The following is a 56328-nucleotide window of genomic DNA, read 5'->3' as shown; positions in this document are numbered from 1 at the left end:
GGGGCGCGGGGAACTGCGCGACCAGCCACGACGCACCCGCACTCGCCCTACGACCGCACGTGGCACCCCCCATGGGCGCACGGCACCCGCACCCACCTAAGGGGCGCGGGGAACTGCGCGACCAGCCACGACGCACCCGCACTCGCCCTACGACCGCACGTGGCACCCCCCATGGGCGCACGGCACCCGCACCCACCTAAGGGGCGCGGGGAACTGCGCGACCAGCCACAACGCACCCGCACTCGCCCCACGACCGCACGAGGCACCCCCGATGGCGCCAAGCCCGCACTCTCGGACCTACGACGACCATGACCCCCCTAGGGGCGCGGGGAACTGCGCGACCAGCCCCCACTCACCCGCACACGACCCGCAACCTCACACCCCGCCCCGCGAAGCGCCCCGCACACGATCCCGCCGCCGAAGAAACAACAACCCCCCAGCGACCGCCCCGATCCCCGCCGCAGCCGCCCACCCCACGACGGAGTCGGCCCCAGTGGCCGCAAGGTCACTCCCCGCCGCCGGAGAGCGAGAGGCAGACACAGAGGCGGAGCCAGACGCAGAGGCGGAAGGACCACTCGCCCCACCCCCCGACGCCACCGCCCCCGGCGACGACCCCACCGCCCCGGTCACCTTGTCCCGCGTAAACGCCAACGTCCCGAAGCCGAGCTGGTCGTACCCCCCACTGTTGGGCCCGTAATCCCCACCGCCCCCTTCGGGCGAAGCCTTCGCGGCGATACGAGTGACGTACGAAGCCGACAACCCCCGCCGCTTGGTGTAGTGGTTGGAAATCATCGCCCAGATAGGCCGCTGCATCCCCGGATCGACCCCCGCCGCCTGGGTGACGGTCTCGGCCCCGGACCAACCGTTGACGGCACCTTTCGCACGCGTGTTGGCGGTGAAGGGCACCTCACCACCGAGACACCACTTGGCCACGTACTGCGCGCCCTTGAGGAACCGGCTGTCGTCGTAGCCGTAGAGGTCGATGCCCTGGTTCCACGCCATCTCGCAGACCGTGCCCATCAGCCCGACCCCGAGCAGCGCGTGCCCCTGGTCCCGCCCGGCCTCCAGCCACTCGGCGAGTCCGTCGTCGTGGACGACGGGGATGGCGTGCTTGATGGAACCGAGCCCCGCGCCATGCTTGAAGTAGTCGACGGCGCGGGCGACTTGGGCCTTGTCCTCGCAGAAGATGCCGGAGGCGAGGACGCAGGCGAGGGCCGCGAGGTCCCAGTTGGTCCAGTAGTTGGTGATGACGGCACCGTTGTGCTCGGCCAGGAAACTGTCGCTGAGCGGAGCGAAGACCGTGCTCAGCATCTCCTGGAACCGGTCGAGCTCGAACTCGGGGTGATCGCGGACGAGTTCGGCGGCGTTGGCGAACTGGTAGCCGTACAGCCCGGCGGCCAGGAAACGGTCCGCGTTCCCGGCGAGCCCCGTCAGCTTGGCCGACCACGCGTTGAGGATCGCGACGGCCGTGTCCGCGTGGGCGCTGTCGCCGCCGACGTGGTGGCGCAGGGCGTTCTGGTAGGCGGCGTGGATGTCGTTGTAGAGGATCGTGTAGTTCTGGCCGGTGCCGCCCCGGACCACGGTCGCCTGCGGACGGGCCGTCCAGCCGCTCTGCGCATGCCGGTTGGCCGTCAGCCGGGCATGGCCGGCGGTGTACGGCTGGGCACCGGCCCTCACCTTGGTCGCCATACGGGCGAGGTCGGATCCGGTGTGCAGCAGACCGGGGTGGACGAAGGCGGCCCCGGCGGCCGCGGCCGGGGCGGCGGAGAGCGCGGTCGTGGCGGCCGCGGCGATACCGACCGCTCCGGTCGCCTTGAGCATGCCGCGGCGGCTGATCAGTGAAGTCACGTACGTCATTCCTCGCGTGCCGGTGGCTGGGACGGTGAGGAGACGCGAGGGTGGGACCGCGGATAACAGAAAGCGAAACCGGAAGTGAGAGCGGGCAGCGGGAAGCAGCAAGCGGGAGTGGAAGTGGAAGTGGATGAAGACGTGGGCCGACGTGAGGAGCCGTGGTCATGACCGTTCGCAGGATCGTCCCCAACATCCAGGTCGCGTCCGAGAAGGCGCTCGCCGGCAGCCGGGACTTCTACGGGCTGCTCGGCTTCGAGGAGGTGATGACCATGGGCTGGGTGACCACCCTCGCCTCGCCCGCCAACCCCACCGCCCAGATCAGCCTCTTCACCGAGGAACGCACCGGACCCGTCGTCCCCGACCTGAGCGTGGAGGTCGAGGACGTCGACACGGTGTACGCCCAAGTCGTGGCCTCGGGCGCGGAGGTCGTACGGGAGCTTCACGACGAGGAGTGGGGCGTACGGCGCTTCTTCGTCCGTGATCCGAACGGGCGGGTGGTGAACGTGCTGACCCACCGGCCCCGCTGAGGGGATGCCGTCAGAGCAGCGGGTGTACGAGGAGCCGTGACCGCCGGCCCGCAGGGTGTCCCGCAGCGCGTCCGGATTGCGGCCGAACCCGGCGGGCAGGCCCAGCGGCCCGCCGACGGCGTCCTGCCGTGCCGCGTGTCGCCGCTCAGCCGTTCCGGTCCGCCACCGCCCACGACGCCAGTGCCACCGCGCCCGCGGCTCCGAACACGGCCGGCCAGGCGCCCACCTTCTTGGCCAGCGGGTGGGATCCGGCGAAGGCGGCGACGTAGGCCGCCGTCAGCGCGCCCGCGGCCTTGCCGCCGGCCCGCCGCCGCCACTGCTGGGCGGCCGCGGCCCCGGCGACGGCCAGGACGGCGCCGCCCAGCGGCCGCTTCTTGGTCCAGCGAGCCACGCCGTACCCGCCGACGAGCCCGCTCGCCGCGACCACCGCGCTGGGAACCTTGGCCATCACTGCCTCCTGCTGTCTGGTGCGCCCCGAGGTTTCCCGAGGTTAACGCCGGGTCCTTTCCCGCCCGCGAACCTGAGTCTGGGGTTGTCAAGTTTTCTCCTCCGAGCTATATAAGAAGCCGTAGGGCATCGCACAGGCAACGCCTGAGGAAAGGAGTGAACCGTGATGCTCATGCGTACGGACCCCTTCCGTGAATTCGACCGCCTCGCGCAGCAGGTCTTCGGCTCCACGACCCGCCCCTCGGCGATGGCGATGGACGCCTATCGGTCCGGGGACGACTTCGTCGTCCACTTCGACCTCCCCGGTATCGACCCCGAGACGATCGAGCTGGACGTCGAGCGGAACGTCCTGAACGTCCGTGCCGAACGCCGCAACCCGGCCCCCGAGGGTGCGGAACTGATCGTCGCCGAACGGCCCACGGGCTCCTTCACCCGCCAGCTCTTCCTCGGCGACACTCTCGACACGGAACGTATCGACGCCTCCTACGACGTCGGCGTCCTCACGCTGCGCATCCCCGTGGCCGAACAGGCCAAGCCGCGCCGCATCCAGATCACGGGCGGCAGCGGCGAACGCAAGCAGATCAGCGGCTGAGAGAACTCCATGGGTGCCGCGTCCGGCACCCATGGACACTCCGGAACCCCAGGAATCCGAAGGAACCGAAGCAATCGAAGTAATCTAAGCGTCTTACATGCCCGAAAAGTTCTAGATGCGTGAAGTGCCTGAAGTGTCTGAAGAGTGTCAGAAGGAGGACCCCGACGTGACCGTGCTGAGCGACCGCCCCGCCACGTCACGGCAGAAGGACGGCAGGGACGGGATGGACCCGATGGTTGGGACGCAGGAGCGGCCCCGGTGGGCCGACCTGGTCGCGGCGGTGCGGGACGCCGGCCAGTACCCGACCTCCGCGGAGGCGGAGCGTGTCATCCGTATCGTCCTGTCGGCCCTCGGTGGCCATGTCATCGGTGACGAACGCGTCGACCTGGCCCGTGCCCTGCCCGAGGAGGCCGCGCGCGTGGTCGCGTCGCAGATCCCGGCGACCCGTCCGCTGACGGCCGCGGAGTTCGTGGACGCGATCGCCGCGCGCGTGCGGGGCGCCACCCCGGCGACGGCCCGCTGGGACGTCAGCTCGGTCCTGAGCGTCCTCCCGTCCCTGGTCGGCGACGACCTGGTGGACCGCATCCTGCTCCAACTCCCGCACGGATACGCTCTGTTGTTCGGTCGAGCGGAACTCGCCCCGGCGATCTGACGGACACGGGGCGGGTGGTGCACCTCCCGTCGCCGCCAACGCGCAGGAGAGGACACACGCGTGACGCCACCCGCCCCCACCCACCTCACGACCCCCGACGGCACCCGCATCGCCTACCGCGACCGGCCCCCGCCCCACCCCCACCCGGCCCCTCACCCGGTCCTCATGCTGCACGGCCTGGCAGGCCACCAGGGCGAGTTCGACGACCTCGCCTCCCGCCTGCACGCCGCCGGGCACCGAGTGGTCTCGTACGACGCCCGTGGCCACGGCGCCAGCACCCTCCGCCCGCCGACCGTCACCCGCGCCGCCCACGTCCAGGACGCCGTCACCCTGATCGAGGAGCTCGCGCTCGCCCCCGTGACCCTGATAGGCCAGTCCCTGGGTGGCCATACGGCGATGCTGCTGGCGTCGGCCCGCCCGGACCTGGTGGGTTCGCTGGTCCTCGTCGAGGCGGGACCGGCGTAGAGGGCGCGAACGGCACCATGCGCCCCGACGAACCGTCCACGATGCTCGCTCGGCGCCCCACAGGCACCCGGCACGTCGTCGTCTTGGGCGCCGCGCACGACGTACACCTTGATCAGCCGGAGGCGTTGTACGGGCTGATCACGTCATTTCTCGCCTGACAGACGATATTTCGTCTCTGAGGAACTCTTGGGGAACTCTTGTCGAATTCCGAACGTTCGGACGGTGTCAGGGGGAAAACAGGGGAACAGGGGATCGGGGCCGGGGGGCTTTCATGATCAAGGTCAGCATTGTCGTGCCCGTGTACAACGCGGGCCGCTATATCGAACTGTGCTCACCGTCGCTGCTCAATCAGAGCTTGGGCAAGGACGAGTACGAGATCATTTACGTGGACGACGGCTCCACCGACGACTCCGCCGAGCGGCTGGACAAACTGGCGGCCGAGCACGCGCACGTCCGCGTGGTCCACCAGGAGAACTCCGGCTGGCCCGGCAAACCGCGCAACGTGGGAGTGCGCCTGGCCAGAGGGGAGTACGTCCAGTTCGTCGACCAGGACGACGAACTGACACCGCGGGCACTCGAACACCTGCACCGCCTCGCCACCCGCAACCACTCGGACATCGTCCTGGGCAAGGTCATCGGCACCATGGCAGGCCCCAGCCGCGTCTTCAAACGCACCGTCGAGAAGTGCACGGCCGAGGACGCGCCGCTCTTCGAGAGCCTCACGCCGCACAAGATGTTCCGCCGCGACTTCCTCCTCACCCACGACCTGACCTTCCCGGAGGGCCCGGTCCGCCTGGAGGACCAGCTCTTCATGGCCCAGGCCTACGTCCGGGCCAAAACGGTCTCGATCCTCGCCGACCAGCCCTGCTACATCTGGAAACGCCGGGACGACGGCGGCAACAACAGCGGACGCGCCGCCACCCCCGAGGACTACTACGGCCATCTGCGCGGCGTGGTGGAGGCCATCAAGGAGGGCACCGAACCGGGCCCGCTCCAGGACCACTTACTGCGCCGCTCCTACCGCGTCGAACTCCTCCGCCCGGTCAGCGAGCCCCGCGTCCTGCAGCGCAAGGGCAAGGCCCTGGAGCGCTACTTCGACGTCGTACGCAAGATGGCCCTGGACGCCTACCCGCCGGGCGTCCGCGAAGGCCTCCCGGCGATCAGCGGCCTGCGGGCACACCTGCTGGAGGAGGGCCACCTCGACTCCCTGGTCGAACTCGCCCGCCGCACCCAGGGCATCAGACCCCGGGTCACCGTGGACGACGTCCGCTGGAGATCCGGCCGGCTCGTCGTCTCCACCACGATGTCCCTGGTCCGCGCCGACGGCGAACCCCTCACCCTCGTCGAGCGCTACGGCCGCCTCCTCATGGATCCCGAGCTGCTGGCCGGCATCGAGGGCGCCGAGGGCTGGGAGTCCCCGCACCCCCTCGGCCACACCCACGGTGAACTGCTCGTCCACGACACCGCCCGCGACCTGTGGTGGTTCCCCGACGTCGACCTCATCCCGCGCACCGAACCGCTCGGCGGCGGCCGGCACCGCGTGGTCCTCACCGGAGAGACCGAGATCGACCCCGCCACCCTGGCCGGCGGCGAGGCGATGCTCCCCGGCACGCACCTGGTGTGGGCCAGCGTCCAGCTCCTCGGCATCGGCCGCCGGGCCCGTGTCGCCCGCGACGACGACGGACCCCGTCTCACCACGACGAAGGTCGCCACCCCACCGCGCCTGGTCATCCCCACCTGGGGCGGCCCGGGCGGCCAACTCCGGCTCGCCGTCGGCCGACCGGGCCACGCCACCGTCTCCGACCGCCTCCTGCTCAGCACCACCGCCGCACCCGGCGTCCGCAAGGCCGCCCGCACCCTCCTCCACCGCCTCCCGCCGGACGTACGCCGCCAGGCACGGACCCTCGCCCGCCGGGCGGACCCCTGGAAGGCGCCGGGCCGGAAGTGAGCACGCCCTTGCTCCGGTAGACCGTCGACAGCCCACCGGTCGGTACGCCGGTCAGCCCGCCAACGGGCTGACCGGCGGACTGCGGGGAGGCCGGACTGTCAGACCCGTCTGCGAGGGTGTGCGCAGCACGCGCGAGTGGGCGGAGGGGGATCATGACAGGGGAGACGGAGCCGACGGGTCTGGTGGGCCCGGCGGCAGGCTGGAACCGGAACTCCGGGAAGTCCGGAAAGTCCGGCCTTTCCAGGAGCTCGGGGAGTTCCGGCTGGGAGGGCCTGACCTGGCGGGACGGGCGGGACTGGCAGGACATCGAGGCCATCCGCCGGCTCCTCGCCCAGGGCGCCGACCCGCACGGCTGGGGATCGGGCTTCGCCCTGCACCGCGCGGCGACCTACGGCTCCCCGGAGGTCGTCGCGGAACTGGCCCACCGCGTCTCGGACGTGGACGCCCGCGAGCCCGACGGTTCGACGGCCCTGTGGCAGGCCGTCATGAACCGCCGCCCCGACAACGCCCGAGCCCTCGTCGCCGCCGGAGCCGACCCCTGGCGCCCCTTGATCGGGGGCTGGTCCCCGGGCCGACTCGCCCTGGCGGGCCCGACCCCTGACCTGTTCCCGCTCCCCGAGGGCGAACCCGGCCTGACCGAACGGGAACGCGCCGCGGCCGAGGAGGGCAACCGCCTCGTCAAGGCCCTCGGCACCTTCCACGAGGACGGCATCGGTCTGGCCTGCGTGGCCGGCATCGACGCCGAGGAGGCGATCCGCCGCTTGGAGGCGACCCCGGCGGACGCCGAGTTCCTGGCCGAGGTCATGGAGTCCCCGTACGACTACGACATGGACGAGATCCTGAACTTCGTCGGCGTCACCACCGTGCCCGGCGGCTGCGTCGTCACCCAGCCCTGGGGCTACGCCCCGTCGATGCCGGGCATCCACACCCGCCTCTCCCGCGGCACCGTCTCCTACGGCCTGTACGCCAACCCCAAGAGTGGCAACCAGGGCAGCATCACCCGCGACGGAGTCATAGAGGGCTCGGACCTCCACCCGGCCGGCGGCCCCGACGCGGACTCCACCCCCGACGACGTCCTGGCCAACTACCTCTTCCACACCGGCGCGGTGGCCTACTGCTGCGCCTACGTCGGCCTACGCCTGACCGACGCCCGAGCCGTACTCGGCCCACCGGACCACTGGGTCGAACTGCCGGCCCGGGACTACTGGGCGACCGCACGCAGATGAACACCACGCCAATTACCTGTGTGCAACCGTGACTTACCCGTGACGCGCCCGGCCCCCTTAGGGTAATCTTCAAGCAAATACCCGTCCGCGCCGGCCAAGCGCCGCGCCGACGACCACGCTGAACGGCGGCAGGCCTCTCGCCTGCCCGAGACCCCGCTTGGAGGTGCGACGATGGCAAGGCAGGGAACTCCCTTCGAACCCGAACCCACCCCGTCCCGCACCCTCCCGGAACACAGCGGCAGCCCTCGTTTCTAGCGCTCCACGCCGCTGACGCCTCCGCGTGACACCAGCGAGAGGCGACGGCCGTTCCTCCTTGCTCCCTTTCCCCTGTGACGCGATTCGCCGTACCCAACCGCAAAGTCGCGCACCAGCACCAACCCCCCTCTCACTCACAGGAGGCACCAATGTTCGATCTCCGAACCGAGGCAGAAATGCGACTCCACTCCGAGAAGCTGGCCAAGGAACTCGCCCTGAAGAAGCAGCACGAGCACACCCCCGAGACCGACGACGCCCCTCCCACCACCACCGACCCGACAACCACCAACACCGAGACCGAGCCGGGCGGTTGACAACCGACCGGGGGCGCGCTGCCGGCGGCCGTAGCCGCCGGCAGCCCAACCCCTACCAGGTCCCGGGCTCCGCGTACCAGGAGCCCCGCGGACCGTCGAACCCGCCGTCCTCGCGACTGCTGAACGTGAACGCCCTGTTGGAGCCGACCGCGTAGTTGTACAGGACGAAGACGTCCGCGCGGCCGTCGCCTCCGGTGTCCCCGGACAGGGGTTGCCCGGAATTGACGGCGTACCACTTGCTCTCGTCGCTCTGCCAACTGCTCAGCGGTGCCTCGAAACCACCGTCGGCCTTGGCCAGGAACGTCCGAAGGCCGGTTATGCCCTTGTCCTCCCCGTACAGCACGGCCACATCGGCGCGTCGGTCCCCGTTGTAGTCCCCGCTGGCCAGCTCAACGCGGTCGATGTCCCACGTGCCCGCTGCGACGTTCCAGGACCTCAACGGCTTGGTGACGACGCCGTCGGCCGTGACCGGGAAGGTCCACAGGGCGACCGCGCCGGTGTTGTGGCCGTAGAAGGCGATGGGGTCCTCGCGTCCGTCGCCGTTGGTGTCGCCGATGGCGTACTTGCCATGGTCGTAGTGCCAGCCCTGGGCCTCGCTCTTCCACATGGTGACCGGGGCGTCGAATGTCCCGTCCGCTTTCGCGAGCAGCTTGTGGACGCCCGTGGTGGCGTTGCCGTAGTCGTAGAAGGCGACGAGGTCGGACCGTTTGTCACCGTTGACGTCTCCGGCGAGCAGCGTCGTCTTCCCCCAGGTCCAGCTTCCCTTGGGGAGGACAAGGGCTTTGGTGTCGTCGAAGGTGCCTTCGCGTGAGGCGAGGAACGACCACACGGTGATGCTGCCGTCGGCGTTCTCCAGGAACCCGGCGACATCGGCGCGTCCGTCGCCGTTGAAGTCACCGGCCGCCCACTTGCTGCGGGAGTAGTCGTAACCCGCTCGGGAACTGGTCCATGCCGGCTCGTCGTCGGGCGCGTTGAAACCGCCACCGGCGGTGGCCGTCGACACGTGGATACCGGTCGACGCGTTCTCGTAGTCGTAGACGGTGATCATGTCGGTACGGCCGTCGCCGTTGACGTCCCCCGAGAGGTCGGTCCGCAGATGTGCGGTCCTGTCCTCGGGCTTGTGTTCCTTGGTGACGCCGCTGGTCCGGTTCCAGCGGATGTAGCCGTTCTCGAAGTCGGCGCGCTTGCCGCCCGCCACCTCGTACTCGGTCGAGGTCGGGAAGCCCAGCCAGCTGTTCTCCGCGTCGAGAGCGTTCCATCTGTCCTGGATACCGCCGCGGATCGGCCATGCGCCCGTCGTGCCGCTGAAGTAGATGGACGAGGTGTAGTCCTGCTGTCCGGGGAACCGGAACCGCTGATAGGAGCCGGCCTTCGGGGATGTCTTCTTCTCGCCGGTCATCGGATAACCCATGTACGCGGGGCCGCCGAGTTCCTTGTACTTGGCGTAGATGTGGCCGTGGATCTCGAAGGCGCCGATGTCGGTGTGCCAGTAGACGGCGCTGGGACGGCCTGCCTTGCGGAAGAGGGTGACGCGCCCTTCACCGTCACCGGTCGCCCGCTCGTCGGAGGCCGGATAGCCCAGAATTCCGCTCTCGCTCCCGAGGGCCGCCCATTTGGTCCGGATGCCGCCTGTGACCGGCCACGCTCCGGTGTCCGGGTGCCAGTAGAGCGAACGGTTGACGGCGGTGGCCCCGGGAGACCGGAAGTGCGCGTACCGCCCCGTCTTGTCGGACGGCGTCAGCACGTCGGTGTCCGGGTGGCCGAACTTCGCCGTGCCGCCAAGCACCCGGAACTTGGCCAGGAGCGGACCGCACAACGTGTGCTTGCCGGTGGCCTGCGAGGTGAACGCCTCGCACTCCGCCCACGGCGTGCCGCCCGTGACGAGCGGACGCGCGGCACCGAAGGCGGAGCCGCCGGTGAGCGCCTGACCCGGGAACTCGACCGAGCTGCCTTCCCCGTCCCGTGCCCAGAGGTCGGCGAAGCCGTCGTTCTCGAAGTCACCGCTGGTGGCGAGATGGGGGTACGCGGAGGTGGTGAATCCCGTGCCGATCGAGGTGGTGCGAGGGCCGGGCTCCGCGTAGACGGTGAGGTCCGCGACCGTGGTGTCACTGGCCACCGGGTTGCGGCGGCTGGTGTATTGGTGCACCTTCCCCGTCTTGGCGTTGCGCGCCCAGAGTTCTGGCAGACCGTCCTTGTTCAGGTCGCCCGGGGCCATCAGCGTCATGTCCTGCCAGTCCGCGTTGCCCAGGGAGATCGGCGGGACGTTGTCGATGACGCCGGTGTCGTCCCTGGTGCCCAGGTAGAGCCACAGTTCCGCGCCCGACTTGACGAGCAGGTCGGGGACGTCCGCGTCAGTGATCTCGGTGTCGCCCGCGTCCTGGGTGTCGTTGTTCATGCTGCCGATGGCCAGAACCTGGTCCGCGTTGCTCCAGTGATTGAACGCGGTCTCGATCGCCGTCAGTTCGCGACGGTTCGCTTCCTCACGGCGCAGCTCACCGTCGCCGCGGTTCTCATAGACCCAGAGCTCCTTGCGCGCGGGGTCCTCGATGCCCGGCTGGAGGGCGATCAGGTCCTCGTACCCGTCCTCTTCGTTCCAGCTGCCCCAGTGCGTGGTGACCGTCTCGCCGAACGAATCGTCGTATGCCTGCTGTCCCACGCCGAACTTGCCGCTGCCCTGCCCCGGATGGACCCACAGCGCGCCGTCACCGGGGTCCACCGACCACAGGTCGGTCGTCCCGTCGCCGTTGAGGTCGCGTGGCTTGTCCCGCTCGGCCTTCCCCACCGGGTAGAAGAGATACTCCTTGAGGTCCGACCGGTTCGACGCCGCGTCGAGACTGCGTACGTACATGTACTGGGGCCCGGCGTTGAGCGGCTTGTACGGCACGTTCGCCGAAGGGCCACCCGGTTTGGTGGCCTTCACGGTCCTGACCCTGCTGTCGGAATCCGTCCACCACTCGTAACCGGTCACATCCGTGACCCCGCCCGCGGTGAAGACGAAGGTGCCGTCGGTGCGGGCCGGTCCGCCGGACTTCTCCTCCGGGAACTCGTTCGAGGCCACGCCCGGCAGCTTGGACGGACGGGTCTTGTCGTAGGAGAACGTGCAGGTACCGGCCCAGGCGCTGCTGCTCGGAGTGCTGTCATGCGCCCGTACACGCCATTCGTACGCCCCCGTGGCGAGGGCTTTTCCGTCGATGCGCACGCCGGCGACCGAGCCGCGTGTGGCCTTCTCCTTGAGCGAGGTCCACTTCGTCGCGTCCTGCTTCTTGTACTGGAACTCAGCCGTCAGGCTGTTGTCCTCGGCGTCGTTCACCTTCGCGCGCAGCGTGACGTGGTCCGTGGTGCCGAAAGTGCCACCGGCGCAGGGCACGGACGGGCTGGTGGAGCGCCCGGTGGGAACCGACGGCCTGGTGTTGTAACGCGTCGACACACGAGCCGAGTTGGGATCGAACTTGCGATACGAGACGTCGATCGTGTTCGTCTTGGACGACAGAACGAAGGCCCAGTTGCCCCAGTGACTCTTGGACGCCTTGCTGATGGCCGAGGTCACGTCGAACTCCACCAGACCGGCGCTGTCGGCCGGGCAGTTGCGGCCCCCGAAGGACTCGCCCGAGGAGTCGACCAGCTCGCCCCAGGTCGGCTGGTTGTTCCAGCTGATGTTGGTGGGAAGGCTCTTGCCGACGGTGTGCACCCGGATGTCACCCGACTTGCAGGACCAGGAGCCCGCGTACGTCTGCTTGATCCGCAGTGTCGATTCGAGGATCTGCTTGTCCCAGATCTTCGAGGTGGGGATCCGAAAGTAGGTGTTGGCGCGGATCGTGCCACCGCGTTGGGTGTCGTTGGCGTGGCCCACCCGGGCGTCGTCGGACAGCGTTCCGCCGTTCCAGTACACCGTGTTCTCGGAACCGGGGTAGGCCGTGTGCTTGTAGGCGATGGACCAGGCGTTCTTCCAGGCGTCCTTGGCCCAGACGGGGTCGATGACGACCGGGTAGACGGTGGTGGGGTCGGCGAGCATCTCCAGATCGGGCTTCAGGGTCAGCTTGCGGCCCGACAGACCGACGCCCAGGTCTGCCTGATGGGAGCCGTCCGCGGCGCCGTCGAGCACGTCCTTCAACGGTCGCACCACATGGGCGTCGTTCTTCCGGATGGTCCTGCCGGAGAGCGCCGACGCTTCGGCGGAATCCCACATCCTGGGTTTGGGAGCCGAGAAGACAGGTGTGCCCGTGGGGTCGAGAGCACGGAGTTCACCGTCCGGTTCCGCCGCGAGACTGACACCGTTCCCGGTCAGACCGAAATCGATGGCGGCAAGCTCCGGATTCTTCGCGGCTTCGGCGTTCTTGACGACCAATGCGTGGGAGAAGGATTCACCTGCCGCGCTTACCGTCAGGTCCACCCCGGGGAGTACCTCGGGGTAGGTGGCGGTGTCTCCGTCCAGCCGCGGGCGCGGCAGGGGCTCGGGCCAGGAGAGCACGATCTCGCGGCCGTCCTCGGCCATGGTGGCGAGATGTCCGTCTCCGCCGTTGGAGAAGGAGAGCCTGGTCCCGGTGGCTCTGGGAGCCACACGACCGGTCTCGTCGACGGCCAGGGAAGCATCAACGGGGACAAGTTTCCCCTGCTGCCGTACGCGTACGGGAAGGAGTGACCGTTCGACTGTGACGGTGCCGTCCGGATTGGCGAACACTTCCTCCGTCTCGGTGCGACGGGAGACAATTTCTACGCGGTTGCCGGTTTCGGTAGCCCGTTTGTGCGCGGTGGTCTCGTCGGAATTTCTTCCGTTGCTCCGGTTCGCCGCAGAAAGAACATCACTTTCTTTCTCGACTGCTGCTGAAGCTGTCGTAGGAGACCAGCTCAGAAGGCTTGCGATAATAGCAGTCAAGGCGGCCGAAGAGGCTATTCTTCGGCTTCTTTTTCCTCGTCTTCGGTGTTTACTCGCCGCGTGTATCACGGAGAATCCCCCTTGTGTTCGCGAAGTCTGGTCCGAGGGTTGGTCCGACCCCTCCCGTTGATTTCTAGCAGGCTGCGGTGTCCTGCGCGATGAGTAAAGCGGCGACGACGATTTTAGTCACATGTTGTAAATTGATCTGTTTGCCCGTATTTTACGCTGCCGATCCTGTGTACATGCTGTGACGCTTCGGTGTACGGTCCGGAGTCGACCAGGATTGCTGTAGGTGGGGGAGTTTCCGGCATGCGTTTACGTGGGGGGCCGATTCATGTCCGCAGACAGGCGCGGAAGGCGCTGAGATGGCTGATTCCATCTCTCATCCCGGCGCTATTGGTCACCGGTCTTCCAGCCCTTCCCGCTGCTGAGGCGGCGGTCGGCGGAAAGCTGCCGGAGTTGCAGCGGTTGACCAATGTCCCTGGTAAACCGGCCAAGCTCAGCGAGAATGGCCAAGCCCGCGGTTCCTCGCTTCTTTCCGGGGCCAAGCGTTCCTGGAAGGGGAATCCCGCCCTCACCTGGCCGAAACCCGGTGCGGCTTCGGTGACCCTGAATGCGGGCGCGCGTGTCCAGGCCGGATCCCTCCCTGTTCGCCTCACCGCCGGAGCGGGAAAGAGGGCCACGGGCATCGCGCGGGCCGAGGTCGAGGTCGAAGTGAAGGATCGTTCCCTCGCCTCGAAGGCAGGCATAGACGGCCTGCTGCTGAAGGTCCGGCGAGCCGACTCCGCCACCGCGGACACTCCCGCGACCACTCCCCTCACCGTCGACCTGGACTACCGCCGCTTCCGCAACGCCTACGGCGGTGACTGGGGCTCCCGGCTCACCTTCGTGGCGCTGCCCGAATGCGTGCTCACCACTCCCGGGAAGCCCGAGTGCCAGAAGCGCACCCCGGTGACCACCCGCAACAACGCGGCGACCGACACGCTGACCGCCACCGTCGTCCCCCCGGTGGCCGCGCGCTCGTCGCGTACTACCGCGGCGCCCGCCATGGTCCTCGCCGCGGCCGCGGGAGCCCAGGGCACCAACGGCGACTACCGCGCCACGTCCCTCAGCCCCTCAGGTGCCTGGCAGGGCGGCGGAGCCTCCGGCGACTTCAGCTGGTCGTACCCCATGGACATCCCCGCCTCGCTCGGCGGGCCCGGTCCGAGCCTCGCGCTCAGCTACTCCTCGGCAAGCGTCGACGGACGCACATCCGCCACCTCCCAGCAGGCATCCTGGGTCGGCGACGGCTGGGACCTCGGTTCCAACTTCATCGAGCGGACGTACCTCCCGTGCGCCGAGGACCGCAAAGAGGGTTCTGGCTACAACAACCCGAAGAACCCCACCGGTGACCTGTGCCAGGGCCCGCCCGTGGTCACCATGTCGCTGAACGGCTCGTCCACCCAGCTGGTCCTGTCCGACAAGGACAAGACGTGGCGGCCCGCCGCGGACGACGGCTCCCGCGTGGAGCTGAAGACCGGGGCGATCGGCAACGGCGACAAGGAGACCGAGTACTGGGTCGTCACCGACGCCAAGGGCGTGCAGTACCACTTCGGGCGTCACCGGCTCCCCGGGTGGGACACCGCCGACCCGGACCAGAGGACCATCACCAACTCCACCTGGAACGTGCCGGTCTACGGCAATCACCCTGGTGAGCCCTGCTACAAGGCCGCCTACGCCGAAGCCGTCTGCGACCAGGCCTGGCGCTGGAACCTCGACTACGTCGTGGACCCGCGCGGCAACGTGATGACGTACTGGTACACCAAAGAGCGCAACCACTACGGCTCCAACGTCCAGGAGGACGGCAAGTCGACCAGCCGCCCCTATGACCGCGGCGGCTGGCTGAAGAAGATCTCCTACGGGCTGCGGGAGGAGAACCCCTTCGCACCCGCGCCCGCACAGGTCACCTTCGGCATCGGCGAGCGCTGCCTGAAGACCACCGCCTTCAAGTGCGAGGAGGACAAGCTCACCGACGAGGCCACACCGGAGGTCGCCCGCAACTGGCCCGACGTGCCGGCCGACCAGCTCTGTGACGCGGGCAAGGAGTGCAAGGACCGTTACGCGCCCGCCTTCTTCACGCGCAAGCTGCTGACCGGCGTGCACACCTGGGTCCTCAAGGACGGCAAGCCGGAGCCCGTGGACAGCTGGACCCTGACCCAGGACTTCCCCTCCACCGGAGACGGGGGCGTGAACGGCGAGTACCCGCTGTGGCTCTCCCAGATCCGGCACACCGGCAAGAACGGCACCCCGATCTCCCTGCCGCCGGTCACCTTCAAGGGCAAGCAACTGCCCAACCGCGTCGACAACAACGCCGACGGCAACCCGCCGTACCTCCGCTGGCGCGTCGAGGTCATCACGACCGAGACCGGGGCCCGGATCGCCGTCGAGTACGCCGAGCCCGAGTGCAGTGCCAAGGCGCCGAAGAAACTCCCCTCCGCGCCCGAGTCCAACACCCTGCGCTGCTACCCCGTCGTACTGGAGACCCCGGATCCCACCGATCCCACCGGCCGGAAGAAGGTCTACAAGACCGACTGGTTCCACAAGCACCGGGTGGAGGAGATACGGGAGGAGGACGCCAGGAACATCTCGCCGACCAAGAGGACGAGATACGAATACGTCGGCACACCGGCCTGGGCGTACGACGACGAGAGCGAGAACGTCAGCGACAAGGTCCGCACCTGGTCCCAGTGGCGAGGCTACGAACGCGTACGAACCCTCGTCGGCTCCGCCCCCGAAAAGCGCTCCCTGGTCGAGAACCGGTACTTCCGCGGCATGGACGGTGACAAGCAGCCTGGCGAACCCGGAGGCCGCCGTTCCGCGACGATCGTGGACAGCGAGGGCGGAAAGGCCCTCGACCACGAGGAGTTCGCGGGCCAGCTTCGCGAGACCCTCTACTACAACGGCGAAGACGGCGCCCTTCAGTCCGCGACCCTCTACACACCCTGGCGGCACGGTCCCACCGCGACCCGCAAACGAGAGGGCGCCTCGCCCCTGGAGGCGTGGGTGCAGGGGACGACCGAAGTCGCCTCACGCACCATCCTGTCGGGGGACCGCGAGCAACGGCGCACCAAGGTGCAGCACAAGTTCGACGAACGCGGCCTGATCCAGCACACCACCGACCACGGTGACCTGAGCAGGACGGACGACAACTCGTGCGTCAGGTACGAGTACCTGGAGGACACCAAGCAGTGGATCATCGCCCTCCAGACCCGGATCGAGACCACCGCCAAGGCCTGTGACGCCACCGACGTCAAGCGCCCGGACGACGTCATCGACGACAAGCGGCTGCACTACGACGCCAAGGGCAACGTCGACAGAGCCGAGTCGCTGTCCGCGTACACCGACGGAAAACCCGTCTACTCGCTGACCGGCACCACGACCGTCGACACGTACGGTCGCCCCACCTCGGCCACCGACATCTACGGCAAGACGACGAAAACCCAGTACACCCCGCCCTCCGGCTCCGTCGCCACCAAGGTCGTCACCACCAACGCCCTCGGCCACGCCAGCGCCACGGAGATCGACCCGGGCCGCGGCCTGGTGCTCGCCCAGGAGGACGCCAACGAGCGCCGCAACGTCATGGAGTACGACGCGCTCGGCCGCCTCACGAAGGTGTGGTCGCCCGACCGGAATCCGACCACGCAGATCCCGGACGCCGAGTTCAGCTACGACGTACGACCCGACGGCCCCGTCGTGATCACCAACAAGAAGCTGCTGGAGCGCGGCGACTACCGCGTCAGCCACGACATCTACGACGGACTGCTGCGCCTGCGCCAGACCCAGCAGGAGGCGATCGACAGCGGCCGGGCCATCACCGACACCTTCTACGACAGCCGCGGACTGGTGTGGAAGGAGAACGGCGCCTACTTCAACGACAAGGAGCCCGAACCCCAGCTCTGGGCGTCCGACGACAACAAGGTGCCGTCCTCGACCCGCACCGAGTTCGACGGGATGGGGCGCCCGGTCGCCACCATCGCCCGGAAGTTCGGCGTGGAGACATGGCGTACCACGACCTCGTACGGCGGTGACTGGGTTGCCGTCGACCCGCCGCGCGGCGACACCCCGACCAAGTCACTCCTCGACGCCAAGGGCCGCAAGACGCAGCTCCAGCAGTTCAAGGGCGACAGCCCGACCGGCACCGCCTTCGACAGGACCGCCTACAAGTACAACGCCCATGGCCGCCTGGAGTCGGTGACCGACCAGGCGGGCAACGTCTGGTCGTACAAGTACGACCTCCGCGGTCGGTTGCACGAGACGCGCGACCCGGACAAGGGCACGACAACCGTCACCTACGACAAGGGCGACCGCGTCGAGTCGGTCTCCGACGGCCGCACTCCACGCAGGAAGATCGCCTTCGCCTACGACGAAATCGGCCGACCGAAGGCGACACACGAAGGCTCGGTGGCCACGGGCACAAAGCTCACCGAGCAGACCTACGACACGCTGCCGGGCGGACTCGGTTTGCCGGTCGCGTCGACCCGGTACGTGGACGGCAACGCGTACACGCAGGCGGTGACGGGGTACGACGCCGAGTACCGTCCACGGGGCTCGAAGATCACGATCCCCGCGTCCGAGGGCAAACTGGCCGGGGACTACACGTACACCAACACGTACACCACGACCGTCGGCCTGCCACAGACCGTCACTCACCCCGCGGCTGGAGGCCTTCCCTCTGAACGGGTCGCCTTCGGCTACCACGGCTTCGATCAGGTCACCGGTATGTCGGTCGCGGGCAAGACATTCGTCTCCACCACGAACTACACGCCGCTGGGCGACGTCCTCCGCACGCACATCGGCACCTTCGCCCAACAACTCCTCAGCACCCACGAGTTCGACGAGCAGACCCGCAGACCGACCCGGACCGTCCACGACCAGGAGTCGACAGTCGGAGACGCAGTCGTCACCACGCGGATCAGCGACACCCGCACGGCGTACGACCAGGTCGGCAACGTCCTGAAGATCACGGACGCGCAGGGGGCGAACCCCACGCCCGCCACCACCGACACCCAGTGCTTCGCCTACGACTACCAGCGCCGGATGACCGACGCCTGGACGGCGACGGACGACTGCGCGGCCAAGCCGACTCCGGGCGTGAGCGCCGGGCCGAAGGTGGGCGGGCCGGACCCGTACTGGCATTCGTACACCTTCGACGCGGTCGGCAACCGGCAGACCGAGGTCCGGCACGACCCGGGCGGCAACACGGCGAAGGACATCACCAGCGCCTACACCTACGCCAAGGGCCTGTCCACCGGCAGCCGGCTGGAGAGTGTCCTCACCAAGGGGCCGCAGGGCGAGCGGAAGGACACCTTCGAGTACGACGGCGCGGGCAACACCACCAAGCGCACCGTCGACAACACGGCCGCCCCGGGCACCGGCCCCGAGGTCGACCCCACCCCGCAGATCCTGAGCTGGGACGTCGAGGGACATCTCGAGCAGGTGGAGAAGGGGAGCGAGAAGACGTCGTACGTGTACGACGCGGGCGGCAACCGCCTGATCCGCCGTGACCCCTCGGGTACGACGCTCTACCTGCCTGGCACCGAGATCAAGCTCGGCAAGGACGGAGCCGTCGCCAAGGGCACCCGCTACTACACGCACCCGGCCGGCCCGACGATGGTCCGCACCGCCGAGGGCGGCAAGATCACCACCTCGTACCTCCTCCCCGACCGCAACGGCACCGCCACGACATCGGTGGATGCCGCGAGCAAGTCGGTGACCCGACGGAAGTTCACGCCGTTCGGCGAGGAACGTGGCGCCAAGCCCTCGACCTGGCCCGGGGAGAGGGGCTACCTCGGCGGCACGATGGACGAGTCCACCGGGCTCACCCACCTCGGGGCACGCGAGTACGACCCCTCACTGGGCCGCTTCATCTCGGTCGACCCGCAGATGGACACGGCCGAGTCGCAGACGATGAACCCCTACGCCTACGGCAACAACAGTCCGGTGACGTTCTCCGACCCGACGGGGCGCGCGTTCTGCGCGGACGAGGCCTGCCGGACGCGGGTCCCGGTCGGCGGCGGCTCCTCCGGAGGCGGCGGTGGCGGCGACAAGGGGTACTCGGACGGCAGCGACAGCGGCGGAGGTGCTGTACCTCCGGCCCCCGCCAAGCCCGTTCCCACAGTGAGTCAGGAGGACGTCGAGCGGGCCCGCCTGCTGAAACAGCAGAGCAAGATGGACGCCGTCAAACGCATCGCCATGGAAGTCCTCAAGGACGCCAGCGGCTACAACGACGTCGTCTCCTGCATCGGCGGCGACCTGGGCACCTGCGCGATGCTCGCGCTGGAAGCGGCGGTGCCGTGGGCCGGCAAGGCGAAGCGGATCGTCAAGGCACTCGACCGGGCATGGAGCGCCTACAACAAGTGGGAAGACGAGGTCCGTTGGGCCATCGGCACCATGCGCCGCGCCGACCAGGACGCCGCCGCCATGGCCAAGTACGCCGAGGACATGGCGTCCTGGAAGAAGAAGGCCGACGCGGCGAAGGCTGCGAAGAAGGCGGACGAGGCTGCGGCGGAGGCGGCGAAGAAGGCTGACAGCGGAGGCGGCGGCGGAGGTGGGGACGGCGGCGGAGGCGGAGCCTCCTGCCCCATCAGCAACAGCTTCACCCCCGAGACCAAGGTCCTCCTCGCCGACGGCACCGCCAAGGCCATCAAGGACCTGAAGCCCGGCGACAAGGTCCAGGCCACCGACCCCAAGACCGGCAAGACCAAGGCCAAGACGGTCGACGCCACCATCAAGGGCAAGGGCGCCAAGAACCTCGTCAAGCTCACCGTCGACGTCGACGGCACCAAGGGCACGAAGACATCCACGGTCACCGCCACGGACGGCCACCCCTTCTGGGTCCCCGAACTCGCGGACTGGATCGATGCGACGGATCTGAGGGCGGGGCAGTGGCTTCAGACGGGCACGGGCACGCGTGTTCAGATCACGACCATCGAGCGCCGGACCGAGCGGGCCACTGTTCACAACCTCACTGTCAGCGATTACCACACGTACTATGTGCTGGCGGGGGCCACACCGGTACTTGTTCACAACTGCAACGATGGGTATGCGGATGTCTACTTCGACGATGTCGAGGGACACGCGTCCGTCTCGGTTACGCATGGAGACACGACGATGCACACCGAGGCAGGTTCGCAGCCGGGATCGAATTCGGTTCCTGGTGTCCGCACTCGACCCCACTCGCCTGGCACGATTGTTGTCAGGGTCCCGCTTCCCAACGCAAGAAATGCGCAGCGAGCTCAGTACGCTATGGAGGATGTAAATCTCGGTCCGCATGACAACGATACAAACAACTGTGTGACCTATTGCGCGAGAATCTTGAGGGCTGGTGGAGTTGACGTGCCGGCCAATGACTCTCAGAATATCGCCGGTTGGCTACTCAATTCTTCCCATCCGCAGAGGAGACTCTAGTCGTGGCAGCTGATGGTTGGGAGTCACTCAAAGACCAGCCCCCGAACTGGGAAGCGCCCGAGCGGTTGCGGGGCCCCACGGCTTCTGCAGCGATCAATCTTGCTGTTCAGATGATGGGCAGCAACATGATCGGCAACGACGTGATCGAGGTTGTTGCGGAGTTTGTTTCCGCCAAAGTCCGAATTGAGTTGTGGATGGGGCATCGTGAACCCCCTCTGACGCTCGGTCAGAAGTTTGCTGTCGGTCGGGCCAGTTCGGAGGGGCTGCGAATCGCTTATGAATCCTGGGTCAATTATGAAAGGGCATACGGCTCGGCGGGAGGGAAGATATCGCAGGTCAACCAGGAGAAGCGCGCGCTCATCAGTGCTGTTCGTGAGGCTACTGCCATCCTCGCTCGCGCGAAAGCTGACTGCGAGGCTTGAGCTGGCAGGGCGTCCAGGTGTGCTTCTCTGTCATGGTTTGCACTGGCCTCAATGTGAGGCTCCATCAGGTGTGCTTCGGTGGGGCTTCAGAGCACCGTGACGGCAATAGTTGACGGCAACGGCGGCAGACACCACCTTGGTGTCTGCCGCCGTTGCCATCAGGTCTCAGGGGCGGTCAAGGGCGCGCGCGGCCGAGGAGATCGACGGCGTCGCGCTCACGTTGCTGCTGTTCGTGGTGGTGCTTCAGTGAGTGGAGGCAGCGGGCGTGGAGGGCGGCGGCGTTCGGAGACCCGGTCTTGGTGGGCAGCGTGGTGAGCCAGCCGGCACTCGTGCGCGGGAGGGTGCGGCGGATGGCGGCGGTGTCACCCGCACTGGCACGGTCGAGATCACGCCGTTCACCGGCCCTGTTCCTCCTGCTTCAATCGCGCCGTGAGGTCGATGCCCTCCTGCACGGCGATCTCGAAGTCGGGATCCTGGTAGAGGCGGATCCGCCCCCGGTAGTCGACGATCACTGCGGCGACGGCGTTGAGGTCCGTTTCCGACGACGTCTCCAGTGCACGCTGGAGATCTGCTTCGAAGGACTCCCGGTCGCCCGGAAAGGCATGTCCGGACCGGAGAGCGGCTCGTATGTCGCCGATGGTCTTCATCTTCAACGGCAGCACCCCAGGTCTGGGCGTCTCCTCGTACTGTGCGCTCAGGATCGTCAGCTCCTTGCTGGTTGGTGTTCTATGAGGAGTGCCCTACAGCGGGATGGGGGCCGCGGCGGAAAACTTCCCGTCAGTGCACCAAACGTCGGGGCTCCAGGGCATCAGCCAAGAAGGCGCGCCGTGCGCCGCTACCGAGAGTTGCGACGGGACTTGTCTCGCACTTGGAGTCGCGCATGAGCACTTCGTCGGCGGTCAACGCACACTCGGCGAGAGCACTCACACTGACAGCTGCTGGATGAGCTGCCGGTGCCCGGCATCGATCAGGTCCCGTACCGCCTGTGGCTTACACAAGTTGCCGTCGTAGCAAGGCGGGACAGCCCAGTACGCACCCGGCGGTTCTCGGCGGTCGAGCCGTGGCACGCCCAGATACGTGTCGTCCCGCAGGCACGGTGCGCTGCGGTTGTAGTCCCACACCAAGCCGGCATGCCACTGGATGAGCGGGTAGTACGTCTGGTTGGTGCTGCGCGGATCGTGGATGACGGGTCCTCGCAGCCGTTCCTTGAGGATCGCGGCCACCTGACTGGGTTGTTCGCTGCCGGTCGCCGCGTGCACGAGTGCACCGGACAGCCGAACCGCGGCGAACAACTCGCCGAGAGGCAGCAGCGCTACGCCCTGGCTCGACCAGTCCGCCAGAACCTGCTCCGGCACCGGATGTGCTCGCGCGAGCCACTCGGAGATCAGTCTGTCCATGTCCGTCGGCAGCAGCACCGGAGCTCCCTCGATCGAGTGCGTGGTTCACATCCACGAGCAAACCGGAATCGACCCGTCGGGCATCAGGACAGTAGTGGGGGAGTTACCTGCGAGCGACCGGACAGTTTTACTGAATACGAAATGCCGGTAGGACTACCGTCGAGGGACGAATCGCGCGAGGGGGCTCGGGTGGGCGGTATGCGAAATACCTGTCTCGAAGCTTTGCTGGCCGAGTTCGGCTACACCCACCAACAGCTCGCAGACGAGGTCAACCGAGTGGCCGAGCACCTGCTGGGTGCGCCCGCCAACTGCACGGATCGTCATGTACGTCGCTGGATCGCGGGTGATGTCCGACTGCCGTGGTCCCGGTATCTGCTGCCCCTCCAGGAGATCTTCGGCCGCGGCCCGGAAGCCATGGGATTCGTGCCACGCAAGTCATCGAAACCCCTCCCCCCACCGGTAGGTCCGGCATCGGCGAACGCGAGGAGCGGGGTGCAGCGCCGCACCTTCATCGCCGGGGCTCTGGCCACCACCCTCGGCATCGACCAGACGCCGGGACACGGCCGCCTGGGAGTCGGTGACATCGACAGGATCCAAGGCACGATCACCCGCCTCGACGCCCACTTCAACGGGCTCGGCGGCGGCGCTCTCATCGACGTCACGGTCGACTACCTTTCACGCCTCGAACATGCCCTGGACCACTGCACCTACAGCGAGCGTGTCGAACGGGGCATGCACCGAGCTATCGCCGAAGTTGCCGCATGTGCGGGCTGGTCGGCCCACGACTGCGGGCAATATGAGAAGGCAGCCCACCTCCGCAACCACGCCTTGCAGGCCGCACTGCTGTCCCGTGACCCCGTCTGCGTCACCAGAGCCTGGTCCGACCTGGCAGCCCAGGCCGAACATGCGGGCCGCCCCGCGGAAGCAGCCCGCATCAACCGTGCCGCACTCTCCGAACGGCACCTGCGCGCCCGACCGTTGATCTCCTCCCTCCTGAACGCCAGACTCGCCGACTGCCTGGCCCAGACCGGCGACCTCACCGGCATGGGCCGCCATCTCGCCGCCGCCGAACGCACCTACGACCGCGCGAACACCACCGCGGCTCCCAGTTGGCTCGCGTTCCTCACGCCTGCTGAACTGTCCGGTCTCGGAGCCATCGCCCATCAAAGCGCCGGCCAGTACCGCCGTGCCGAAGCCCATGCGGCCCAGGCCCTCGAACTCCTCGAAGAACGCTTCACCCGGAACCGCGCCTACTACGGCGTCCTGCTCGCCGAACTACAGCTGGCCCAGGGCGAACACGAGAGAGCCGTCGCCACTGCCTCAGGCATTCGTACAGTCGGTGTCATCAGCAGCCGCATCACCGCCCGACTCGAACGGGTCACCGCAGTTGGCCGGTCCGAAGGAGGACCTCCGTGACCACACGCCCCGAACTCGACCTACGGCACTACGGACACACGGACGCACACACGATCCGCGAACTCCTCCTGGACATCCACGACGAGGTGTACGCCAAGAGCGACGACCCGCTGGCAGGTCGCGACGCCTTCGCGAAGTTCCTCGACCACTGGACGGCCAACAAGGCGTTCGCCTGCGTCCTCGCCCACGACCGAGGACAGGCCGTCGGCTACGCCTACGGGGCACCCCTCCGCTCGTCCACGACCTGGTGGTCCAAGGTCACCCCGCCCTTGCCCGAGCCCTTCGTCACCGAGACCGGCCACCGCACCTTCGCACTGTCCGAGCTGATGGTCCGCACCCCTTGGCGCGGCACAGGCGCAGCACGCCACATCCACGACACGCTCCTCGCCTCCCGTAGCGAACAACGGGTGACGCTGCTCGTCCACAAGGAGCATGTCAAGGTGCGGGCTCTGTACGAGAGTTGGGGGTACGAGTCGGTAGGGGAGGCGGTGCCGTTCGAGGGGGCACCGGAGCTGTGTGCGATGGTGCTTCCCTTGGCCGCTTGATTCGACCTGGGCGTGGGGGTTGCTAGCCCATGCGTCGTACCAGCGTCAGCGGGCTCCCGCTCTCCTTGGACCTAGGGACTGCACGAAGGCATCCCAGGCCTGCGCCTCCACGGCTATGCAAGGTCCACCCTCGCGCTTCGAGTCACGCACAAGCGCGCCGTCCTCAACCGACGCGCACTCCACGCACTCAGTGCCACTCCCGCCGCTGTAGGACGACTTGAACCACTGGTACGTCGAGGGCGCTGTCATCAGGACTCCTTGCTTATGCGGTCGATGATCTCCACGGAGGATTCGAGATCGAGTGCCTGTGCGCTGAGGTACTCGAACGCCAACCTATAACGCTCCAGTTCTGGTCGCTTCTCCATGAAGAGCCCGCCTCCGAGCAAGTCCACGTAGACGACGTCAAGTTCGAGAGAGGGCCCGCGCAGGACGGCGAAACTGCCTACGGCTGCTGCGTGCGCACCGGAGGAGAAGGGAAGCACCTGGACGGTGACGTGAGGCAGTTGGGCCATGGTGAGGAGATGCTGAAACTGCGCCTGCATAACTTCGCGGCCGCCGACTCTACGTCGTAGGGCTGCCTCGTCGATCACGCACCACAGGTGGGGTGGCTCATCGCGTTCGAGGAGTTCCTGCCGCTTCATGCGGATGTCGACCATGTGCTGGACTTCGCGCTCCGGGCACTGCACTTCCGAGGCTCGGTGGACGGCCTCAGCGTAGACGCGGGTCTGAAGAAGCCCAGGGATGTACATGGACGCGTAGTGGTCTTCGCGTACCACCTCGTCCTCAAGCGTGAGCATGAGGTTCATGGACTCAGGGATGGGGTCGGCGAGTGATCTCCACCAGCCTTGGATCCTCGCGCCTTTCGCTAGCTCTACGACAGCGAGGCGTTCCTCGTCTGAGGCGCCGTACTCGCGACAAAGGGCGTCGACAGCCGGCCACTTGACCGTTCCCTCCTTCGTCTCGTAGCGGCTGAGCGTCGCCTTCGAGATGCCGACGCGTGCGCCTGCCTCCTCAAGGGTGAGGCCCTTGCGTTCTCTGAGGCGGCGTAGGTCGGCGCCTAGCTGGCGCCTTCGAGTTGTGGGTCCGACTGCCATCTCTAGGCCCTTCGTATCGATCAGTCAGATCGTGCGGCTTCCATGAAGTCAGCTGCAAGACGGTGTGCGCCGGGGGCGTGCGTGGACCGCTACGCACCCGTTGGCTGCTAGTGAGAGTTCCATTTTGAGAGTCTCACTGCAACTCTGAGACGTAGCCCGAGGTGCACAAAACAACTGGGCTTGGAACGACAGGAGTTGACTGATGAGCTGGACTGTAGGTTTGTCGCGGAAGCCATGGACCCTCGCCTTTGCAGCGGAGCCCGAGGAGGTGGCCGGCCTCCGCCGCATCATGCGAGTGCACTTGGAGTTGTGGGGTCTGCACGGGGTTGTTGCCGACGCTCAGCTCTGCGTCACCGAGCTCGTGTCGAATGTCATCACCCACGTCGGAGTCGGTACCCCTGCAACTCTCGCCGTGTCGATGTGTGGCACTCGGCTGCGTATCGAGATCCACGACCCCGATACGCGGGCTCTTCCAACCCTTGTCAGCGCACAGGACGATGCCGAGGTGGGGCGCGGAATGGCCCTCGTTGACGCTCTTGCTGACCGATGGGGTGTTCTCCTGCATGCCGACAAGAAGGTGACCTGGTGCGAGTTGACGACGCGGCTACCTACAGGCGATGGCCACTTGGAAGGCGGGCGCGTGAGTCGTCCTGTGTGTCGCTGAGGCTCAGTTCGAAGCGGTGATGTCGGCGGCTGAGGGCAGCGCGAAGTACGGTGCAGGCCAATCCACTGTGCCGTCGTCATTCGCTTGAGCCACGTGCTGCAATAGGAGGGCCGTCGGGTCTTGTATGTCTACCTCGGGATTCTTTCCCGTAAGGCGCGTTGTGATCGCTATCGAAGGGTAGTCAATTCCCAGCAGTCTGCATATGTGCTCGAAATCTCTGTTCTCGTTTCCGTCGCCGAGGTTTTCGCAGAGGTAATCGCGTAGGCGCGAGCATATGTCGAGCATGGCGTTTCCGCTTTCAGTTAAGTGGTACATGCCGCCTTGTAGGCTCTCGCTTCCGAGGAAACCTATGATGAAGAGTCGCTCCGTCTCAGACCTGAGGGCCTCTAGGCTCACTTCGAGTTGCTTGGCTGTGCTTCTGTGGTTTCGGTAGCCATGACTCTTGACGTGAGACAAGATGGCTATGGGTAGGCCAGGGCGCCTTGAAGAAGCAAAACGTGTCACATCCTGAGCCGTGAGACCTCCCAGGGCAACATGCAGGAGGAGATCCTTTGTTATCTCGTCTCTCAGATATTTCTGAATCGCGTCTTTAGCCTTCTTGTCTGTTTCTTTAAAGTCTGCCGGAACCCAGAAGACGCGCAGGCGTGAGAGTCGATCTCGATACGGGCCTTTGAGGTAATCTTGGGTTACTTCGGCGAGGCGACTGCGATGCTTGCTTTCGTGGCTGGCTATGTACACAGCGGCATGAATATCGTCCTCGTGGAGAAATGTTCGGAGGTCTTTGTCTATACCGTCCCCGCCGTGCTTCCATAGGGTCTGCCCTGCAATCACTTTGGACCAGTCCCTCTTGAGGTCACACGAAAAGTCGAAGCGCTTACGCTGTCCTTCCGTGTATCCGAAGAGCATGGATCTGGATGCATCCTTCATGATGCTGAGAGCTGTAGCTGTGAGGAAGTCATGTTCCGCTGACGATGCCATGATGACTCCGGGGTGGGGATGTGAATGTGCTACTTGACTGCAAGCCTCGTGTATCCGGTGCCATCGCGGTAGACGAGGTCTATTCCCTCTGTGTGAAGAAGGTTGAGCAAGTCATCCTGTGGACGGTCGGGAACTAGTACTGACAGTCTGGGATTTCGAGGCCTAATGTGCCGCACATAGTCCTTCAGTTGCCCTATCGCCGTCCGTACTTCCTCGCGGCTACTCTCGCCTCTCACCGAATACAATTCGTGCTCAGTGGCGTCATAGAGGTCGGTTTTGAGGGTGGTCGTCGTGCCTGCGATCTTTATCTGGTACGCGGAGACTTGGTGTTCTTGTTTCGTGAGCTCTGCGAGGTATTGATCCCGCAGTTCCGCTTGACGGAGGTCAGCGATGAGACTTGGCTGCGCGGCGCGCCTGCTCTCTGAGGCTCGTTTCCGCTTAGGCTCGACCATCCTGGGTTCCGGCACGCGGCTCGTGGCTACAGTCGCCGACACCCGATGAGCAATGGTGGTTTCCGCCCGCGTGATGGCGTCCTTGTCGAGACGCTCGTAGTCACCCTTGGGGCGCAGACGGAAGACAATGATGCGACGTCGTTCGCCCTTCTCGTCATCCGCCTCACGCACGGTATATGGCTGCCGCGAGTCCAATTCAAACTCACCTATGTACCGTTGCTGCTTGGCGGCAGACTTGGAGCCTGGTGCTCTTCTTGTGGTTATGAAGACGCGAAGGGCTTTCCCTTTATCAGCGTGATATAGCACAGCAGCATTGCGAGAGCCTGGCAGCCCTAGAAACGTTTGATCTCCTCGGGTGCCTTGGCCTGTGTACTCAAACACAGGCCCCAGTTCGTCCTCTTCCGCTAGCCACCCGTCTTCGTAGCCGTACCTCTTGCCACTGTCGTGATCTACATAGATGAGGATGTTTGGCGTGGTTGTGGAAGGAATGATCCCTTCTTGTGTTCCTCCGCCGAACAGCTTCTTCATCGCTGCGCGCGTGGTCACCAGACCGGGCTTGATCGAAGCTAAGTCCATACTCTGACGTTAGCTGATCGCTCTGACATTGGATCTGGTCGACTAGCTTGCCGTGATGGTCGAGTACGACCAGACGTCGGCTGGCAGCTCGTGCTCTAGCCGCCATGTGATCGCCATCGGCTTGCTGCCGGTGTGCTCCACGTACGTCGCCGGGCCAAGGAGCATCCAAGGGTGGGCTTTGCCGATGTCTGTGTCCTTGTAGCGGCGCATGAACAGCAGCACGTGGCTTCCCTGTTGGGCATGGTGTTGGTAGCGCAAGCCGGTCCGTGAGCTCTCGGCGACTGCGTTCTGGGACTCCCAGTGGAAGAGCGTGGGGCTCAGAGCGAAGTCCTTGTAGCGAACCGTGGGCGAGAAGTCCTTTTCGTTCTTCTCTAGAGTGATAAGTAGCGCATCAGTCTGAATGTCCTCAATCCACTGCACGCCTTGCGCGAAAGACCTGGGCATCTGGCCGCCGAAGCGGGCCACACCGAGCGCGGCCAGGACCTCGGAGCGGTTGTATGCGCTGTGGATCTTCAAGGGGATGTGGCTATGAGGACCCGATAGTGGGATCGGAAAGTGGTCGGACCGCTCAATGACGTATGACAGCACCTGTCGCAACTCGTCGCGGAGTACGTGCTGTGAGTGCAGTGCGTCGAGGCCCTCCTGGAAGCTGGTGAAGCCACCCGCGTTGTCCCACAGGTTGAAAAAGAGCATGCGGGCGTACGTCTGGTCGCTTGGGGTCAGGCTGTCGTACGCGGGAGCGTCATCCGCCACGAGGCGCAGGTAGGCGTGAGCGCGCTCTGGGTCGTCGACATGGAGGAAGGCATGGACCCGCTTGAGGAGTGCGGCCTCTCCCGGCGGAGCCGGCTCTTTCACGAGACCTGCCTTGCGAAGGACCGTCGTCCAGGAGTTATCGCTCTTGTAGAGCTCCTTGATCTCCCGGCGACTCTCCCGTAGGTAGTCAGCGAGGCGAGGCGTGTGGTAGTCCCTTACTTCCTTCATCAACACCTTGACGGTGGCACCAAGCTGGGCGCGAATGTTGTCGAGGACGAGGTCCTTGGACTTGCCCTCCAAGATGATCTGGCATCCGGAGGGAAGCTGCGGGAAGTCGTACTCGATGTGGTCGACGAGTCGGTTGCGGGAAAGGTTTGTCAGAGCGCGAAACTGCTCTTCGAAGCGAAACTCGGCTCGGTGCTGGCCGATGAAGTCGAGGACCGTGAGTACAGGCTTTGTTTCCGTGCGTCGTAGGCCTCGCCCCAGTTGCTGAAGGAAGACCGTGGCGCTGTTCGTGGGGCGCAGGAGTAGCAGTGTGTCGACGTCAGGGATGTCGAGACCTTCGTTGAACAGGTCAACGGAGAAGATCACTTGAAGCTTGCGGTCCTGGAGGTCAGCAAGCGCCTGCGCCCGGACGCCGGCTGGCGAGTCGCTGTCCAGGGCCACAGCTTGAAAGCCCGCCTTACGGAAGAAGTCCGCCATGAAGTGCGCATGAGCCTTGGTCACGCAGAAGCCGAGAGCACGCATAGCTCCCGGGTTGGAGACCTTGTCGCGGATCTGCTTGACGACGATACGAGCACGGGCGTGGTTGCCGGTGAAGAGGTTGTCAAGGTCTCGATCGGCATACGCGCCCTTCTGCCAGCCGAGGTTGGTCAGATCAGTGCCGTCCGGGATACCGAAGTAGTGGAAGGGGCACAGCAGGTCGTTCTCCAGGGCCTCCCACAGCCGCATCTCGGCTGCGATGCGACCGTCGAAGAATTCGTCCTGCACGTTCAGCCCGTCCATCCGCTCCGGCGTAGCGGTGAGGCCCAGGAGTTCCTTCGGCTCGAAGTGGTCGATGACGCGACGGTAGGTCGTTGCCGTGGCGTGGTGGAACTCGTCGATTACGACGATGTCAAAGTGATCGGGGGCGAGCCGTTCCAGTCGCTGGAGGTTCAGCGATTGCACGCTGGCGAACACATGGTTCCACTCGCGAGGGTCTTCGCCGCCGTAGAGGGGTTCACCAAAGGAGGCGTCGTCCAGTACCTCTCGGTAGGTGCGCAAGGACTGATTCAGGATCTCCTTGCGATGGGCCACGAACAGCAACCTTGGGTTGCCGTCGCCGAGCCTTTGACGCAGGGTTCGATAGTCCAGGGCCGCCATCACCGTCTTGCCGGTGCCAGTTGCCGCCACGAGGAGGTTGCGGTTGCGACCGCGGATCTCGCGCTCGACTCGCAGGCGCTCAAGCATGTCCTGCTGATGGGGGAAAGGACGGACCTCAAGGCCTGAAAGGCTGATCCTGAGGTCGGTCGTCGGTCCGGTCCCACCGGCCTGGGCTAGAGCCCGGTCCAGACGTTCACCGTCGTCGTCTGGGTCGTACGGCTCGAAGGCGATGTCGTTCCAATAGGCATCGAAAGTGGCCTCGAACTTGTTGAGCACCGCGGGAGTGGCCACGGACGACAGGCGCACGTTCCACTCGAGGCCGTCGAGCAATGCGGCTTTCGAAAGATTCGAGCTGCCGACGTACGCCGTGTCGAAGCCACTCTTTCGTCGGAACAGCCAGGCTTTCGCATGCAACCGCGTCGAACGGATCTCGTAGTTGACCCTCACCTCCGCACCGAAGTCGCGCACGAGGCGGTCGAGGGCATGTCGATCGGTGGCGCCGATGTAGGTGGTCGTGATGACACGGATCGGGACACCGCGTTCCTTGGCAGCGCGAAGCGAATCTTCGAGCACGCGTAGGCCGTACCACTTCACAAAGGCGCAGAGCAGATCGATACGGTCTGCTGTGGCCAGTTCGGCACGCAGTTCACTCCCGAGACTTGGATCTTCGGGCGAGTTGGTGATGAGCGCAGTCTCCGAGAGAGGCGTGAGAGGGCGGATCGCGTAGACACCCGGGGCCTCCTGCTCGGCCAGTGCGAGAAGCTGCCGTGGCCCATCGGCGATGAGCTCCACCGCATCACTGGTCTCGCGCTCGGAGGGATCAGCCGCGAGTGATTCGATGATCTTGTTGGCTACGGCCACGCGCTTGGCGTGGGGGAGTTGGCTGAGCCGTCGCCCTATGGCCTGGCTGATGTGCCGGGCCAACACATGGGGTGACGATTCTTCGCTGACATCACCGTCGATCGCCTTCCAACCAGCCGCGCCCAACTGGTCCATCTGTGCCTGCATGCGCTTGGTGATGAGCTCCTCGTACACGCCTGCGACAGGCTCTGACAGATCTCCCGGTTGGGCCACGCTGACTCCCGATCGCTCGTACAGCAATGGCTCTGTTGTAACAGGCGCCACTGACGGCCGAGCGCCCCTGCTCGTTACCGAGGTGAGTGCGGATCTAGTTGGTAGGCAAGGTGCCCTTGGGGCCGCCCGCTTCTCGGTCAGTGTCGTGCCTCCGCGCCCCGCATCAAGGGCGCTCCGCCTCCGGCTGCGCGTCGCCTTCGGCGATGGCCCTGCGGGCCACCCTTGACCCGGGGTGCTCCGACACGGGGGAGAAGCGAGCGGGCGGCCGGGGGAAAGCGGGGGCAGGGTGGGTTGGGTGGTCGCGTGGTTTTGTTGGGGGCCGGGGGTGGGGGCGCGTCGGCTCGGATGGCGCGCGGGTCGGTTCGGCGACTTGCGGGTGGTGGGTTGCGGGGCGGGCGCTTACCCGGCGTGGATACGTTGTTCGCCATGGCGCGGATATCTGGCAGTGAGCAGGGGTCGCAGAGGCTGGCCGGCAAGGTTGTTGTCGTTACCGGGGCCGCTCGGGGGCAAGGGGCTGCCCAGGTGGTGGCGTTGGGGCGGGCGGGGGCTACCGTGGTGGCTACCGATGCGCGGCCGGACGGGGTTGAGGGGTGTCGGCGGCTTGATGTCAGTCGGGAGGACGACTGGGGTGCGCTTGCCGCTGAGTTGGAGGGGGAGTTCGGGCAGGTGCATGGGCTCGTCAACAATGCCGGGGTTATTCGGCGGGAGCGGTTGGGTGAGGTGAGGGTCGATGACTTCGCCGACGTGCAGGCCGTGAACACCGTTGGGCCGCTGTTGGGGATTCAGTACCTCTCCCCGCTCATGCCGCCGGGGTCGAGCATCGTCAACGTGGGGTCGTCCGCCGCGCTCACCGGGTATTACCCCGTTGCGTACACCGCCAGTAAGTGGGCCCTGCGAGGGGTTTCGAAGATCGCGGCCATGGAGCTGGGGGCGCGTGGGATTCGGGTCAATACCGTGCATCCCGGTTATATCGAGACCGAGATGACCGCCGGGGCCACGGCGGCCTTTCGGGAGGCAACCATCGGGGAGACGCCGCTCGGGCGGAGCGGCAGGGCCGAGGACATCGCGCCGCTCGTGGTGTTTCTGATCTCTGATGAGTCCTCGTTCATCACCGGTGCGGAGATTCCCGTGGACGGGGGCCTCACCGCGCACGGTGGCGTCAAGTCCATCTCGGACGCGATGAGGCCCCAGGGCGTGGACATGCCTTAAGGCGGCCTACTCTGCCCCGTGGCACGCCTCGTAAGCCGTCCCCGACCCACACCAGCAAGCCGTCCCCCGCTGCGGCGGCCACTCCACCGCGCGGCCACGGGCCGCCAAGGTCGTCGCGTACTGGGGCAGCAGCGTCGCGTCCCCCGGGGACGAGCCCTCCGATGCCGCGAAGGCCTCGTAGGAGGGGACCGTACCCGTGACGATGCCCAGGTTCGGGGTGCCCGACGAGGCCAGTTCGCGCAGGGACGCCTCTATCGTCGTCAGGTGTTCCTCGTGGGAGGGGTATTCCGAGGAGAGGGTCGGGTACGACGACACCAGCTCCGACAGTTCGCCTGCCGACCAGTGGAGGACCGCTACCGGGAACGGGCGGGAGAGGGCCTCCCGGTAGGTGCCGAGTTCCGCGCGGAGGCGGGAGATCTCGGCCTCCAGTTCCGCGGGGTTGTCCGAGCCGAGGGACCAGACGCGCTTGGGGTCGTGGAGTTCGTCGAGGGAGACGGGGGAGGAGTTGAAGGTGTCGGCCAGGGCGTCCCACTCGTCGTGGGGGAGGCCGAGCATGCGGCGGACCCGGTGGCGGCCGAAGAGGAGGGGGTGTGTGGAGTACGGGGGGTCGGTGACGTCCGTGAGGAGCAGCCTCGCGCCCTCCGTGAAGGTGTCCTGCGCCGCCTCCAACTCGTCGTGGGACTCCAGGGCCTCCGCGACGATCACCCAGGGGGCCGGGTCGCGGGGGGACGCGGCGCGGACGCCCTCGATGATGGCCCTGGCCTCTGCCTCGTGGCCGTACTCCCAGAGGTTCGAGGCCTTGAGGGCCCGGACCAGGAAAGGGTTCTCCAGGCTGCCGGAGGAGGACAGCAGGCGGTCGTAGAGGGTGGACGCGGCGGGGCGGGCGCCGGCCAGTTCGAGGTGGGCCGCGGCCTGTAGGAGCAGGGCTTCGGCGTCCTCGGGGTACAGGCCGGCGGTCCGCTCCAGGCGTGCCGCTTCGGCGGTGTGGTCGACGTTCTCGGCGGGCGTGTCGGGGCGCATGGGTGACACCGTACTGCCGAGCCGCCGTGAAGGAGAGAGATGTGCAGGCCAGCGCCACAATCGGCACACCGGCTCGCACATCTCGTCCAGGCCTGCCCGGCCTACCCGGCTTCCCCGGGCTCCTCCGGTTCTCGTCCCGACTCCGCCGGGCTCGCCCACACCGCGTCTATATCGTCACCCCGTCGATCTGGAGCGTCTGCACCGCCTTCGCCGCGAACGGCACCGCCACCGACTTCCCGCTCAGGAACGTGTTCGAGTACGACGCGTACTTGTCGCCGCCCGTCGTCACCGTGTTCCAGCGCGGGACCACGCCGCCCGAGCCGCCGGTCACCGTCGTGAAGCGGGAGAGGTCGAAGGTCAGGGTCTGGGCGGAGGTGGAGGTGTTCAGGGCCACGATGACCAGGCGGCGGGCGCTCGCGTCGTAGCCCGCGACCGCGTAGCTCACGCCCGTGTCGAGGATGCGCATGCCGGGGCGGAGGTGGCGGCTGAACTGGGCCAGTACGTAGTACTTCGTCTCGACCGCGCCGGCCTGCAGGGTGCTGCCGTCGTACTTGATCACTCCCCAGCCCGCCGTCGGGTCCATGACCTGCCAGTAGACCCAGGCCGTCGGGTGCAGCCAGCGGAAGTCGGACAGGAGGTTGGCCGCCATGGTGTAGCCCGTGCCGTCGCCGTCGCCCGTCTCCGAGTTCCACAGCTTCTTGCCGGATGTCGTCACGACGTCCGTGTAGAGGAGGTCGCGGCGGCCGCCGGAGCCCTGGTAGCCGTGCACGTTGACCTGGTTCACCAGGGCCTTCGTGGAGGACGAGAAGGCCCCCCATGTCGTACGCGCGAGGTCGTAGCTCGTCTCGTCCGAGGCCGAGATGCGGACGCCGGTGAGGCCCCGGGCGTCCAACTCGCTGCGCATGTACGGCAGTACGGCGGCCTGGACCGACGCGTCCATGTGGCAGCCCTCCTGCGTGCCGGTCGCCGTCCACCAGGAGGACGAGGGCTCGTTGAAGGGGTCGACGGTCGCGAAGTTCACGCCCCAGTTGTTCTTGGCGCGCAGGGCCACGGCGGCCAGGTGGGAGGCGTGCTGGCGGTAGTTCCAGGTCTGGAGGTTGTTGCCGCCGCCCGAGGCGCCGGAGGGGTTGTGGTTCTGGCACATCCACCACATGGGGGAGTTGGCGAAGAGCTCGGTGGTCGCGCCCCGGGACACCGCCTTGCCCAGCATCGCCCGCTGGTTGGCGTCCGCGGTCCACTTCCAGGCGCTGGACGCCGGGTCCTCGTTGTTCCAGTCCTGCCAGAAGCCCTCGATCTGCTTGAAGGCGGGGATGTTGGGCGAGGCGACCATCGACTGTCCGCCCACGCTGTTCCAGCTGCACGCGCCCAGGTTGTAGCGGGCGATGTTCATGCCGAGGCCGGGGAGCGAGGTGCCGTTGTACGTCGTCGACTTGGTGGTGAAGAAGATGTCGGCGAAGTCGTCCCGGGCGCCGAAGACGTTGGCCCACCAGGCGAGGGAGGTGCCCCAGCCCTCCCAATTGCCGTACGACGTTCCGGGGTTCACGGCGATGGTGGCGTCCGCGTGGGCGGTCCCTGTCGCCAGCGCGCTGCCGAGGACGGTGCCGCCCGCGGCCGCGAGCAGGGTTCTGCGTCGGATCATGGCTTCTCCGATTCGAAGGAACGCCGGTCCCTGAACCAGACGTTCCGGCCTGTTCTGCTCATGCCAGGAGGAAGCATCGGGCCTGGTGCGTGGGCTTGTCGAGAGTTGCGACAGCCCTTTTTCAAACCTGTGTACGAAGTATCGAACGAGGCGAGTCGCGCAGGGTCGCGCAGGGTCCGTCGTCACTGCTTCTGGTGACTTGCCACCCCGCCCCTTATCGTGCGGGCGGCCCCGTCGAGGAGGCGTCGCATGCGGCATCACGTCATGCACCACGGCATACGGCGACGGCGTGCCCTGCGCCGCCGCGCACTGTGGACCGGCGGCGAACTCCTCGTCACCGTCGGGGTCCTGCTGCTGTTCCTCGTCGTCCATCAGCTGTGGTGGACCAACCGGGAGGCCAGGGAAGGGGCCCAGCGGCAGGTCGAGGCGCTGGAGCGCGAGTGGGACGACGGCGACGTCCGTACGACGGTCCCGTCCCCGTCCCCGTCCCTGTCCGCGCCCCCGAGCGGCCACTCACCGTCGTCTCCCGACACGGGCGGCCCCGGCCGGTCGGCCGCGGCACCCCGCGAGACCCCCCGCTGGTCCCAGGCGTACGCCATCCTCAGCATCCCCCGCCTGGGGCTCCGCGTCCCCGTCGCCGAAGGCGTGGGCAAGCGGGCCGTGCTCAACCAGGGGTACGTCGGTCATTACCCCGGCACCGGGCAGCCGGGCCAGGTCGGGAACTTCGCGCTCGCCGGGCACCGGAACACCCACGGCGAGCCCTTCCGGTACGTCAACCGGCTGCGGCCCCGCGACACCATCGAGGTGGAGACCGAGGACGCGGTCTACACGTACGCCGTGAGCGGGACGTTGCCGCAGACCTCGGCGCACGACACCGGCGTGATCCGCGAGATCCCGCGTTCGACGGTCCGGCCCGGCCACGGGTACACCGACCCGGGCCACTACATCACCCTCACCACCTGCACCCCGGAGTACTCGTCCAGGTACCGGCTGGTGGTGTGGGGGACGCTCGCGTCCATGCGGCCCCGGGAGTGAGACCGGGCGAAAGCCGAGTTCACGCGCGCTCCCGCAGCACCCCCACCCCCACCGCCGCCACGACCGCCAGCCCCGCCGACACCACCATCGCGACATCCGCCCCATGGGCGAGTCCGTCGCCGGTCGAGGTCGCGAGGGCGATGGTCAGCGCCACTCCCGCGCAGGAGCCGATGTAGCGGAAGGTCTGCTGGGCGCCCGAGCCCATCGCGGCCCGGCCCGCCGGGACCGACTCCACCGAGAGCAGCGGCAGCGCGGCGTTGAGCAGGCCGCTGCCCACGCCGGCCAGCACGAGGCCGGGCAGCAGCCGCCGCCACGATCCCGCGTCGAGCGCGCCCAGCATGGCCAGGACGCCCGCCGCGTGGAGGGCGAAACCGAGGGCGAGTTGGCGGCGCGGCGGTATCCGTCCCGACAGGCGCCGGGCCTGGAGGGCCACCACGAAGGACAGGCCGGACCAGAGCAGGAACAGCCAGGCCGTGTCCATCGCGGACAGGCCGAGCGTCTGCTGGAGCAGGGCCGGCAGGAAGCTGAAGAGGCCGATCACCGCGAGGCCGGTGAACAGGCCCCCGGTGGAGGAGGCGAGGAAGCGGGGGCGGCGGAGCAGGGAGAGGTCGATCATCGGGGTCGCCGTGCGGTGCTCGATCGTAGCGAACAGGGTCAGCAGGGCGGCGGAGGCCAGCAGCAACAGGCCGACCGGTGCCCGCAGCCAGCCGTCCCGGCCCAGCGTCAGCGCGGCCACCAGCGCGACCAGGGCCAGGCCGAAGGTCAGCGCGCCCCAGATGTCGGGACGTCCGCCCCGGGGCGCGCGGGACTCGGTGAGCGCGCGCACGGACAGGGCGGCGACGATCAGGGCGGCGGCGCCGAGAACGCCGTAGGACAGGCGCCAGTTCGGTATCGCGCCGGTGACGAGCGGGCCGAGTGCGATGCCGCCGCTCACGAAGGCGCCCCAGACGCCGGTCGCGCGCAGTCGGCCGGACGGTGACTGGAACGCGTGGACGATCAGGCCGAGGCTGCTCGCCAGGAGCGCCGCGCTGGCCGCGCCCTGGCTGACGCGGGCCAGGGTGAACAGCCAGGTGGACGAGGCCAGCGCACCGAGGGCCGTGGTGATGCCCAGGGCCAGGGTGCCCGTGACGAAGACCCGGCGGCGGCCGTAGTCGTCGGCCAGGGTGCCGGCGACCAGGAGGAGGGCGGCGAGGCCGAGCGGGGTGCCGTTCAGGAGCCAGGCCTGGGCGGACAGCGGGGTGTGCAGGGCGGCGGCGACGTCGGGGAGCGTGACCATCGGCGCGGTGTACGTCATCAGGGCTACGGCGGTGGCGGCGCTGGTCAGGCCGAGGGTGGCGGCGGGGCGAGCCACCGGGGGCGCCGGTTCCGGTGCCTCCGGTGCCGCCACCGCACCCGACGCACTAGGCACACTCGGCGCACCCGACGCCGCACTCCGGTCCCGTCCGATGGTTCGTCCACTGAACCTAGTCATGCGGAGTACCGTAGCAGGGTCGGTTCGGTGATTGAACCAACCGCTCGCATGCTGGCTAAGGTGGTTGTCATGGCACTGGGCAAGGACTACGTGACGCAGGAGTGCTCGATCGCCCGCGCACTGGAGATCGTCGGCGAGCGCTGGACACTCCTCGTCGTCCGCGACGCCCTCTACGGCGTCCGGCGCTACAACGACTTCCTCGTCCACCTCGGCATCCCGCGAGCCGTCCTGGCCGCCCGGCTCCAGACCCTCACGGCCGAGGGGATCCTGGAGAAGCGCCGGTACCAGGAGTCGCCGCCGCGCGACGAGTACCTCGCCACCGACCGGGCCGTCGCCCTGTGGCCGACCCTGCGCTCCCTCGGGCTGTGGGGCCGGCAGCACTTCGGCGAGGCCCCGCTGCGCTACTTCCGGCACGCCGGCTGCGGCACCGAACTCGGGCCGTACGGCGAGTGCCCCGCCTGCGGGATCGTCGTACCCGTGAAGGACGTCCTCATGGAACCCGGCCCCGGACTCGACCCGGACCCGGCGGATCCGGTCAGCCGGGCGCTGCTCAGGCCCAAGCTCCTCTTGCGGCCGATCGGGACCGATCGGGTATAACCGACGGAGGACAGAAGTCCGATGAGCGTGCGAGTGGGAGCGAGAGGGGGGAGCGGCCGATGATCCGCAGCTGGGTCAACCCGCGTCCCGCCGCCGTGCTGCTGCTCCTGGTCCTCGACATCGTCCTGCTCGACACCGGCAGCCTCTCCGCCGCCGTCGCGCTCGCCGCGACCGCCGCGGCCGGCTCCGCCTTCGCCGCGTGCTCGCTCCTCGCCTCGCGCGCCGCCCCCGCCGTACCGCCCACCCGCGTGCGTACGGCCATCCGCGACCGCGCCCGCCGCACGGCCTTCCTGCCGCAACGCGATCCCGACGCCAAGGGGCGCAGGCGCCCCCGAGCTCCCGGACACGCCCTCCCGACGACCGTCGCGTAGGGCACTCGCACCCCACTGCCCGGCCCCGCGCGGGTCGTCATGCCGCCGTTCCCTTTTCCGGCACGACGAGACCCCCGGAGGGCTCACCCATGTCCGTTTTCGCCGACCTGGTCCAGCACCTGGCCGACCTGCTCCACCCGCTGTTCGGCGCCACCGCGGCCGCCGCAGCGATCGTCCTGTTCACCGCGTTCGTACGACTGCTCGTGCATCCGCTGTCCCGGGCGGCGGCCCGTGGGCAGAAGGCCCAGGCCGAGCTGCGCCCGAAGATCGCCGAACTGCGCAAGAAGCACGGCAAGGATCCGCAGAAACTCCAGAAGGCGGTGATGGAACTGCACGCGGCGGAGAAGGTCTCGCCGGTGTCCGGCTGCCTGCCCAGTCTGTTCCAGCTGCCCGCGTTCTTCCTCCTCTACCACCTGTTCTCCAATACGACGATCGGCGGACAGGCCAACGAACTGCTCACCCACCAGCTCTTCGCGGCGCCCCTCGGAGACCGCTGGGCGGACGCCCTCGGCACCGGCGGGTTCCTCGGCGGCGCCGGGCTCGTCTACCTCGCCCTGTTCGTGATCGTCGCCACGGTGGCCTCCTTCAACTTCCGGCGCACCAAGCGGATGATGGCCACCAACCCGGCGATGCCGGTGGGGGACGGCCAGCAGGTCCCCGGGATGGGCGCGATGAGCAAGGTCATGCCGTTCATGTCCTTCTTCACGCTCTTCACCGTGGCCGTGGTGCCGCTGGCCGCCGCGCTGTACGTGGTGACCAGTACGACGTGGAGCGCGGTGGAACGGGCGGTGCTGTACCGCTGACCTCGGCACCTCAGCGGCGGCCCCGTCCAGTCCGTGAACCGGGTATTGCGGAGCGGACGCCCAGCTTGGAGGATCGACCAGTCATCCGATGGCTGCACCCGTCGGGTCGGCGCCCGCGATCGAGGGAGATAGTGACCATGAAGCTGCTGCGAGTCGGTACGGCGGGAGCGGAGACGCCCGCGCTGCTCGATGCCGAGGGAGTGCTCCGGGACCTGTCCGGCATCGTCCCGGACATCGACGGAGCGCTGCTCGCCGACGACGAGGCGCTCGGCCGGGTCCGTGCGGCCGCCGAGGCCGGTGAGCTGCCCGCGCTGGACGCCACCGGGCTGCGCGTCGGACCGCCGCTCGCACGGATCGGCAAGATCGTGTGCATCGGGCTGAACTACCACGACCACGCCCGCGAGACCGGTGCCGAGCCGCCCGCCGAGCCGGTGATCTTCTTCAAGGCCGCGGACACCGTCGTGGGGCCCCACGACACCGTGCTCATCCCCCGCAAGTCCGTGAAGACCGACTGGGAGGTCGAGCTGGCCGTCGTCATCGGGCGCACGGCCCGGTACGTGGAGTCCGCCGAGGCCGCGCTGGGGCATGTCGCCGGGTACGCCGTCTCGCACGACGTGTCCGAGCGGGAGTTCCAGATCGAGCGCGGCGGGACGTGGGACAAGGGGAAGAACTGCGAGACGTTCAACCCCCTCGGACCGTGGCTGGTCACCGCCGACGAGGTGGGCGACCCGCAGAACCTCTCCCTCAAGCTGTGGGTCAACGGCGAGCTGAAGCAGGACGGGACGACCGCGGAGCAGATCTTCGCGGTGGCGGAAGTCGTGCGGTACGTCAGCCAGTTCATGACGCTGTACCCCGGGGATGTGATCAACACGGGGACGCCGGCGGGGGTGGCGCTGGGCGAGCCCGAGCCGAAGCCGTTCCTTCGGGCCGGGGACGTTGTCGAGCTGGAGATCTCCGGGCTTGGGCGTCAGCGGCAGGAGTTCAAAGATGCCTAAGGGGCGGGGGACTGCGGTTGTTCGGCGGGTGCGCGTCCGTCGTGGCTTGTCGCGCAGTTCCCCGCGCCCCTAGGGTGCCTCCACTTCACGCCAGTAGAGATGCGAGCTTGCTCCACGCCTCCCTCGGGAGGGAGCCCCTCGTGTCGCCGTCCACGATCTGCAACGCCACGTGGTCCGCGCCCGCCTTGAGGAACTCCTCGACGCGGGCGCGGATGCGGGACTCGTCGCCCCAGGCGAAGACCGCGTCGACGAGGCGGTCGCTGCCGCCGTTCGCGACGTCGTCCTCGGTGAAGCCGTTGCGGAGGAAGTTGTTGGTGTAGTTGGGCAGGGCCAGGTACATGGCCATGTAGTCGCGGGCCACGGCGCGGGCGCGGGCCGGGTCGGATTCGAGGACGACCTTCAGCTCCGGGGCCAGCAGCGGGGCCTCGCCCAGGCGCTCGCGGGACGTGGCCGTCTGGTCGGCGGTGACCAGGTACGGGATGGAGCCGGCGGCGCGGTCCCGGGCGAGGTCGATGCTCTTGGGGCCGAGGGCGGCCAGGAGGCGGCGGTCGGCGGGGTGGCCCGCCTCGTCCAGGGCGTCCAGGTAGGAGACCAGGGCCGAGTAGGGGCGCCGGTACTGTTCGGCGAGCTTGGCGTGGCTGACGCCGAGGCCCAGGACGAAGCGGCCCGGGTGGGCGGAGTCCAGCTCGGCGACGCTCGCGGCGGTGTCGGCGGGCTCGTGCTCCCAGATGCTCTGGATGCTGGTGCCGACCGCGATCCGGGAGCTCGCCTCGATCAGCGGGGCGGCGACGGCGGCGGAGGTGTTGCCGCCGAGCCAGACGGCGCCGTATCCCAGTTCCTCCAACTCCCCGACCGCCTCGGCGAGTTCACCGAGCTGGGACGGATCCAGGCCGCGCGCCGCGCCGGTCCAGATGCCGTACCGTCCGACGGTTTCCTTCAGGGCGTCAGTCATGGGTGGGGGTTTCCCTCCGGTCGGTGTGCGTTGCGGGCGTACAGCCGTGCCAACCGGAGGGGGCCGCGAGATCTTCCCGTCAGCGCTTGAGGAACTCCTCGGCGCCCGAACGAACTCAGGAACTCCTCAGACCTTGAGGAACTCCTCCAGCGCCTCCACCACGAGCCGGTGGTCCGCCAGTTGGGGCAGTCCGCTCACCGTCACCGCGCCGACGACCCCGACGCCCTCGACGGTGATCGGGAAGGAGCCGCCGTGCGCCGCGTACTCGTCCGGGTCCAGGCGGGAGGACTCCTCGAAGGTCGAGCCCTTGGCGCGGAAACGGGCACCGACCAGGTAGGACGCGGAGCCGTAGCGCTCGACGACCCGGCGCTTGCGGGCGATCCAGGCGTCGTTGTCCGGGGCCGAGCCGGGCAGGGCGGCGTGGAAGAGCTGCTGGCCGGAGCGGTGGATGTCGATGGCGACCGGGGCCTGCCGCTCCCGGGCCAGCTCGACCAGGAGCGAGCCCAGGGCCCAGGCGTCGTCGTGGGTGAACTGCCGGAAGACCAGGCGGCGTTCCTGCGCCTCCAGCTCCTCGATCGGCGGAGTCAGCTCGGGGTGGAACTTCGGGGTCAACTCACCGCTGTGCGTCACAGCTTCACCACCACTGCGTCGTGGGCCGAACGGCGGGCCGCCTCCAGTACGTCGAGGGCGGCGGCCGCCTCCAGTGCGGTCACCGGGTTGGGACCGCCGTCGAGCAGGGCTTTCGCCACGGCCGCATAGTAAGCCGGGTAGTCGCCGGGCAGGGTCGGTTCCGGACGCCCGCCACCCGTCAGCGGGGACTCTCCGGCGCCGACCCGGCCCCACAGGGACTCCGGTTCCCGGCCCCAGTCGGCCCCGGCGCCGGGGCGCTCGCCCTCCCTCAGGGCGGCCTCCTGCGGGTCGAGGCCGTACTTGACGTAGCCGGCCTTCGAGCCCAGCACCCGGAAGCGCGGGCCGAGTTGGGCGGTCGTCGCGGAGACGTAGAGGTGGGAGCGGACGCCGCTGGTGTGCGTGATCGCGATGAAGGTGTCGTCGTCGGCCTCGGCGCCCGGGCGGCGCAGGTCCGCCTCGGCGTACACGGAGGCGGCGGGGCCGAAGAGGACCAGTGCCTGATCCACCACATGACTGCCGAGGTCGTAGAGCAGACCTCCGATCTCTGCCGGGTCGCCGGACTCGCGCCAGCCGCCCTTCGGCTGCGGGCGCCAGCGCTCGAAGCGGGACTCGAAGCGCCCTACGTCGCCCAGCTCGCCGTCGGCCAGCAGCTTGCGCAGGGTCAGGAAGTCGTTGTCCCAGCGGCGGTTCTGGAAGACGGACAGGAGCAGGCCACGGTCCTCGGCGAGGGCGGCGAGCTCGCGCGCCTCGGCGGCAGCGCCCGCGACAGGCTTGTCGACCACGACCGGCAGGCCGGCCTTGAGGAAGGCGGTGGCGAGCGGGACATGCGTCTTGTTGGGGGACGCGATCACGATCAGGTCCAGCTCTGCGGCCCGGTCCAGCAGCTCGTCCGGCGTGGCGACGGTGCGCACCGCGGGGAACTCGGCGCGGGCCTGTTCCTGCCGCTCGGGGTTCGACGTCACCACCGTGTCCAGGGCGAGGCCCTCGGTCGCGGCGATCAGCGGGGCGTGGAAGACGGAGCCGGCGAGGCCGTAGCCGACGAGGCCGACGCGGAGAGGGGTGCCAGTCATGCCCCCACTTTCGCAACGCTGTTGCCAAAGTGCAAGTACGAGGGAGAATGGCCGACGTGAACAGGACGAACGGCGGCGGCGTGAACCTGCTGGCCCTGCGCAGCCACAACACCGCGCTCGTGCTCGGCCTGCTGCGGAGAGCGGGCGCCGAGGGCATCAGCCGCCTGGAACTCGCCGAACGCACGGGACTCACCCCACAGGCCGTCAGCAAGATCACCGGGCGGTTGCGCGAGGAGGGCCTCGCCACGGAGGCCGGCCGCCGCGCCTCCACCGGCGGCAAGCCCCGCACGGTCCTACGACTCGTCCCCGACGCGGGCCACGCCATCGGCGCCCACCTCGACCGCGACGAACTACGCGTCCTCCTCGTCGACCTCGACGGCACCGTGGTGAGCGAGCGGCGCGCTCCCCTGGACCTGGGCGCGGGCGCGGAGGCCGTGGTGGGGGCGGTGGCGACGGAGATCGAGCGGTTGGTGGGGGAGTGGGTGGCGGGGAGGGGCTCCGCGGGGGCGGCCGGGGTACGTGCATTGGCTGGGGGGCGCGACTTGGCGGGGGTGCCAGGGCCGGCTGGAGGTCCCAAGACGGCCGGGGTGTCTGGCTCGGCGGGGGTGTCAGGGCTGGCCGGAGGTCCCAAGACGGCCGGGGTGTCTGGCTCGGCGGGGGTGTCAGGGCTGGCCGGAGGTCCCAAGACGGCCGGGGTGTCTGGCTCGGCGGGGGTGCCAGGGCCGGCCGGAGGTCCTGAGTCGGCCGGAGGTCCCGGCCTGGACGGGGTGCCCGACGCGGCAGGGGTGTCAGAGCCAGCCGGAGCTCATGAGTCGGCCGGAGTCCCCGAGCCGAACAACGTTCGCGACCGGGCCGGAACTCCCGACCCGGCAGGGGTGTCAGAGCTGACCGGATCCCCCGCCCGGGCAGGGGTGTCAAGGCCGGCCGGAGTCCCCGATCCGGTAGAGATGGCAGAGCCGACCGGAGTCCCCGCCCCGGACAGAGCGCCCTCCTCGGCGGGGGTGCCAGGGCCGACTGGTGTCCCCGAGTCGGCCGGAGTCCCCGACCCGGCGGAGGCGCCAGGGCTGGATGCCCTCCTGGGCGTAGGTGTCGCCCTCCCCGGTCCTCTCGATCATGCCCGGGGGATCCTGCACCGGGTGACCGGGTTCCCCGAGTGGGACGGGTTCCCGTTGCGGGCCGCGTTGGAGCGGCGGCTGGGGGTGCCGGTGGTGGTGGACAAGGACACCAACGCGGCGGCGCTGGGACTGGCCGTGTCGGGGGAGGGCGGCCCCGGCGGATCGTTCGCCTACCTGCATCTCGGTACCGGGCTCGGTGCCGGACTCGTGATCGGCGGAGCCGTGCACCGGGGTGCCCGGACCGGCGCGGGGGAGTTCGGGCACCAGGTCATCCAGCTGGACGGGCCGCCGTGCGGCTGCGGGAACCGGGGATGCGTGGAGGCGCTGTGCCTCGGGGCCGTGGCCCGGGGCGAGGCGGCGGAGGCGGCCCGCGTACTCGGCGAGGGGGCCGCGAACCTCGTGGGCCTGCTGGACATCGACCTGGTGCTGCTAGGCGGCCGCACGGTCCTGGCGGACCCCGAGACGTTCCTACGAGGAGTCTCCACGGTGATCGACGGACGGGCCCGGAGCGAGGCGGCCGTACCGGTGCGGATCGCCCCCGGCGGGGTCGCGGAGGGCGCGGCCCAGTTGCTGCTGGCGCCGCTGTTCGGGCAGGCCGACGGCTGACAGCCCGGTGTCTGCGCTGATCGAGCGGACTTGCCCGGCCGTACGGAGCGGCGCCGCCCGAAGGGCCCACACACCCGGCATGGTCATGTGTTCATGCGACTGCCCAAGCCCGCCTCTCTCCGCCCCCACCTCCGTCTCCGCCCCTGCCTCCGCCCCTGTCTAGCGGCGGCCACCGCACTCGCACTCGCCCCCACACCGGCACAAGCCCACTCCAGCCCCTCCTCCATCTCCTCCCCCTGCGCCGCGTCCGGCGAGCGCGGCTTCCCGCTCACCACCCGTGTCCACGGCGGCCCGAACGCCTATGAGGCAGGCGGCGGATACGGCACCTGGTATCTGGACCTCACCAACAAAACCACCCGGACCTGCGGAAACATCCACCCAGTGATCGTCCTGGTGGACGGCGAGCGGGCGCTCGGACCCGCCCAGCCCCGGCTGGAGTTCTACGAAGGGGACGGGGACGGGGACCGCCCGCACCCGGTCCGCTTCGAGCAGACTGACGCCGACGAACTGGTCGGCGTCCTCGCCGACGAGCGCGGCGGCTTCCCCGGCTTCACCGTCGGCCCCGGCCGGACGCTCACCGTGAAGGTGCGCCTGGCGATCACTTCGGACGCCGTGGCCAACGAGGTCACCGCCAACGCGGCCGTCGTACAACGACAGGACGACGACGGCGAATGGGTGGGGCAGTCGAACGACTACCGGTTCACCATCGAAGCCGACCCCGCCCCGAGTTCCGCCCCCGACCCCGACGCCCCGGACGGCCGCGCCTTCGCCGACGAACTGGCCCGCGCAGGCGTCGGCCCCACCGGCGCCGCCCTCACCGCGGCCGCCCTCCTCCTGGTCACCGGTGCCGCCCTCCTGCTGACCCGCAGTCGCCGTAGGCCATGAGGCACATCCGGGCCGTGGGCGAACAGCCGCCCACGGCGGTGAGGGGACGGGGCGGGGGGTGTCCGCCCGCAGCGGCCGGCGTCCGACACGCAGCACTACCCGGAAAAAGAGAACCGCCGGACCGAGGACGGACACCCCCCGCCCCGGCCCCGACCCACAACGCACCCTTGGGCGCTACGCGCACCCCCACCGAAGCCGCACAGCGCGCCGCAGGCATCGCACCGCCGCACCCACCCCACCCCGAACCGGCCATTCCCCCAAGATCCGGCCACTGTCTAGGCTGGGGCCCACGCAGCAACGCGTACATGCGTACGGCAGGAGATCCCGCACATGGCAGAACGCAGGCCCATCGAGTCGTGGCTCACCGACATGGACGGTGTGCTCATCCACGAGGGCGTACCGATCCCCGGCGCCGACGCCTTCCTGAAGAAGCTGCGCGAGTCCGGCAGGCCCTTCCTGGTCCTCACCAACAACTCGATCTACACCCCGCGCGACCTGCACGCCCGGCTGCGCCGCATGGGCCTGGACGTGCCGGTCGAGTCGATCTGGACCTCGGCGCTGGCCACCGCCCAGTTCCTGGACGACCAGCGGCCGGGCGGATCGGCGTACGTCATCGGCGAGGCCGGCCTGACGACCGCGCTGCACGACATCGGCTACATCCTCACCGACCACGAGCCGGACTACGTCGTCCTCGGCGAGACAAGGACGTACTCCTTCGAGGCCATGACCAAGGCGGTACGGCTGATCGAGGGCGGCGCCCGCTTCATCGCCACCAACCCCGACGAGACCGGCCCCTCCGCCGAGGGCCCGCTGCCCGCGACCGGCGCCGTCGCCGCGCTGATCACCAAGGCGACCGGCAGGCGCCCCTACTTCGCGGGCAAGCCGAACCCGCTGATGATGCGGACCGGCCTGAACGCGATCGGCGCCCACTCCGAGACCAGCGCCATGATCGGCGACCGGATGGACACCGACGTCCTCGCGGGCATGGAGGCCGGCATGCAGACGTTCCTGGTGCTCACCGGGCTGACCCGGCCGGACCAGGTCGAGGACTTCCCGTACCGGCCCTCCAAGATCGTGGACTCGATCGCGGACCTGGTCGACCGGATCTGAAACCCGCCGGGGCCCGAACACGACCCGTACGGAGCAGCGCGGTCCCGCTGGGGATGCGGGGCCGCCGCCCGAGAGGGACGCTCCAGACATCTGGAGGTTCACGATGGGTTCCCTACGCCTCACTCTCTGTGCCACTGCCCTGACCGTCACCGCCTTCACTCCGGCAGCCCTCATCCAGGCCGCCCTCACCCCGGCCGCCCACGCGGCGGACGGCGGCAGCGTCTCGGTCACCCCGTCGTCCCCCGCCCCCGGCGCCGAGGTCGCGCTGCGGGTGAGCGGCTGCACCGGGAGGACCGCCACCGCCGCGTCGGCCGCGTTCGTCGCGGACGCCCGGCTCACCGGCGGCGGCGCCGACGGCACGCTCGCCGGCCAGACCCAGGTCCGCTCCTCGATCGAACCCGGCTCCTACGACGTGAAGATCACCTGCGTCGACTTCGAGGTCAAGGGCACGATCACCGTAGGTACCGACAAACCGGGCAAGCAGAACGAGCCCCGCCCCAACGCCCCCACCACCCCCGCCTCACCGATCGCCCCCGTGCTCGCCGGAGGCGGCGGCACCGCCCGCCTCGCCGCGGCGGACACCGCCGACGCCCGCCCGACCGGGCCCGGCACGGGGCACACCGTGACCGGACTCGTCCTGGCCGGGGTCGCCGCGCTGGCCGTCGTGCTGCTCGGCAGCCGCCGGAGCCGCAGGACGGACTGACCCGCCATGCCGGACCAGGAACGCTTCTCCGATCCCTCGCACCCGGCCGACCGGGAACGCGCCTCCGGCACCGGCCGGCTGTTGACCGGGCTCGCCTGGGCGGTCCTGCTGCTCGGCCTGTGGCTGTGGGGGCGCGAGGTGACCGACGTACGCCACGGGATATCCGCGCCCACCACCGGGGACATGGCCGCGGTGGGACGGCCGCCAGAGGTCGAGCTGCCGCCGGCGCACCGCCCGCTCGGCGCCGCGCTGCCGCAACGCCTCGACATCCCCCGCCTGGGCGTGCAGGCACCGGTGGTGGCCCGCGGCCTCGACGGCCGGGGCGCGATCGACCCGCCGCCCTACGACCAGGCAGGGGTGGTCGGCTGGTACGCGGCCGGCGCGACGCCGGGCGCGGCCGGGACCGCGCTGATGGTGGGACACGTCGACACCGAGACCCGGCCCGCCGTCTTCTACAAGATCAGCGCGATGAAGCCCGGCGAGACGGTCCGGGTGATCCGGGACGACGGCAGGGTCGCCGAGTTCACCGTCGACGCCGTCCAGGTTCTCACCCGGGACCGCTTCGACGCCCGGCAGGCGTACGGACCCCGGGAGACCGGCCGGGCGGAACTGCGGCTGATCACCTGCGGCGGCACCTTCGACCCGGCGAGCCGCAGCTACACGGCGAACGTGATCGTCTCGGCGTATCTCACCGGCAGCGGCCTGTGACCACCCTCGGGACGGGCGGGCCACCTGGCCCGGTCGGCGACCCGCTCCCCCCGAAGCCGCCGACCGGGCTGGTCCTCAACCGCGCGCGCACGGGCTGCGGGAGTAACCCGGCGACCGGCGCGGGAGGCTTGGAAAACCACGGTGGGTGAATGCTTGGCCGGGGGCTGGGGCCGCATGAGAAGACTTTAGAACGAATGAGCGTCCGGGCCTAGAGGGCAATGGACGCCAAGTCCCGGACCGGTGGCTCTCCGTCATCCACGCAGGTCGTCGACTGTGCGCGGTGCGGATGCCCGGTCGTCTGCGACACGGGTGGCGACCGGTCCACGCCCCCGATGACCGACGGACCGCGGTACGAAAACCCCACGCGCCCCACGCACCCCACGCACCCCGCGACCGCACCCCTACGGCGTACCGCTACGGCGTTCCGCCCCGCGAGTCGGGCGGCGGGCCCAGCGGGCCCTCGGCCTCTCGGCGCATGGCGGCGTCGTCCGCCGTGCCCCCGATGACCGCGCTGGCGACCCGGTCCAGCGGCAGCCGGTGCCGGCGGGCGTACTGCCGCAGCGCGACGAACGCCTGGTCGGCGCCGACCCGCCAGCGCTCGGCGAGCATGCCCTTGGCCTGTTCGATACGGACTCTGCTGGACAGGGCTTGCCGCAACTGCCCGGACAGGGTGAGCGTCCGGTCGTAGGTGCGGTGGTTCTGCAGACCGAGCGCGGCGGCGTCGGCGAAGGCCTGGGCCACCAGCATCTCCGGGGCCGAGTCGCCCGGCGGGTCGGTGGCGGGCAGGGTCGGCACGAACACGTTGAGAGCGCCGAGCAGGGTCTCGCGGCAGCGCAGCGGCACCGCGTAGGTCGCCGCGATGTCGTGCCGGAGCGCCCGCTCGGTGAAGGTGGGCCAGCGGGCGCCCGCGTGGGCGGTGCGGATGGAGACGGGCGGTACCGGCCGCCCGGAGCCGTAGCTGTCCAGACAGGGCCCGCCGCCGTGCTGCGCCTCCAGCAGATCGAGTGCCACGCGCTGGTCCCGGCTGCTGGCCGCCATGGACACCGCGCGGTTCCCCTCGATCAGCATCACCCCGGCGGTGCGGGCGGTCAGCAGCTCCACACAGTTGTCGGACACCCGTTCCAAGTACTGGGTGGCGTCGAAACCGTCGACGAGTGTGTCGGCCGCTTCCACCAGTGCCGCCGCCAGCTGGATCTCCCTGGTGGTGTACTGCATGCCCGAGCACTCCCCTTCCGGTGACGAGCGCCTCGTACAGGCGCGCGGTTACCCCGACGATCGTGGCTGTAACAGGTATCGGACAAGGCTTGGACGACCTCGTGGGCGGCGCGACGGGTGTGTCAGGATTGAGACTTGGAACGGTGCACCCAAGGGGGAGTTGGATGTACGTCAGCAGGGGGGCCAGGAGGGTTTCCCGCACGAGGGCTTCCGCGGTGGTGCTGGGGGCGGCACTGCTGATCGCGGGATGTTCCTCGTCGGGGGACGGCGAGAAGAGCAAGGAGAGTGAGGGGGCCGACGCCGGAGCGGGCATCACCCAACAACCCAAGGGGACCGACCCGTTCTGGGTCAACCCGGACGGCAACGCGGCCAAGCAGGTGGTGGCCTACGAGAAAGCCGGCAAGAAGCAGGAAGCCGAGCAGATCCGCAAGATCGCCGAACAGCCGACCGCCGAGTGGATCGTCCCGGAGAACTCCGAGGAGCAGGCCCGCGGTTACACCGAGGCGGCGGCCAAGGCCGACCGTGACGCCCTGCTCGTCGTCTACAACATCCCGCACCGCGACTGCGGCCAGTTCTCGGGCGGCGGCGCCGCCGACGGCAACGCCTACCGCTCCTTCATCGACGGCCTGGCCAAGGGCATCGGCGACCGCCCCGCCACGGTGATCCTGGAACCGGACGCCGTGCTCCACATGGTCGACAACTGCACACCGGAGGAGTTCCACGAGGAGCGCTACAACCTGCTCAAGGGCGCCGTCGAGAAGCTCAAGTCCCTGAAGAACACCAAGGTCTACCTGGACGCGGGCAACGCCGGCTGGGGCAAACCCGACGACATCTCCGAGCCCCTCCAGCGCGCCGGCGTCGACCAGGCCGACGGCTTCTCGGTGAACGTCTCCAACTTCTACTCCACCGAGGACTCCATCGCCTACGGCAAGGAACTCTCCGCCAAGGTCGGCAACAAACCCTTCGTCATCGACACCAGCCGCAACGGCAACGGCCCCTACGAAGAGGGCAACCCCGACGAACGCTGGTGCAACCCGCCCGGTAGGGCCCTGGGTGAGCCCCCGACGACGAAGACAGCGGACCCCCTGGTCGACGCCTACGTCTGGGTCAAGCGCCCCGGAGAGTCGGACGGCGAATGCAAGGGCGGCCCGAAGGCGGGCGAGTGGTGGCCGGAGTACGCCTTGAAACTGGCGCGAGGATCAGACACCTAGGGGCGCGGGAGTAGCGGCGCCTTCCAGACAAAGGCAATCCCCGCGCCCCTCAGGGGCGCGGGGCTGTGTTGATTTGCGGCTCCGCCGCGCGGGCGCGACCAGCCACAACGGACCCGCGGACGCCGATGCAGCTAAGGAACCCTCACCCACTGCGCCTTACTGGGCGTCCCCTGATCGTCATCCACGAACAGCATGTACCACCCCGACTGCACCAGATTCCGATTCTTCGGCACCGTCACCGTGATCTTGTCCCCGGACGCCTTGAAGTCCAGCGCGATCGACCGCTGATCCACGTCCGTGACATGCGTGGCCGCACTCGGCCGAATCAACCGCACCTTCTTGATCGACGAGGCATGCTGCGAGCTGAACGTCCCCGAAGCCCCCCGAGCAATCGTCTCCGGCCCCCCGGACAACGACGGCTGAGCCCCTCGGTAGAGATACGGCGGCGTGTAGATCTCGATCCGCTGCTCGAACGTCCCCGGCTTCGTGTTCGCCTTGTCCCCGTACAGGGAGTCCGACCCGAAGAACATCACCCGCCCGTCGGGCAGCAGGATCGACCCGGAGTGGTAGTTCCGCCCGACCAGCGGATCGGCGACCCGCTCGAATCCGTTGGTCGCCGGGTCGTACAGCCGCGCCTGGAGGATGTTGGAGTCGCTGCGCCCGCGGTAGTCCTCCGAACCGCCGGACACCAGTACGGAGTCGTCGGGCAGGATCGAGGCCTGCGGATACCGTGTGCCCTTCTCCAGGCTGGGCCCGTCCACGAACTTCGGGTCGTCCGCCTTCAGGTCGATGATCCGGGTCTTCTCGCTGGACTGCTGGGACTCGCCGACCCCGCCACCGCCGATCACCATGTACTTCTCGTCCTGCGCCGGAGGCAGCAGCACGGTCCCGGAGGTCTCCAGCAGCTTGGGGTCGCTCAGCCCGGGGACCTTGGTGAACTTGTTGCTCTCCACGTCCCAGACGCCCGGATCACGGCCCACGTCGTCCGGCCCGTAGCCCGCGTTGGACCCCGAGTAGAAGATCTTGCCGTTCTGCATGAGGAACAGCGCGGGGTAGGTCGGGAACTGCCGGATCTTCTCCGTGTACGTCCACTTCTTGGTCTCGGGGTCGAAGACCTCGTTCTTGCCCGGCACCAGCTGTCCGATGTCGTCGAGCCCGGAGACGCTGAGGATCTTGCCGTCGCTCAGGGTGGTGAGCGTCGGATACCAGCGGGCCTCCTTCATCGGGTCGACCTTGATGTACTTCTCGGCGATGGGATCGAACTCGAAGGCGTCCCGGATCCCCTGGAAGTCCTTCTTGTCGAGGGCGAGCTTCTGCGCGATGCCGTAGGTGTTCTTGGTGTCGGCGCCGGACAGCCCCTGGACGGAGTAGTTGTCCTGCGTGCCCGTCTCGTACTTGGTGCCGCTCTTCGCCGCCTCGACGTAGATACGGCCGAGCCCCGGCTCGTTGCCGAGGAACTTGCCGGTCTGCTTGTCGAACTTCTTCGTCGCGCGCTCGACGGTGACCGGGTCCTTGGAGATGAAGGTCTTGCCGTTCTCCTTGCCGGTGAACCTGGTGCCCGCGGGCAGCGTGATCGGCTTGTCCGGGTTCTCGTTGTGGACGACCATCAGGCCGCCGGCCTTGGTGACGTCACCCTTGAGCTTCTCGTACCGCTTGGTGCCGCCCGCGATCAGCAGGTTGCCGTTGGCCAGCTGGGTGTGGCCGGTGCAGAACAGGTCCTTGGGCGTCGGCACCTTCTTGATGGTGCCCTTGACCGGGTCCCAGATCCGGGTGTCGAACTTCTTGTCGTCGAAGTTGTCCTGGTTGTTGCCGGACCCCGCGACGAGCAGCACCTTTCCGGTGCGCAGCAGCGCCGCGTGGATGGTGTTCTGCCGGTACTCCTCGGGGAACTCGACGATGTCCCACTTGCCGTTCTCGGCTTTGTACTCCGGCTTGTTGATTTGGTACTGGTGGTATTTCTCGGTCCCGAAGCGGTACAGCCACGGGCCGTTCATCCCGGCCAGCGCGAGCACCACCGCCGTGCCGATCACGAGTCGACGGGCGCGGCGGCGGCCTGCACGGTCGTTCATTCCTTACGTCCCCCAAGTCCACCAAGGGCGATCTGCATGGTCTGGTCCCCCGTGCTCCCCGTGCTCCCCGTACCGCCCGAGGTGTTCGAGGCGGCGGCCCAGCTCGGCTTGTGCTGCGGAGCGTGCTGGGCCGGGGTGCGCTGCGTGGGCAGCGGCTGCGGCTCGTAGGGGCCCGCGGGGCCCGCGTGGGCCGCGGGGCCCGCGGGTGCCGCCGGTGCCGCTTCCCGCGGTTCCTGCGCGGGCGCGGCGGGCGCGGAGGACTTCTTCCGCTCCTGGCGCAGCATGTGGCGCCAGGCGAAGATCGGCGTGGCGGTGATCAGGGTGGCGAAGGTCGCCCAGATGATCATCGCGGGGTGGGAGTGTCCGAAGACGAAGCCGGCGGCGATCGAGGCGCCGAAGATCAGGATGAAGTACCAGTGGTAGCGGAAGGTCCCGAACCAGCGGTCGGGGCTGGCGGAGTCGCCCTTGGGCGTGACCACGAACTTGCTCTTGCGGCGCAGCATCGAGTCGATCAGCGCCTTGGCGTACAGCGGCGCGGACAGCGCGGACATCACCATGCCGGCCACACCGCCGGAGCCCTCCGGCTCGTGCGGGGAGACGTTGTGGCGGCGGTTCCAGACGTAGAGGCCGATCTGGAGCGCGGAGGCGTTGCCGTAGAGCATCAGCCACACGGTCGGGTCGATGTTCACACCCGAGGCGCCCAGGCCCAGGAACAGCGCGCAGCTCAGTGCGGCGAGGATCCAGTTGAGGGCGGACATCGGGTAGAAGATGATCATCATCGTGTAGTTGAAGAGCTTGCTCGGCGGCAGCGAGTACCAGCCCTTCCAGTACTGCTTGAGGATCGTCTCGTACGTCCCTCGCGACCAGCGCATCTGCTGGGTGAAGAAGTCCGTCCAGGCACTGGGACCCTCACCGACCGCGAGCACGTCCGGGGTGTAGACCGAGCGCCACTTCTTGCCCGTCGCCGGGTTCTTGTGACGGTGGATCTCGAACCCGGTGGCCATGTCCTCGGTGATCGAGTCGTACAGGCCGCCGATCTGCTTGAGCGCCTTGATGCGTACGGCGTTGGAGGTGCCCACGAACATCGGGGAGCCGTACTTGTTGCCGGCCCGCTGGATCAGCGCGTGGAACAGGAACTGCTGCGACTCGGCGGCCTTGGTGACGAAGTTGTCGTAGTTGCCGTAGACCTGCGGGCCGATGACGAAGCCGATGTTCGGGTCGCGGAAGAAGCCGAGCATCCGCTCCAGGTAGTTGGGCAGCGGCACGTGGTCGGTGTCGACCGAGGCGAAGAAGTCGTAGTGGTCGCCGTGCGCGTCCAGCCAGGCGTTGTAGTTGCCGTGCTTGGTCTTGGCGCGGTGCGGGCCCTTGGCCTGATTCCACTTCGCGACGCCCTTGCGTGAGAAGTGGTGCACGCCGAGGCGCGCGCAGACCGCCTTCACCTCGGGGTCGTCGCCCTCGTCGAGGAGCCAGACATGCATGAGGCCGCGGTGGCGGATCTTCACCGCGGCTTCCAGGGTCTTCGTCACCATCTCCAGCGGCTCCTTGCCGGGCACGAAGGAGGTGAGGAAGGCCACTCTGGTGCCGGTCTCGGGCACCACCGGGATCGGGTCGCGGGCGACCAGCGTGGCGTGCGCGTTCGACAGCACGTTCATGCAGCGGAAGAACTCGATCAGACCGATCGCCACGAGCATCACGATGTCGAGCGCGGGCAGCCAGGCGAAGGCCGGGTAGTCGCGCTCGGTCCAGTGCTCGGGCTGCAGCAGCCAGGCCAGCAGCACCAGCGACAGCAGGGGCGCGGCGGCGAGCATCAGCGCCACTCTGATGCGGTGCGGCTCCTGCGAGATCAGGGAGCGGTACTGGACTCTGTACGGCTTGCCCGGATCGGGCTGGGTCAGGGGGCCGGCCAGACGACTGTAGTGCTCGTAGTCGTACTTGGGCAGCGTCTTCTTGATCCGACGGAACGCACCGGTCCGATGTGAAGGCACCCTGAGCTGGGTGGTCTGTGACGGGTCGTAGTTCTGCCGGGCGCCCGTCGGCGTCGACGTCATGAGTCATCCCCCCACACGCACGTCACTGCGTGTTGTGTCGTTACTTTACGGCTGCTCGGGTCCCCCTAGACCCTTCACAGTCGTATCAGCGGTGGGCCACAGTCACCACATCGTCCACACGCATGGACACAGAACTGCGACCTTCCGGTTGCATGATGCCCCCCTCGGCATCACCTCGGAAACGGGGCCCCCTTTTCCCCGCAACACCGGCAACCGGCTCCTTGCCCCCCAAGTGCCGTGTATACGCAGCATCTTGAAAACCAGGGTTCTACGGTGTTCATCATGATCGCAAGATGCGAAACGCGGTGTTTACCGGTCATACGCGTTCAATGTGGCCCCTGTGGGGACCTTGTGGAGTCGTTGTGGACAGCCGGGTGCGGATGTTGCCGAAGTGCTGCCTTATGGCTTCTTCCGCCCCAGCGGCGTCGCCGGACCGCACCGCGTCCAGAATGTCCCGGTGCTGGCGGCACGTGACCCGCGGATCCTGGGCCACACCCCCGAGGTCCGCGCGTACGCGGTGGAAGGCGTCCCAGAACGCCTCCAGCACCTCGCTCAGCAGCACGTTGTCCAGTCCTCGGTAGAGAGTGGCGTGAAACGCCCGGTCGGTCTCGGCGAGGCCCACCCCTTCGTCGGCCTCCCGTTCCATACGGCCCACGAGCACGTCCAGTTCAATCAGATCCGCCTCCGGCATCCGCCCCGCGAGCCGGGAGATCAGTCCGGTCTCCACCGCCTCGCGCAGTTCCAGCAGCTGGAGCAGCGAGTCCTCGCCGCGGTGGTGCCCGGCGACCGTCCGGAAGACCAGGCCCTCGATCATCGGCGCCATGGACATCGGACCGACGTACGTCCCGAAGCCGTGCCGGATCTCCACGATGCCCATCGCCTGGAGCGCCTTCAACGCCTCCCGCACCGAGTTCCGGCTCGCCCCGAGCAACTCCATCAGCTCCGGCTCCGTCGGCAGCGGATCCCCGGACCCCAGCCGCCGATCCAGCACCAGCCTCTTGATCCGCTCCTGGAGATCCCGCGCCACCATGACCAGAGCGTATCCGGCCAATCAGGAGAACCCACCCTCTGCGGATACGCGAAAGCCCCGGCACCGGGCGGCCCGCCCGGCTCGGCTTCGCGCCGACGGTGACCGGGGCGCCGGGAGCGTGGGGGTGTGGGTGGCGGAGCCCCCGCAACGCGCGGCGCGGCCGCGCGGAAACGACGATGGCGAGGCCGGTTCGCGCTTTCCGCGGACACGCCTCGCCATCGACATCGTGCGCCGCCAGGGACTCGAACCCCGGACCCGCTGATGCTGCATTTCCCGGGGGGCAACCCCCGGACCCCCGGCCGCCTCTGCGGCACCGGGAAGCACTCGCGCCCATGGCGAAGGCCCCCCGCACTTGCGAGGGGCCTTACCTGTCTGTGCGTCGCCAGGGACTCGAACCCCGGACCCGCTGATGCTGCATTTCCCGGGGGCAACCCCCGGACCCCCGGCCGCCTCTGCGGCACCGGGAAGCACTCGCGCCCATGGCGAAGGCCCCCCGCACTTGCGAGG

The 56328-nt window shown here is 68.3% G+C and carries 43 protein-coding genes and 2 pseudogenes; 25 read left to right on the top strand and 20 right to left on the bottom strand.

Features of this window, described 5'->3' with window-relative positions; all coding sequences use genetic code 11:
- Window positions 1-375: 375 nt before the first annotated feature.
- Complete coding sequence (locus K4B79_RS39275; protein ID WP_232032334.1) at window positions 376-1821, bottom strand: alginate lyase family protein; 1446 nt, start codon at window positions 1819-1821, stop codon at window positions 376-378.
- 194 nt (window positions 1822-2015) lie between these two features.
- Between K4B79_RS39275 and K4B79_RS39270 the strand changes: the two genes are divergently transcribed.
- Complete coding sequence (locus K4B79_RS39270; protein WP_232032211.1) at window positions 2016-2378, top strand: VOC family protein; 363 nt, start codon at window positions 2016-2018, stop codon at window positions 2376-2378.
- 145 nt (window positions 2379-2523) lie between these two features.
- On the opposite strand, the gene K4B79_RS39265 is transcribed toward K4B79_RS39270, so the two are convergent.
- Window positions 2524-2826, bottom strand: a complete 303-nt coding sequence (locus K4B79_RS39265; protein ID WP_232032210.1) for a hypothetical protein — start codon at window positions 2824-2826, stop codon at window positions 2524-2526.
- Window positions 2827-2991: 165 nt separating this feature from the next.
- On the opposite strand from K4B79_RS39265, the gene K4B79_RS39260 reads away from it, so the two are divergent.
- The 6 genes from K4B79_RS39260 to K4B79_RS39235 all read left to right on the top strand — a co-directional run bounded on the left by K4B79_RS39260 (window position 2992) and on the right by K4B79_RS39235 (window position 8277).
- Window positions 2992-3417, top strand: a complete 426-nt coding sequence (locus K4B79_RS39260) for an Hsp20/alpha crystallin family protein (protein WP_232032209.1) — start codon at window positions 2992-2994, stop codon at window positions 3415-3417.
- A 223-nt stretch (window positions 3418-3640) separates the two neighbouring features.
- Window positions 3641-4069: a DUF2267 domain-containing protein gene (locus K4B79_RS39255; RefSeq protein ID WP_232032333.1), complete on the top strand. Its 429-nt coding sequence runs from the start codon at window positions 3641-3643 to the stop codon at window positions 4067-4069.
- 60 nt (window positions 4070-4129) lie between these two features.
- Window positions 4130-4534, top strand: coding sequence for an alpha/beta fold hydrolase (locus K4B79_RS39250; RefSeq protein WP_232032208.1), 405 nt, complete (start codon window positions 4130-4132; stop codon window positions 4532-4534).
- Between the two features lie 271 nt (window positions 4535-4805).
- Window positions 4806-6482, top strand: a complete 1677-nt coding sequence (locus K4B79_RS39245; RefSeq protein WP_232032207.1) for a glycosyltransferase — start codon at window positions 4806-4808, stop codon at window positions 6480-6482.
- Window positions 6483-6634: 152 nt separating this feature from the next.
- A complete protein-coding gene (locus tag K4B79_RS39240) occupies window positions 6635-7708 on the top strand; it encodes an ankyrin repeat domain-containing protein (RefSeq protein WP_232032206.1) in 1074 nt (357 codons plus the stop codon).
- A gap of 404 nt (window positions 7709-8112) precedes the next feature.
- Window positions 8113-8277: a hypothetical protein gene (locus tag K4B79_RS39235; protein WP_232032205.1), complete on the top strand. Its 165-nt coding sequence runs from the start codon at window positions 8113-8115 to the stop codon at window positions 8275-8277.
- A 52-nt stretch (window positions 8278-8329) separates the two neighbouring features.
- Here the strand turns inward: K4B79_RS39235 and K4B79_RS48425 are convergent, their stop codons facing one another.
- Window positions 8330-12835, bottom strand: coding sequence for an FG-GAP-like repeat-containing protein (locus K4B79_RS48425; protein WP_232032204.1), 4506 nt, complete (start codon window positions 12833-12835; stop codon window positions 8330-8332).
- Window positions 12836-13753: 918 nt separating this feature from the next.
- On the opposite strand from K4B79_RS48425, the gene K4B79_RS39225 reads away from it, so the two are divergent.
- Window positions 13754-20596, top strand: a complete 6843-nt coding sequence (locus K4B79_RS39225) for a polymorphic toxin-type HINT domain-containing protein (RefSeq protein WP_232032203.1) — start codon at window positions 13754-13756, stop codon at window positions 20594-20596.
- 2 nt (window positions 20597-20598) lie between these two features.
- The gene (locus tag K4B79_RS39220; RefSeq protein ID WP_232032202.1) at window positions 20599-21018 is read left to right on the top strand and encodes a hypothetical protein; all 420 of its coding nucleotides are present in this window, start codon (window positions 20599-20601) and stop codon (window positions 21016-21018) included.
- A 395-nt stretch (window positions 21019-21413) separates the two neighbouring features.
- Here K4B79_RS39220 and K4B79_RS39215 read toward each other — a convergent pair whose 3' ends face one another.
- Window positions 21414-21665 carry a DUF6247 family protein gene (locus tag K4B79_RS39215; protein ID WP_232032332.1) on the bottom strand — a complete coding sequence of 84 codons (252 nt, stop codon included), beginning with the start codon at window positions 21663-21665 and terminating at the stop codon, window positions 21414-21416.
- A 276-nt stretch (window positions 21666-21941) separates the two neighbouring features.
- Window positions 21942-22433 (bottom strand): hypothetical protein, encoded by a 492-nt coding sequence (locus K4B79_RS39210; RefSeq protein WP_232032201.1) that lies wholly within the window; start codon window positions 22431-22433, stop codon window positions 21942-21944.
- A 171-nt stretch (window positions 22434-22604) separates the two neighbouring features.
- Here K4B79_RS39210 and K4B79_RS39205 point away from each other — a divergent pair, with 171 nt between their 5' ends.
- Both K4B79_RS39205 and K4B79_RS39200 read left to right on the top strand, forming a co-directional pair.
- On the top strand, window positions 22605-23831 hold the full coding sequence (locus K4B79_RS39205) for a tetratricopeptide repeat protein (RefSeq protein ID WP_232032200.1): 1227 nt from the start codon (window positions 22605-22607) through the stop codon (window positions 23829-23831).
- Window positions 23828-24376 (top strand): GNAT family N-acetyltransferase, encoded by a 549-nt coding sequence (locus K4B79_RS39200; protein WP_232032199.1) that lies wholly within the window; start codon window positions 23828-23830, stop codon window positions 24374-24376. Before K4B79_RS39205 ends, K4B79_RS39200 begins: the two co-directional genes overlap by 4 nt.
- Window positions 24377-24421: 45 nt before the next feature.
- Here K4B79_RS39200 and K4B79_RS39195 read toward each other — a convergent pair whose 3' ends face one another.
- Window positions 24422-24625 (bottom strand): DUF397 domain-containing protein, encoded by a 204-nt coding sequence (locus K4B79_RS39195; protein WP_232032198.1) that lies wholly within the window; start codon window positions 24623-24625, stop codon window positions 24422-24424.
- The gene (locus K4B79_RS39190) at window positions 24625-25470 is read right to left on the bottom strand and encodes a helix-turn-helix domain-containing protein (RefSeq protein WP_232032197.1); all 846 of its coding nucleotides are present in this window, start codon (window positions 25468-25470) and stop codon (window positions 24625-24627) included. Before K4B79_RS39190 ends, K4B79_RS39195 begins: the two co-directional genes overlap by 1 nt.
- A 202-nt stretch (window positions 25471-25672) precedes the next feature.
- Between K4B79_RS39190 and K4B79_RS39185 the strand changes: the two are divergent.
- Window positions 25673-26119: pseudogene (locus tag K4B79_RS39185) on the top strand (ATP-binding protein); the annotation flags it as partial.
- Window positions 26120-26137: 18 nt separating this feature from the next.
- Here K4B79_RS39185 and K4B79_RS39180 read toward each other — a convergent pair.
- Genes K4B79_RS39180 through K4B79_RS39170 form a run of 3 tightly spaced genes read right to left on the bottom strand, consistent with a single transcriptional unit; the run spans window position 26138 to window position 31263 of the window.
- Complete coding sequence (locus tag K4B79_RS39180) at window positions 26138-27112, bottom strand: hypothetical protein (protein WP_232032196.1); 975 nt, start codon at window positions 27110-27112, stop codon at window positions 26138-26140.
- Window positions 27113-27141: 29 nt separating this feature from the next.
- Entirely contained in the window at window positions 27142-28140 is a 999-nt protein-coding gene (locus tag K4B79_RS39175) for a hypothetical protein (RefSeq protein ID WP_232032195.1), read from the bottom strand.
- A gap of 42 nt (window positions 28141-28182) precedes the next feature.
- Complete coding sequence (locus K4B79_RS39170; RefSeq protein WP_232032331.1) at window positions 28183-31263, bottom strand: DUF3427 domain-containing protein; 3081 nt, start codon at window positions 31261-31263, stop codon at window positions 28183-28185.
- A 492-nt stretch (window positions 31264-31755) separates the two neighbouring features.
- On the opposite strand from K4B79_RS39170, the gene K4B79_RS39165 reads away from it, so the two are divergent.
- Entirely contained in the window at window positions 31756-32538 is a 783-nt protein-coding gene (locus K4B79_RS39165) for an SDR family NAD(P)-dependent oxidoreductase (RefSeq protein ID WP_232032194.1), read from the top strand.
- A 6-nt stretch (window positions 32539-32544) separates the two neighbouring features.
- On the opposite strand, the gene K4B79_RS39160 is transcribed toward K4B79_RS39165, so the two are convergent.
- Window positions 32545-33558 carry an SEC-C domain-containing protein gene (locus K4B79_RS39160; RefSeq protein WP_232032193.1) on the bottom strand — a complete coding sequence of 338 codons (1014 nt, stop codon included), beginning with the start codon at window positions 33556-33558 and terminating at the stop codon, window positions 32545-32547.
- Window positions 33559-33724: 166 nt separating this feature from the next.
- On the bottom strand, window positions 33725-35197 hold the full coding sequence (locus K4B79_RS39155) for a glycoside hydrolase (RefSeq protein WP_232032192.1): 1473 nt from the start codon (window positions 35195-35197) through the stop codon (window positions 33725-33727).
- 249 nt (window positions 35198-35446) lie between these two features.
- Between K4B79_RS39155 and K4B79_RS39150 the strand changes: the two genes are divergently transcribed.
- On the top strand, window positions 35447-36232 hold the full coding sequence (locus tag K4B79_RS39150; RefSeq protein ID WP_232032191.1) for a class E sortase: 786 nt from the start codon (window positions 35447-35449) through the stop codon (window positions 36230-36232).
- Between the two features lie 19 nt (window positions 36233-36251).
- On the opposite strand, the gene K4B79_RS39145 is transcribed toward K4B79_RS39150, so the two are convergent.
- Entirely contained in the window at window positions 36252-37703 is a 1452-nt protein-coding gene (locus K4B79_RS39145) for an MFS transporter (protein ID WP_269464507.1), read from the bottom strand.
- A 69-nt stretch (window positions 37704-37772) separates the two neighbouring features.
- On the opposite strand from K4B79_RS39145, the gene K4B79_RS39140 reads away from it, so the two are divergent.
- From K4B79_RS39140 to K4B79_RS39125, 4 genes are all read left to right on the top strand, one after another.
- Entirely contained in the window at window positions 37773-38300 is a 528-nt protein-coding gene (locus K4B79_RS39140) for a winged helix-turn-helix transcriptional regulator (RefSeq protein WP_232032189.1), read from the top strand.
- Between the two features lie 59 nt (window positions 38301-38359).
- Complete coding sequence (locus K4B79_RS39135; RefSeq protein WP_232032188.1) at window positions 38360-38671, top strand: DUF6412 domain-containing protein; 312 nt, start codon at window positions 38360-38362, stop codon at window positions 38669-38671.
- Between the two features lie 89 nt (window positions 38672-38760).
- A complete protein-coding gene (locus tag K4B79_RS39130; protein WP_232032187.1) occupies window positions 38761-39474 on the top strand; it encodes a YidC/Oxa1 family membrane protein insertase in 714 nt (237 codons plus the stop codon).
- 137 nt (window positions 39475-39611) lie between these two features.
- Window positions 39612-40469: a fumarylacetoacetate hydrolase family protein gene (locus K4B79_RS39125; protein ID WP_232032186.1), complete on the top strand. Its 858-nt coding sequence runs from the start codon at window positions 39612-39614 to the stop codon at window positions 40467-40469.
- Window positions 40470-40554: 85 nt separating this feature from the next.
- Here the strand turns inward: K4B79_RS39125 and K4B79_RS39120 are convergent, their stop codons facing one another.
- From K4B79_RS39120 to K4B79_RS39110, 3 genes are all read right to left on the bottom strand, one after another.
- On the bottom strand, window positions 40555-41421 hold the full coding sequence (locus K4B79_RS39120) for an LLM class F420-dependent oxidoreductase (protein ID WP_232032185.1): 867 nt from the start codon (window positions 41419-41421) through the stop codon (window positions 40555-40557).
- 126 nt (window positions 41422-41547) lie between these two features.
- Window positions 41548-42051, bottom strand: a complete 504-nt coding sequence (locus K4B79_RS39115; RefSeq protein WP_232032184.1) for a heme-degrading domain-containing protein — start codon at window positions 42049-42051, stop codon at window positions 41548-41550.
- Window positions 42048-43121, bottom strand: coding sequence for a Gfo/Idh/MocA family protein (locus tag K4B79_RS39110; protein WP_232032183.1), 1074 nt, complete (start codon window positions 43119-43121; stop codon window positions 42048-42050). Before K4B79_RS39110 ends, K4B79_RS39115 begins: the two co-directional genes overlap by 4 nt.
- A 47-nt stretch (window positions 43122-43168) precedes the next feature.
- Between K4B79_RS39110 and K4B79_RS48860 the strand changes: the two are divergent.
- The 6 genes and pseudogenes from K4B79_RS48860 to K4B79_RS39080 all read left to right on the top strand — a co-directional run.
- Window positions 43169-43684, top strand: a pseudogene (locus K4B79_RS48860) (winged helix-turn-helix transcriptional regulator); the annotation flags it as partial.
- Window positions 43673-44842 (top strand): ROK family protein, encoded by a 1170-nt coding sequence (locus tag K4B79_RS39100; protein ID WP_374208573.1) that lies wholly within the window; start codon window positions 43673-43675, stop codon window positions 44840-44842. The pseudogene K4B79_RS48860 and the gene K4B79_RS39100, both read left to right, overlap by 12 nt.
- A gap of 93 nt (window positions 44843-44935) precedes the next feature.
- Window positions 44936-45727, top strand: a complete 792-nt coding sequence (locus tag K4B79_RS39095; RefSeq protein WP_232032182.1) for a hypothetical protein — start codon at window positions 44936-44938, stop codon at window positions 45725-45727.
- A 330-nt stretch (window positions 45728-46057) separates the two neighbouring features.
- Entirely contained in the window at window positions 46058-46837 is a 780-nt protein-coding gene (locus K4B79_RS39090; protein ID WP_232032181.1) for an HAD-IIA family hydrolase, read from the top strand.
- 103 nt (window positions 46838-46940) lie between these two features.
- Entirely contained in the window at window positions 46941-47540 is a 600-nt protein-coding gene (locus tag K4B79_RS39085) for a hypothetical protein (RefSeq protein WP_232032180.1), read from the top strand.
- Between the two features lie 6 nt (window positions 47541-47546).
- Complete coding sequence (locus K4B79_RS39080) at window positions 47547-48248, top strand: class F sortase (RefSeq protein WP_232032179.1); 702 nt, start codon at window positions 47547-47549, stop codon at window positions 48246-48248.
- A 414-nt stretch (window positions 48249-48662) separates the two neighbouring features.
- Here the strand turns inward: K4B79_RS39080 and K4B79_RS39075 are convergent, their stop codons facing one another.
- On the bottom strand, window positions 48663-49463 hold the full coding sequence (locus K4B79_RS39075) for an ANTAR domain-containing protein (RefSeq protein WP_232032178.1): 801 nt from the start codon (window positions 49461-49463) through the stop codon (window positions 48663-48665).
- A gap of 164 nt (window positions 49464-49627) precedes the next feature.
- Between K4B79_RS39075 and K4B79_RS39070 the strand changes: the two genes are divergently transcribed.
- Window positions 49628-50674: a glycoside hydrolase family 6 protein gene (locus K4B79_RS39070; protein ID WP_232032177.1), complete on the top strand. Its 1047-nt coding sequence runs from the start codon at window positions 49628-49630 to the stop codon at window positions 50672-50674.
- 131 nt (window positions 50675-50805) lie between these two features.
- On the opposite strand, the gene K4B79_RS39065 is transcribed toward K4B79_RS39070, so the two are convergent.
- The 3 genes from K4B79_RS39065 to K4B79_RS39055 all read right to left on the bottom strand — a co-directional run bounded on the left by K4B79_RS39065 (window position 50806) and on the right by K4B79_RS39055 (window position 55821).
- Window positions 50806-52743 carry a kelch motif-containing protein gene (locus tag K4B79_RS39065; RefSeq protein ID WP_232032176.1) on the bottom strand — a complete coding sequence of 646 codons (1938 nt, stop codon included), beginning with the start codon at window positions 52741-52743 and terminating at the stop codon, window positions 50806-50808.
- Window positions 52740-54791, bottom strand: coding sequence for a glycosyltransferase family 2 protein (locus K4B79_RS39060; protein WP_232032175.1), 2052 nt, complete (start codon window positions 54789-54791; stop codon window positions 52740-52742). The genes K4B79_RS39065 and K4B79_RS39060 overlap by 4 nt, the downstream gene beginning before the upstream one ends.
- A 316-nt stretch (window positions 54792-55107) precedes the next feature.
- Window positions 55108-55821, bottom strand: a complete 714-nt coding sequence (locus K4B79_RS39055) for a FadR/GntR family transcriptional regulator (RefSeq protein WP_232032174.1) — start codon at window positions 55819-55821, stop codon at window positions 55108-55110.
- Between the last annotated feature and the right edge of the window lie 507 nt (window positions 55822-56328).

Source organism: Streptomyces lincolnensis (genome assembly GCF_021173675.1).
Classification (GTDB): Bacteria; Actinomycetota; Actinomycetes; order Streptomycetales; family Streptomycetaceae; genus Streptomyces; species Streptomyces lincolnensis_B.
The sequence above is the reverse complement of the archived record's forward strand: the minus strand, read 5'-3'. Positions and strand labels throughout refer to the sequence as shown.

Excerpts from the sequence above, each read along its gene's own strand:
- K4B79_RS39275 (WP_232032334.1), bottom strand. The coding sequence starts at position 1,821 with ATGCTCAAGGCGACCGGAGCGGTCGGTATCGCCGCGGCCGCCACGACC.
- K4B79_RS39270 (WP_232032211.1), top strand. The coding sequence starts at position 2,016 with ATGACCGTTCGCAGGATCGTCCCCAACATCCAGGTCGCGTCCGAGAAG.
- K4B79_RS39265 (WP_232032210.1), bottom strand. The coding sequence starts at position 2,826 with ATGGCCAAGGTTCCCAGCGCGGTGGTCGCGGCGAGCGGGCTCGTCGGC.
- K4B79_RS39260 (WP_232032209.1), top strand. The coding sequence starts at position 2,992 with ATGCTCATGCGTACGGACCCCTTCCGTGAATTCGACCGCCTCGCGCAG.
- K4B79_RS39255 (WP_232032333.1), top strand. The coding sequence starts at position 3,641 with ATGGACCCGATGGTTGGGACGCAGGAGCGGCCCCGGTGGGCCGACCTG.
- K4B79_RS39245 (WP_232032207.1), top strand. The coding sequence starts at position 4,806 with ATGATCAAGGTCAGCATTGTCGTGCCCGTGTACAACGCGGGCCGCTAT.
- K4B79_RS39240 (WP_232032206.1), top strand. The coding sequence starts at position 6,635 with ATGACAGGGGAGACGGAGCCGACGGGTCTGGTGGGCCCGGCGGCAGGC.
- K4B79_RS39235 (WP_232032205.1), top strand. The coding sequence starts at position 8,113 with ATGTTCGATCTCCGAACCGAGGCAGAAATGCGACTCCACTCCGAGAAG.
- K4B79_RS39215 (WP_232032332.1), bottom strand. The coding sequence starts at position 21,665 with ATGAAGACCATCGGCGACATACGAGCCGCTCTCCGGTCCGGACATGCC.
- K4B79_RS39195 (WP_232032198.1), bottom strand. The coding sequence starts at position 24,625 with ATGACAGCGCCCTCGACGTACCAGTGGTTCAAGTCGTCCTACAGCGGC.
- K4B79_RS39190 (WP_232032197.1), bottom strand. The coding sequence starts at position 25,470 with ATGGCAGTCGGACCCACAACTCGAAGGCGCCAGCTAGGCGCCGACCTA.
- K4B79_RS39180 (WP_232032196.1), bottom strand. The coding sequence starts at position 27,112 with ATGGCATCGTCAGCGGAACATGACTTCCTCACAGCTACAGCTCTCAGC.
- K4B79_RS39175 (WP_232032195.1), bottom strand. The coding sequence starts at position 28,140 with ATGGACTTAGCTTCGATCAAGCCCGGTCTGGTGACCACGCGCGCAGCG.
- K4B79_RS39170 (WP_232032331.1), bottom strand. The coding sequence starts at position 31,263 with ATGCAGGCACAGATGGACCAGTTGGGCGCGGCTGGTTGGAAGGCGATC.
- K4B79_RS39165 (WP_232032194.1), top strand. The coding sequence starts at position 31,756 with ATGGCGCGGATATCTGGCAGTGAGCAGGGGTCGCAGAGGCTGGCCGGC.
- K4B79_RS39160 (WP_232032193.1), bottom strand. The coding sequence starts at position 33,558 with ATGCGCCCCGACACGCCCGCCGAGAACGTCGACCACACCGCCGAAGCG.
- K4B79_RS39155 (WP_232032192.1), bottom strand. The coding sequence starts at position 35,197 with ATGATCCGACGCAGAACCCTGCTCGCGGCCGCGGGCGGCACCGTCCTC.
- K4B79_RS39150 (WP_232032191.1), top strand. The coding sequence starts at position 35,447 with ATGCGGCATCACGTCATGCACCACGGCATACGGCGACGGCGTGCCCTG.
- K4B79_RS39145 (WP_269464507.1), bottom strand. The coding sequence starts at position 37,703 with ATGACTAGGTTCAGTGGACGAACCATCGGACGGGACCGGAGTGCGGCG.
- K4B79_RS39140 (WP_232032189.1), top strand. The coding sequence starts at position 37,773 with ATGGCACTGGGCAAGGACTACGTGACGCAGGAGTGCTCGATCGCCCGC.
- K4B79_RS39135 (WP_232032188.1), top strand. The coding sequence starts at position 38,360 with ATGATCCGCAGCTGGGTCAACCCGCGTCCCGCCGCCGTGCTGCTGCTC.
- K4B79_RS39130 (WP_232032187.1), top strand. The coding sequence starts at position 38,761 with ATGTCCGTTTTCGCCGACCTGGTCCAGCACCTGGCCGACCTGCTCCAC.
- K4B79_RS39125 (WP_232032186.1), top strand. The coding sequence starts at position 39,612 with ATGAAGCTGCTGCGAGTCGGTACGGCGGGAGCGGAGACGCCCGCGCTG.
- K4B79_RS39120 (WP_232032185.1), bottom strand. The coding sequence starts at position 41,421 with ATGACTGACGCCCTGAAGGAAACCGTCGGACGGTACGGCATCTGGACC.
- K4B79_RS39110 (WP_232032183.1), bottom strand. The coding sequence starts at position 43,121 with ATGACTGGCACCCCTCTCCGCGTCGGCCTCGTCGGCTACGGCCTCGCC.
- K4B79_RS39095 (WP_232032182.1), top strand. The coding sequence starts at position 44,936 with ATGCGACTGCCCAAGCCCGCCTCTCTCCGCCCCCACCTCCGTCTCCGC.
- K4B79_RS39090 (WP_232032181.1), top strand. The coding sequence starts at position 46,058 with ATGGCAGAACGCAGGCCCATCGAGTCGTGGCTCACCGACATGGACGGT.
- K4B79_RS39085 (WP_232032180.1), top strand. The coding sequence starts at position 46,941 with ATGGGTTCCCTACGCCTCACTCTCTGTGCCACTGCCCTGACCGTCACC.
- K4B79_RS39080 (WP_232032179.1), top strand. The coding sequence starts at position 47,547 with ATGCCGGACCAGGAACGCTTCTCCGATCCCTCGCACCCGGCCGACCGG.
- K4B79_RS39075 (WP_232032178.1), bottom strand. The coding sequence starts at position 49,463 with ATGCAGTACACCACCAGGGAGATCCAGCTGGCGGCGGCACTGGTGGAA.
- K4B79_RS39070 (WP_232032177.1), top strand. The coding sequence starts at position 49,628 with ATGTACGTCAGCAGGGGGGCCAGGAGGGTTTCCCGCACGAGGGCTTCC.
- K4B79_RS39065 (WP_232032176.1), bottom strand. The coding sequence starts at position 52,743 with ATGAACGACCGTGCAGGCCGCCGCCGCGCCCGTCGACTCGTGATCGGC.
- K4B79_RS39060 (WP_232032175.1), bottom strand. The coding sequence starts at position 54,791 with ATGACGTCGACGCCGACGGGCGCCCGGCAGAACTACGACCCGTCACAG.
- K4B79_RS39055 (WP_232032174.1), bottom strand. The coding sequence starts at position 55,821 with ATGGTGGCGCGGGATCTCCAGGAGCGGATCAAGAGGCTGGTGCTGGAT.